This window comes from Vibrio sp. VP6 (assembly GCF_028823755.1).
In the GTDB taxonomy this organism is placed as follows: Bacteria; Pseudomonadota; Gammaproteobacteria; order Enterobacterales; family Vibrionaceae; genus Vibrio; species Vibrio parahaemolyticus.
Genome location: NZ_JAPEID010000023.1, coordinates 1 through 57671 on the forward strand (window position 1 = coordinate 1; position 57671 = coordinate 57671).

The 57671-nt window shown below is 44.4% G+C and carries 58 protein-coding genes (2 of these 58 only partly in view); 28 read left to right on the forward strand and 30 right to left on the reverse strand.

The features are described 5' to 3' along the window. A partial coding sequence (locus OU793_RS14985; RefSeq protein ID WP_274647797.1) for an arylsulfatase occupies nt 1-1783 on the forward strand: 1783 nt, incomplete at its 5' end. A 21-nt stretch (nt 1784-1804) separates the two neighbouring features. Next, nucleotides 1805-2779 (forward strand): LysR family transcriptional regulator, encoded by a 975-nt coding sequence (locus tag OU793_RS14990; protein ID WP_049875468.1) that lies wholly within the window; start codon nt 1805-1807, stop codon nt 2777-2779. A gap of 73 nt (nt 2780-2852) precedes the next feature. Here OU793_RS14990 and OU793_RS14995 read toward each other — a convergent pair whose 3' ends face one another. Both OU793_RS14995 and OU793_RS15000 read right to left on the reverse strand, forming a co-directional pair. Beyond that, on the reverse strand, nt 2853-3026 hold the full coding sequence (locus tag OU793_RS14995) for a hypothetical protein (protein ID WP_005462086.1): 174 nt from the start codon (nt 3024-3026) through the stop codon (nt 2853-2855). A 57-nt stretch (nt 3027-3083) separates the two neighbouring features. Then, a complete protein-coding gene (locus tag OU793_RS15000; RefSeq protein WP_005487868.1) occupies nt 3084-4634 on the reverse strand; it encodes a PAS domain-containing methyl-accepting chemotaxis protein in 1551 nt (516 codons plus the stop codon). 252 nt (nt 4635-4886) lie between these two features. Between OU793_RS15000 and modF the strand changes: the two genes are divergently transcribed. Continuing rightward, a complete protein-coding gene (gene modF / locus OU793_RS15005) occupies nt 4887-6341 on the forward strand; it encodes a molybdate ABC transporter ATP-binding protein ModF (protein ID WP_005498459.1) in 1455 nt (484 codons plus the stop codon). A 13-nt stretch (nt 6342-6354) separates the two neighbouring features. Here the strand turns inward: modF and OU793_RS15010 are convergent, their stop codons facing one another. After that, complete coding sequence (locus tag OU793_RS15010) at nt 6355-7821, reverse strand: EAL domain-containing protein (protein ID WP_020835076.1); 1467 nt, start codon at nt 7819-7821, stop codon at nt 6355-6357. A gap of 334 nt (nt 7822-8155) precedes the next feature. Here OU793_RS15010 and OU793_RS15015 point away from each other — a divergent pair, with 334 nt between their 5' ends. From OU793_RS15015 to OU793_RS15025, 3 genes are all read left to right on the forward strand, one after another. After that, complete coding sequence (locus tag OU793_RS15015) at nt 8156-8890, forward strand: IclR family transcriptional regulator (protein WP_140103562.1); 735 nt, start codon at nt 8156-8158, stop codon at nt 8888-8890. A gap of 6 nt (nt 8891-8896) precedes the next feature. Continuing rightward, nucleotides 8897-9736 (forward strand): arginase family protein, encoded by an 840-nt coding sequence (locus OU793_RS15020; RefSeq protein ID WP_140103561.1) that lies wholly within the window; start codon nt 8897-8899, stop codon nt 9734-9736. Nucleotides 9737-10036: 300 nt separating this feature from the next. Then, nucleotides 10037-13057, forward strand: coding sequence for a DUF6701 domain-containing protein (locus OU793_RS15025; RefSeq protein WP_031413353.1), 3021 nt, complete (start codon nt 10037-10039; stop codon nt 13055-13057). Between the two features lie 90 nt (nt 13058-13147). Here the strand turns inward: OU793_RS15025 and OU793_RS15030 are convergent, their stop codons facing one another. The 4 genes from OU793_RS15030 to pcp form a co-directional block, all read right to left on the reverse strand. Next, on the reverse strand, nt 13148-14440 hold the full coding sequence (locus OU793_RS15030; protein ID WP_005482719.1) for a DEAD/DEAH box helicase: 1293 nt from the start codon (nt 14438-14440) through the stop codon (nt 13148-13150). Between the two features lie 184 nt (nt 14441-14624). After that, a complete protein-coding gene (locus OU793_RS15035) occupies nt 14625-15611 on the reverse strand; it encodes a GTP-binding protein (RefSeq protein ID WP_021487104.1) in 987 nt (328 codons plus the stop codon). A 63-nt stretch (nt 15612-15674) separates the two neighbouring features. Next, nucleotides 15675-15938 carry a hypothetical protein gene (locus OU793_RS15040; RefSeq protein WP_005462091.1) on the reverse strand — a complete coding sequence of 88 codons (264 nt, stop codon included), beginning with the start codon at nt 15936-15938 and terminating at the stop codon, nt 15675-15677. A 181-nt stretch (nt 15939-16119) separates the two neighbouring features. Then, complete coding sequence (gene pcp, locus OU793_RS15045) at nt 16120-16758, reverse strand: pyroglutamyl-peptidase I (RefSeq protein WP_140103560.1); 639 nt, start codon at nt 16756-16758, stop codon at nt 16120-16122. Nucleotides 16759-16999: 241 nt separating this feature from the next. Between pcp and OU793_RS15050 the strand changes: the two genes are divergently transcribed. The 3 genes from OU793_RS15050 to OU793_RS15060 all read left to right on the forward strand — a co-directional run bounded on the left by OU793_RS15050 (nt 17000) and on the right by OU793_RS15060 (nt 19595). Beyond that, a complete protein-coding gene (locus tag OU793_RS15050; protein WP_025588695.1) occupies nt 17000-17248 on the forward strand; it encodes a hypothetical protein in 249 nt (82 codons plus the stop codon). A 479-nt stretch (nt 17249-17727) separates the two neighbouring features. Beyond that, complete coding sequence (trpB, locus tag OU793_RS15055) at nt 17728-18951, forward strand: tryptophan synthase subunit beta (RefSeq protein WP_005482634.1); 1224 nt, start codon at nt 17728-17730, stop codon at nt 18949-18951. A gap of 230 nt (nt 18952-19181) precedes the next feature. Further along, on the forward strand, nt 19182-19595 hold the full coding sequence (locus tag OU793_RS15060) for a VF530 family DNA-binding protein (protein ID WP_005462112.1): 414 nt from the start codon (nt 19182-19184) through the stop codon (nt 19593-19595). 151 nt (nt 19596-19746) lie between these two features. On the opposite strand, the gene OU793_RS15065 is transcribed toward OU793_RS15060, so the two are convergent. Further along, a complete protein-coding gene (locus tag OU793_RS15065) occupies nt 19747-20997 on the reverse strand; it encodes a DEAD/DEAH box helicase (protein WP_015313050.1) in 1251 nt (416 codons plus the stop codon). Between the two features lie 269 nt (nt 20998-21266). Next, nucleotides 21267-21482, reverse strand: coding sequence for a DUF3820 family protein (locus tag OU793_RS15070; RefSeq protein ID WP_005375557.1), 216 nt, complete (start codon nt 21480-21482; stop codon nt 21267-21269). Between the two features lie 173 nt (nt 21483-21655). Here OU793_RS15070 and OU793_RS15075 point away from each other — a divergent pair, with 173 nt between their 5' ends. Next, nucleotides 21656-21964, forward strand: a complete 309-nt coding sequence (locus tag OU793_RS15075) for a cysteine-rich CWC family protein (RefSeq protein WP_023585014.1) — start codon at nt 21656-21658, stop codon at nt 21962-21964. 41 nt (nt 21965-22005) lie between these two features. Here OU793_RS15075 and OU793_RS15080 read toward each other — a convergent pair whose 3' ends face one another. Next, nucleotides 22006-22350: a HopJ type III effector protein gene (locus tag OU793_RS15080; RefSeq protein WP_005498438.1), complete on the reverse strand. Its 345-nt coding sequence runs from the start codon at nt 22348-22350 to the stop codon at nt 22006-22008. Nucleotides 22351-22561: 211 nt separating this feature from the next. Between OU793_RS15080 and OU793_RS15085 the strand changes: the two genes are divergently transcribed. After that, nucleotides 22562-24331, forward strand: coding sequence for a choice-of-anchor I family protein (locus OU793_RS15085; protein WP_180760579.1), 1770 nt, complete (start codon nt 22562-22564; stop codon nt 24329-24331). A 166-nt stretch (nt 24332-24497) separates the two neighbouring features. On the opposite strand, the gene OU793_RS15090 is transcribed toward OU793_RS15085, so the two are convergent. Continuing rightward, nucleotides 24498-24836: a 4a-hydroxytetrahydrobiopterin dehydratase gene (locus tag OU793_RS15090; protein WP_005482617.1), complete on the reverse strand. Its 339-nt coding sequence runs from the start codon at nt 24834-24836 to the stop codon at nt 24498-24500. Continuing rightward, nucleotides 24826-25620, reverse strand: coding sequence for a phenylalanine 4-monooxygenase (gene phhA / locus OU793_RS15095; RefSeq protein ID WP_140077328.1), 795 nt, complete (start codon nt 25618-25620; stop codon nt 24826-24828). Before phhA ends, OU793_RS15090 begins: the two co-directional genes overlap by 11 nt. 221 nt (nt 25621-25841) lie before the next feature. Between phhA and OU793_RS15100 the strand changes: the two genes are divergently transcribed. Further along, nucleotides 25842-27812 carry an acetoacetate--CoA ligase gene (locus OU793_RS15100; RefSeq protein ID WP_025637319.1) on the forward strand — a complete coding sequence of 657 codons (1971 nt, stop codon included), beginning with the start codon at nt 25842-25844 and terminating at the stop codon, nt 27810-27812. A gap of 57 nt (nt 27813-27869) precedes the next feature. Here the strand turns inward: OU793_RS15100 and OU793_RS15105 are convergent, their stop codons facing one another. Next, on the reverse strand, nt 27870-28445 hold the full coding sequence (locus OU793_RS15105) for a class I SAM-dependent methyltransferase (RefSeq protein ID WP_180793897.1): 576 nt from the start codon (nt 28443-28445) through the stop codon (nt 27870-27872). Between the two features lie 225 nt (nt 28446-28670). Here OU793_RS15105 and OU793_RS15110 point away from each other — a divergent pair, with 225 nt between their 5' ends. After that, on the forward strand, nt 28671-29549 hold the full coding sequence (locus OU793_RS15110) for a LysR family transcriptional regulator (RefSeq protein ID WP_005461877.1): 879 nt from the start codon (nt 28671-28673) through the stop codon (nt 29547-29549). Between the two features lie 175 nt (nt 29550-29724). Further along, nucleotides 29725-30621: a cation diffusion facilitator family transporter gene (locus OU793_RS15115; protein WP_005462012.1), complete on the forward strand. Its 897-nt coding sequence runs from the start codon at nt 29725-29727 to the stop codon at nt 30619-30621. 104 nt (nt 30622-30725) lie between these two features. Here OU793_RS15115 and OU793_RS15120 read toward each other — a convergent pair whose 3' ends face one another. Together OU793_RS15120 and OU793_RS15125 are read right to left on the reverse strand one after the other, a co-directional pair. Then, nucleotides 30726-31019, reverse strand: coding sequence for a hypothetical protein (locus OU793_RS15120; protein ID WP_236578069.1), 294 nt, complete (start codon nt 31017-31019; stop codon nt 30726-30728). A gap of 230 nt (nt 31020-31249) precedes the next feature. After that, nucleotides 31250-31579, reverse strand: a complete 330-nt coding sequence (locus OU793_RS15125) for a hypothetical protein (RefSeq protein ID WP_017448068.1) — start codon at nt 31577-31579, stop codon at nt 31250-31252. Between the two features lie 530 nt (nt 31580-32109). On the opposite strand from OU793_RS15125, the gene OU793_RS15130 reads away from it, so the two are divergent. Next, a complete protein-coding gene (locus tag OU793_RS15130; protein ID WP_005482595.1) occupies nt 32110-32676 on the forward strand; it encodes a hypothetical protein in 567 nt (188 codons plus the stop codon). Between the two features lie 190 nt (nt 32677-32866). Here OU793_RS15130 and yddG read toward each other — a convergent pair whose 3' ends face one another. Next, entirely contained in the window at nt 32867-33769 is a 903-nt protein-coding gene (gene yddG / locus OU793_RS15135; RefSeq protein ID WP_159404311.1) for an aromatic amino acid DMT transporter YddG, read from the reverse strand. 120 nt (nt 33770-33889) lie between these two features. On the opposite strand from yddG, the gene OU793_RS15140 reads away from it, so the two are divergent. From OU793_RS15140 to OU793_RS15160, 5 genes are all read left to right on the forward strand, one after another. Continuing rightward, nucleotides 33890-34045: a hypothetical protein gene (locus OU793_RS15140; protein WP_020842294.1), complete on the forward strand. Its 156-nt coding sequence runs from the start codon at nt 33890-33892 to the stop codon at nt 34043-34045. 12 nt (nt 34046-34057) lie between these two features. After that, entirely contained in the window at nt 34058-34708 is a 651-nt protein-coding gene (gene elbB, locus OU793_RS15145; RefSeq protein WP_005482741.1) for an isoprenoid biosynthesis glyoxalase ElbB, read from the forward strand. Nucleotides 34709-35042: 334 nt separating this feature from the next. Then, entirely contained in the window at nt 35043-36191 is a 1149-nt protein-coding gene (gene yiaY / locus OU793_RS15150) for an L-threonine dehydrogenase (protein ID WP_005461954.1), read from the forward strand. A gap of 164 nt (nt 36192-36355) precedes the next feature. After that, a complete protein-coding gene (locus tag OU793_RS15155) occupies nt 36356-37432 on the forward strand; it encodes a PQQ-dependent sugar dehydrogenase (RefSeq protein ID WP_180793896.1) in 1077 nt (358 codons plus the stop codon). A 133-nt stretch (nt 37433-37565) separates the two neighbouring features. Continuing rightward, nucleotides 37566-38174 (forward strand): HAD family hydrolase, encoded by a 609-nt coding sequence (locus OU793_RS15160; protein ID WP_023624696.1) that lies wholly within the window; start codon nt 37566-37568, stop codon nt 38172-38174. A 111-nt stretch (nt 38175-38285) separates the two neighbouring features. Here the strand turns inward: OU793_RS15160 and OU793_RS15165 are convergent, their stop codons facing one another. From OU793_RS15165 to OU793_RS15200, 8 genes are all read right to left on the reverse strand, one after another. After that, nucleotides 38286-38765 carry a Dps family protein gene (locus OU793_RS15165; RefSeq protein WP_005461991.1) on the reverse strand — a complete coding sequence of 160 codons (480 nt, stop codon included), beginning with the start codon at nt 38763-38765 and terminating at the stop codon, nt 38286-38288. 214 nt (nt 38766-38979) lie between these two features. Then, nucleotides 38980-40980: a methyl-accepting chemotaxis protein gene (locus OU793_RS15170; RefSeq protein ID WP_180793895.1), complete on the reverse strand. Its 2001-nt coding sequence runs from the start codon at nt 40978-40980 to the stop codon at nt 38980-38982. A gap of 144 nt (nt 40981-41124) precedes the next feature. Further along, complete coding sequence (locus OU793_RS15175) at nt 41125-42342, reverse strand: hypothetical protein (protein WP_140103555.1); 1218 nt, start codon at nt 42340-42342, stop codon at nt 41125-41127. Then, on the reverse strand, nt 42335-43048 hold the full coding sequence (locus OU793_RS15180) for an ABC transporter ATP-binding protein (protein WP_005498410.1): 714 nt from the start codon (nt 43046-43048) through the stop codon (nt 42335-42337). The genes OU793_RS15175 and OU793_RS15180 overlap by 8 nt, the downstream gene beginning before the upstream one ends. Further along, on the reverse strand, nt 43048-44283 hold the full coding sequence (locus OU793_RS15185) for an FtsX-like permease family protein (RefSeq protein ID WP_140369601.1): 1236 nt from the start codon (nt 44281-44283) through the stop codon (nt 43048-43050). The genes OU793_RS15180 and OU793_RS15185 overlap by 1 nt, the downstream gene beginning before the upstream one ends. Further along, complete coding sequence (locus OU793_RS15190; protein ID WP_140103553.1) at nt 44273-45502, reverse strand: ABC transporter permease; 1230 nt, start codon at nt 45500-45502, stop codon at nt 44273-44275. The genes OU793_RS15185 and OU793_RS15190 overlap by 11 nt, the downstream gene beginning before the upstream one ends. A 40-nt stretch (nt 45503-45542) precedes the next feature. Further along, the gene (locus tag OU793_RS15195; RefSeq protein ID WP_005461962.1) at nt 45543-46289 is read right to left on the reverse strand and encodes an outer membrane lipoprotein-sorting protein; all 747 of its coding nucleotides are present in this window, start codon (nt 46287-46289) and stop codon (nt 45543-45545) included. 116 nt (nt 46290-46405) lie between these two features. After that, a complete protein-coding gene (locus OU793_RS15200; protein ID WP_024701407.1) occupies nt 46406-47848 on the reverse strand; it encodes a diguanylate cyclase in 1443 nt (480 codons plus the stop codon). A 474-nt stretch (nt 47849-48322) separates the two neighbouring features. Here OU793_RS15200 and OU793_RS15205 point away from each other — a divergent pair, with 474 nt between their 5' ends. After that, complete coding sequence (locus OU793_RS15205) at nt 48323-49666, forward strand: PAS domain-containing methyl-accepting chemotaxis protein (RefSeq protein ID WP_031846892.1); 1344 nt, start codon at nt 48323-48325, stop codon at nt 49664-49666. 28 nt (nt 49667-49694) lie between these two features. Here OU793_RS15205 and OU793_RS15210 read toward each other — a convergent pair whose 3' ends face one another. After that, complete coding sequence (locus OU793_RS15210) at nt 49695-49988, reverse strand: alternative ribosome-rescue factor A (protein WP_005482651.1); 294 nt, start codon at nt 49986-49988, stop codon at nt 49695-49697. A gap of 367 nt (nt 49989-50355) precedes the next feature. Here OU793_RS15210 and OU793_RS15215 point away from each other — a divergent pair, with 367 nt between their 5' ends. The 4 genes from OU793_RS15215 (at nt 50356) to OU793_RS15230 (ending at nt 52198) form a co-directional block, all read left to right on the forward strand. Then, a complete protein-coding gene (locus OU793_RS15215; RefSeq protein ID WP_005375625.1) occupies nt 50356-50565 on the forward strand; it encodes a cold-shock protein in 210 nt (69 codons plus the stop codon). Between the two features lie 90 nt (nt 50566-50655). Further along, nucleotides 50656-51201: a YaeQ family protein gene (locus OU793_RS15220; RefSeq protein WP_025523141.1), complete on the forward strand. Its 546-nt coding sequence runs from the start codon at nt 50656-50658 to the stop codon at nt 51199-51201. After that, entirely contained in the window at nt 51188-51730 is a 543-nt protein-coding gene (locus tag OU793_RS15225; protein ID WP_005482688.1) for a hypothetical protein, read from the forward strand. The genes OU793_RS15220 and OU793_RS15225 overlap by 14 nt, the downstream gene beginning before the upstream one ends. 108 nt (nt 51731-51838) lie before the next feature. Next, nucleotides 51839-52198, forward strand: a complete 360-nt coding sequence (locus OU793_RS15230) for a glutaredoxin (RefSeq protein ID WP_005461989.1) — start codon at nt 51839-51841, stop codon at nt 52196-52198. Between the two features lie 91 nt (nt 52199-52289). Here the strand turns inward: OU793_RS15230 and OU793_RS15235 are convergent, their stop codons facing one another. After that, nucleotides 52290-52916, reverse strand: a complete 627-nt coding sequence (locus OU793_RS15235; protein ID WP_005482692.1) for an OmpA family protein — start codon at nt 52914-52916, stop codon at nt 52290-52292. 290 nt (nt 52917-53206) lie between these two features. Between OU793_RS15235 and OU793_RS15240 the strand changes: the two genes are divergently transcribed. Both OU793_RS15240 and OU793_RS15245 read left to right on the forward strand, forming a co-directional pair. Further along, complete coding sequence (locus OU793_RS15240; RefSeq protein WP_005482658.1) at nt 53207-53839, forward strand: thiol:disulfide interchange protein DsbA/DsbL; 633 nt, start codon at nt 53207-53209, stop codon at nt 53837-53839. Nucleotides 53840-53852: 13 nt separating this feature from the next. After that, nucleotides 53853-54326, forward strand: a complete 474-nt coding sequence (locus OU793_RS15245) for an FKBP-type peptidyl-prolyl cis-trans isomerase (protein WP_025510148.1) — start codon at nt 53853-53855, stop codon at nt 54324-54326. Between the two features lie 77 nt (nt 54327-54403). Here the strand turns inward: OU793_RS15245 and cyoE are convergent, their stop codons facing one another. The 4 genes in view from cyoE to OU793_RS15265 are tightly spaced (at most 10 nt apart) and all read right to left on the reverse strand, a layout consistent with a single transcriptional unit that may run on beyond the window. Then, nucleotides 54404-55312, reverse strand: coding sequence for a heme o synthase (gene cyoE, locus OU793_RS15250; protein ID WP_005461901.1), 909 nt, complete (start codon nt 55310-55312; stop codon nt 54404-54406). Continuing rightward, the gene (locus tag OU793_RS15255; RefSeq protein ID WP_021452553.1) at nt 55305-56324 is read right to left on the reverse strand and encodes a heme A synthase; all 1020 of its coding nucleotides are present in this window, start codon (nt 56322-56324) and stop codon (nt 55305-55307) included. Before OU793_RS15255 ends, cyoE begins: the two co-directional genes overlap by 8 nt. Nucleotides 56325-56334: 10 nt before the next feature. After that, a complete protein-coding gene (locus OU793_RS15260; RefSeq protein ID WP_159404310.1) occupies nt 56335-56871 on the reverse strand; it encodes a cytochrome oxidase biogenesis cluster protein in 537 nt (178 codons plus the stop codon). After that, a protein-coding gene (locus OU793_RS15265; RefSeq protein WP_180793923.1) for an SURF1 family protein crosses the window boundary here: on the reverse strand, nt 56868-57671 show its 3' portion. The gene runs 33 nt beyond the window's last position; 804 of the gene's 837 nt are visible here — the last part of the coding sequence; its start codon lies off the right edge, out of view — the gene reads right to left on this strand; it ends in the stop codon at nt 56868-56870. The genes OU793_RS15260 and OU793_RS15265 overlap by 4 nt, the downstream gene beginning before the upstream one ends. Further along, a protein-coding gene (locus OU793_RS15270) for a DUF2909 family protein (RefSeq protein ID WP_005482739.1) crosses the window boundary here: on the forward strand, nt 57652-57671 show its beginning. The gene runs 217 nt beyond the window's last position; 20 of the gene's 237 nt are visible here — the first part of the coding sequence; its start codon is at nt 57652-57654; its stop codon lies beyond the right edge, outside the window. The two genes, OU793_RS15265 and OU793_RS15270, sit on opposite strands and share 53 nt — an antisense overlap.

Consider the following 57671-nt stretch of genomic DNA (forward strand, 5'->3'; position numbering starts at 1 on the left):
CAACTTTAGGAGGTTTGGTTTCTCGTCTGAATTACGCAACAAAGCCGGTAATACGCGCATTAAAACGCCACGTAAAAAGAACTATCACTTCACAGCAGATATGACCGACCAAACTATTGAATGGTTGAACCTGCAGCACAGCTATAATGCTGACCAACCGTTCTTCGCTTACTACGCTCCGGGTGCCGCACACGCCCCTCATCAGGCCCCAAGAGAATGGATTGATAAGTTCAAAGGCAAGTTCTCAATGGGCTGGGACAAACTAAGACAAGAGTCGTTTGAACGTCAGAAGAAGTTAGGCATTATTCCACAAGATACGGTTTTGCCACCAATGCCAGACTTTGTGCCTCGTTGGGATTCTCTCTCATCTGATGAAAAACGTGTCTTCGAACGCCAAATGGAAGTTTATGCAGGCTTCTTAGCACACACTGACCATGAGATCGGTCGAGTCATCGACACACTCAAGAAAAATGGTGAATTCGATAATACCTTAATCTTCTACATTGTCGGCGATAACGGTGCGAGCGCAGAAGGCAACCGTAACGGAAGCTTCAACTCACTGGCGTTCTATAACCTCATCACGGAAGATCCTAACCGCGTGCTAGAAAACATCGATAAGCTAGGCGGGCCAGATAGCTTCCCACACTACGCTTCAGGCTGGGCCGTAGCGGGTGACTCTCCATTTACTTGGACGAAGGGAATGTCTTCAGACTTTGGTGGCACTCGAAATGGTATGGTCGTGAGTTGGCCTGCGGGAATCGATAATAAAGGCCAGCCTTTACGCGATCAATGGTCTCATGTTGTAGATATTGCTCCGACAGTACTAGAAGCCGCCAATTTACCAGTTCCAAAAGAAGTCGATGGTGTTGAGCAAATCCCGATGGCAGGCGTGAGCTTCACTAATACATTTAAGGAAACAAAAGCACAAACACGACACAAACCTCAATATTTCGAACTGGGAGGTAACCGTGCCATCTATCACGAAGGGTGGCTAGCGCGTGTTACTCACTGGGCTTTAACTGAGGGGTCAACTAAGTTTAGAGACCTACAAGATGATAAATGGGAATTGTACGACACAACGAAAGATTTCTCTTTAGCCAACGACTTAGCAAAATCTAACCCTCAAAAGCTTGAGGAGCTGAAGAAGCTATTCGATAAAGAAGCAGAGAAAAACCATGTCTACCCTATCGATGATCGCACAATGGAACGTGTGAACGCAGAAATTGCGGGCCGACCTGATGCTCTGTTTGGTAAGAAGAGCCTAACGCTTTATGAAGGTGCGAGAGGCATCCCTGAAAACTCCTTCTTAAATATCAAAAATAAATCGTTTGATATTGTTGCGGACATTTCAACAGACAATGCGTCAAAGACTAACGGTGTGATTATCGCGCAAGGCGGTAACTTCGGTGGTTGGACGTTATATGTGAAAAACGGCGTCCCAACCTTCGAATATAACTGGTTAACCTACGAGTACACTAAAGTCTCTGGTTCTAAACTAAAAGAAGGCAAGAACGAGATTAAAGTGGCATTCCGTTACGACGAGAACGGCCAAGGTGGTAAAGGTAACGCAGCTGGCAGAGGTAAAGGCGGTAACGTTTATCTCTACGTGAACGATAAGCTTGTTGAGAAGAAACTTATCCCTAACACAAACAGCCGCTTGTTCTCGCTCGACGATGGCGTGGGTATTGGTGAAGATGAAGGTGGCGCGGTGAGTAAAGACTACCAAGCACCATTCGAGTTCAATCAAAAAATTGAACAAGTCACAACCTCTATCGTTCAATAGCGATAAATCTCCTGAGTCATTATGTTAATAGTGGCTCAGGAGTCACTTCGCACTCCCGTTGATTTCCCCAACAATTCATTACTCGAGTTCAAGATGTCCAAAGCCATTGACCTAAACTTAATCAATACATTTATTGTGGTGACCGAGTGCCTTTCTTATACGAAAGCGGCGGATAAATTAGGTGTAACTCAGCCAGCGATAAGTGCTTCCATTAAACGACTAGAGCGCACAACAAACACAAAGTTATTTACGAAACGAGGGCGAAATATTGAGCTAACCAGCACGGCCCAGAAATGGCTGCCTCAACTACAACAAGCACTAAGTGTAATCGATAGCGTGATCACCCAACCTGCTCCCTACAATGTTTACTGTTCAAATATCTATCCGGCTCAGCAATCCAAGCTTGAAAATGTCTTTTTTCATGAGTCAACATTAAGTGAAAACCATTTATTCTCTCTGCTTTACAGCAATGAAGCGGATTTACTATTGGGGGATATTGAAAGCAGAGAAGCGTCAATTATAGTGGAAGATGTTTGTCGAGAGCCTTGTGTTGTTATATGTCGAAACGGTCACCCAAGGATTAACGAGCACATCTCCACCGAGATGTTAAGCGACGAAAAACATTGCGTACTTGCCAGTAAATGGAGTTTTGATACTGAGTTTGAAAAACATTTGGGCTTGATCGTCAAATCAAACAATATCGATTCTATCGCATCTAACTATTTGGGCATTCTCACCCACGTAGCTCAAAGCGACTGCATCGGAGTCATTCCACTATCTTTGGCAAAGAAATGGGGAAAAACCTTTAATATTAAGCATTTTACTTCCCCTTTTAGCGCTTGCTTTATTCAATATCAAATCGCATACCACCAACGAAAAGTGAACTGTAAAAGGCATGGAGCGATGCGAGCGTTGATAAAATCTAAAGTATTAGAAGATCAACAACGTATCATTTCATCAGTTGATTCCCCACTACTTTTCAACAGATTTTATTGACAAAAAAGCCGTTGTTCATCAACGGCTTTCTTTTCACTTTCATTGCTTCAATACAACTGATTAATGAGAAAAGCTAAAAAGCGATACCTATCACGGCTTCCAACATTTTTAACTCTTCATGAGTCAAAAAATCTGTCGATTGCCTGCTGAGCACACTGCTATTGAATTCAACTATTGCTACATTCTGTTGCTCGTCTTTTTCATTTTTTGGTTGCTCCGGGGAAAAGTTGGTATTTTGCGTAACCATATTTGCTCCTACCCTATGCTTTATTTAGAGAAGCACTAAGCCATTTACTTCCGCTGCTTATGCGAATTTTTTTATCATGTCAGAGAGTTCATTCGTACAGTTTTGCACTCTGCTGTTCATCTGGTTGGTTTCTGTCATCAGATCATACGACTCGCTGTATTTCAAATTGAGCGATTGGATGTTCTCATTGATTTCATCTGTGACGTAGACCTGCTCTTCGATGGCGACGGCTATCTGTTGATTTCTTTCTACAACATCTTGGATCAACGACTCTAGCTGCTGAATACTCTCAAGCGCCGTTCCAAGCAAAGTAACCGTCCCTGTAGACATCTCGTTGCCTTTCTCCAACGCAGAAACCGCAGACTTACTGCCATGTTGAATGCTCTCAATCGCAGATTTGATCTCTGTTGTGGACTCTTGAGTTCGTTTGGCAAGCGTTCTCACTTCATCCGCGACTACCGCAAAACCACGACCTTGCTCGCCTGCCCTTGCCGCTTCTATCGCAGCATTCAATGCCAGAAGATTGGTTTGTTCGGCAATGCCATTAATCACCTCAATAACCGTCCCTATTTGATCCGTTTGTTGATTCAAACGCATCACCACTTTCGAAATCTCACCCAACTCGCCAACAAGGTCGAGAACAGAATGGTTAACGTTATCGATAACATTGCGGCTATCGGTCATGGTGTTTTGCGCTTTCAGCGTCGCATCTGCGGTTGCTTGAGCATTATGAGATATCTCGGAAGACGAGGCTTGCATCTCATTCACTGCGGTTGCAACAGAATCAATTTCGATTTTTTGCGCGCTTAGGTTCTCAGTAACGCGCTCACTGTTATCCGCCGCGCTATCGGCATTCGTTTTCGTCTCTTCACAGGAATCTTTTACCGAAACTCCTACTCTGCCTAACAAGGCGTTCGCGAACTGCTTCCTCATTTTCATAGCCAGTTCGATTTCTGCAAGATCATTCACTTTCCCACAGTATATGTATTCCATCAACGGGTTATTGAAATCCTGTCTTGCTTGTTTAGCCAGCTTCTCAATTGGTCTGGTCAACATGTAAATGGATAATGCCGAAAGTAACGCTGCTGCGCTGAAAGCCACCATTGGTGATTGATTCATCTCTAGAAGTAACAAGCCCAAAAAGTTCGAAATAAAAAGGAAAAAGGCAGCTCTCATCCAAAGACGTGTTCGAGGTAGGTAAAGTTGAAGCGGTTTTTTATCATTTCGCAGTTTCGCGTAAGCTTTCTCTGCTCGTTTGACATAAATACGTTCTGGTTTAAAACGGACAGATTGGTATTCAACAATTTCACCGTTGTATTTGATTGGCGATGCAAACGCATCCACCCAGTAATATCCTCCATTTTTTCGTCTGTTTTTCACCATTCCCATCCAATGTTTCCCAGCTTTGAGATGAGACCAGAGGTCTTTAAACGCCTGTTTAGGCATATCTGGATGGCGAACAACGTTGTGTGGTTTTCCTATCAACTCTCCTTCTTCAAAGCCAGCAACTTCATTAAAATGCGCACTGGCATATTTGATGTAACTTGATGGGTCGGTTATGGAAACGAGACTGTAGCTCGCAGGATAATCGTATTCCTTTTCACTCATATACATGCATCCTTACATTTAATAAATAAGTGCCACATATGAGTGTAGCAGCACAATATCCATACGCATAATGATGACTATATGGAAATATTACCGCGACTTATTGAACAGCAGATTCGTTACATAAGTCTTTCGTTTCTGGTCGTAACAATCTTTGCTTTGGTTAAAATTAATACTGACATCCCCTTCCTTAGGCCCTTGGTTAGTTGTTATAACTAGTCCAATACAACAATAACAAGGAAGACAAACACAATGGCTATTCGCTTTAGTCAGCTTGCTGTACAAGGACATACCACCACACTTTCCATTGATGAATGGACAATCGATAACAATGACTCTTGGGGCATCTTCAGTGCAGAAGGCGACATCGGCTCCCTGCTAGGCGATCTGCTTTGTGGCGAACTGAAACCCACACAAGGGACTTTGGATCTTGGTGAATTGAAAGTCGCGCAAGTATCGCTTTCAGAGCAACAACGACTACTTGAACGTGAGCTAGAAAAGGACGACACCGATTTTCTCGATCGTATCGACCAAGGCAGTACCGTTTATGCTTTGATTTTTGAGTGCTGCCAAGATGCAGCAACAACGGAAAGACTGCTTGAAGAGCTCGACCTTCACCATTTAAAACAGAGCGGTTTTCGTGTTTTATCGACTGGCGAGACCAGACGAGTCATGCTCGCTAGAGCGTTGGCAACCCAACCTGACCTTGTGCTTCTGGATAATCCTTTTGTCGGTCTAGATGTTGCCCACCGCGCTTCACTCGCAACCTATTTGCACTCGCTTTCGCAATCCGTCCAGATGTTGATTACGTTTTCTCGCGAGTCCGACATGCCAGAATGGATAGATCATGTGGCGCTATTTAATGCCGGCAGTCTTGACAGCACAATGAATAAAGAGAGTTGGGACAACCACCCGATAATCGAACAAATCAAGTCACAATCCCAAAAACAAAGCGAAGAGATGATGGGGTTGATACGACGTCACCAACACTCTACACACTTCGATGATCCTATTTTCGAACTAAAAAATGGCCAAGTTGAATACACTGAAAAACGTATTTTCACTGACCTGAATTGGCGCATAGATAAAGGACAACACTGGCAAGTTAAAGGGCCAAACGGCTGTGGTAAAAGTACGTTATTGGGGCTGATATTTGGCGATCATCCACAATGCTACAGTAACGACATCCACATCTTCGGCAAGAAGCGAGGCTCTGGCGAAAGCATCTGGGAGATAAAACAGCATATTGGCATGGTTTCCTCTGCACTGCATCTTCAATACCGAGTGAATTGCAGCGCGTTAGAGGTCATTCTGTCTGGGTTCTACGACTCGATTGGCTTGTATAATCAGCCTTCGCGTAAAGAGATTGACGTAGCTAAAGAGTGGCTTGATATCTTACACATGCGTCACTACGAAAAAACGTCTTTCAAACAGTTGGAATACGGTCAGCAACGTTTGCTGTTGATCGCGCGCGCTATAGTGAAGCAGCCAACGCTACTCATTTTGGATGAGCCTTATCAAGGTCTCGACTTTTTAGGACGACGCTTGGTAAAAAACACGTTGGAACTGATTGCACGTGAAAATCTCAGCCAATTGCTTTACGTCTCCCATTACCAAGAAGACAGCCTTGAGAGCATCAAAAACGATCTTGAGTTTGTCTTCGATGACGAAGCGCAGTGTTATCGCGCTCAAATTCATCACTGGTAATGCGTAACAAGAGCTAGGAAATCGGCTGCTGCGCAAGCAGGGAATATGGTAAAGGTTTGGAATACAGGTAGCCTTGATGGTATTGCACTCCCATATTTTTCAAATGCTCTGCTTGCGCCGGCGTTTCGACGCCTTCGGCAATCAACTTCACTTGCAGCTCGTCCGCAAAATGAACGATGGCATTCAATACGGATGCACTCACACTTTGAATGCCTATTGTTTCAACAAAACACTTGTCGATCTTCAAATAATCAATTTTCATGTGCTGCAAAAATGCTAACGACGTTTGCCCAGTTCCAAAGTCGTCGATCAGTACATCAATTCCGTGCACACGCAACGCTGCAATATGCTTCCTTGCTTCCCCATTGATCAACTGACGCTCCGTAATTTCGATGCCGAGCGACACATTATTCTCACTTAGCTTTCTGTGGATGAGTTGCAGTTTTCTTATTACATGAGAACCGACAAGGTAACCAGGAGGCACATTGACACCAAGATGCACCGGATGAGTAAACGTCAGTTTGGAGAAATCGTCCGCAGCTTTTTCTAAAACGTAGTCAGTTAGCAACGATACTAACCCGTTCTGTTCTGCCGCAGGAACAAATTCATCTGGAGCAATAAAACCTTTTTGTTGATGCTCCCAGCGTATCAGCGCTTCGTAACCAAACACGCATCCGCTTTCAACATCAATTTGAGGTTGGTAATACAAAGTTAATTCGTTTTTTTTCAGTGCTTTTTTTAGTTCTGCAAGAAGGTTTCTTTGCGGATCGACAAACTTGTTTAACGCGTATAGGCAAAGATAAATCATCGCGATAATAGGCACAGAATAGATGATGTAAGAAATCAACTTTTGCTCGACAAATAAATCGCTAGCTTCAGCGAGCGCTTGGTATTCAAACACCTTAGATTCATTAAAAGCAATCGGGTTTGTACCTTTTCTGGATGCGCCAGCGGGCACCACGTCGTCATGAATAAACAAAGCTGACCGCTTGAGGCGTAAATCGTTGTTAAATCCAATTGTCGCGCCAAAATAGTCTCTATCAATGATGGTGATGGCTTTATATGTCTGCTGCCCTTGTGTCACCACTAGCAGCAATGGCTCATCTAGACCGTTTATCTGACCGAAGGTTAAGGCATGATTGGGCGTGAAGGTTAAGTATTCAGAAAGCGGTTTGGATAAGTGTCCAAGCTTCGATGAGCAAATGATCTCATCGCCTTTGACAATGAGCATTTCATCGATGTCTCGCTCAAACATCAGGTTTTGCTGCAACTGCTCACACCGTTCTGGATGAATAAGCGCAGTTCGGTTTTCAGTCTCAATTTGAAAGAGAATTTCGTCCGCGATTTGTATGTTCTTTTCGAGCAAGTGATCGAGGTTACTTTGCACACTCTCGTGTGCCAAATACAAAACCTCCGCAAATACCAAAGGAAGTGGCAGAAAAAAGATAGCAGCTTTCTTAAGAAGCATTTTATTCAGCATATAAAAGCGACCTTTTATAAACCGATTGACTCAGATGGTACCGAGAAAACGATACCCACCAGCAACTCACGTTTACAATATTATTCATTAGATTTATTGAGTATGCGAGACACCTCCTACTCTCGCAAATAAAACAAAATCTTAATTGTTTAAGTTCCAGTTTAGTGGCAAGAGACTCAAAGGTGAGACATCCACTTTTCAAGTTTTCTTCAATATTTAACCGCTCACTGCCATTTTCTCATTAAGTGAGAATTACTCATAAAAATTATTTTTCTTTTCTCAGTGATTAAGAATTATATTTGTCCTATATCTTTTAACACGTTACAACTCTCTCATGACATTAAACAAAGCCAACGCTAATCAGGTAAACGAAAAGGCACTGCAATTATTAATGCAAGTTGCGGTAAGCCAATTCCCAGTCTCTGCGAAAACACTCAGCGAACAATTGAACGTTCCATTAAGCAGTTTGTATCGACATCTAAAACTGCTGAAAGAATGGAACTTGATTGAAGAAAGTGTGCACGACAAGACGTTTGTTGTTGGGCCAGCAGCCTTACTGTTGATGCACAGCTATGAAACCGTTCAGCACGGCCTTGATATGGTTGAAACCATCTTGGCGCGCTTGGTGCAGCAAACGGGGGAAATGGCGGCGTACATGGTGCCATCGGGTTATCGAGCGCTTTGTGTCAGACAAAAAGAAAGTATGCAGGCGCTACGATGCAGCTTCGTCCAGGGTCAAAGTCAACCCCTGCTTCGTGGCGCCTCATCTAAAGTGATGCTGGCTTTTATGCCTCAAAGTCGTTGCGAAAAGATCTTACGTTACTTTAGCCAAGATCATCGCTTAGACGAATGGGAAGAGGAGCTCGCCACAATCCGAAAGAACGGCTATGCCGTAAGTACCTCCGAGATTGACCCTGGTGTTTCTGGTATCAGTGCGCCAGTCATGAAAGGAAGTAAGCTGGTTGGCGCAGTTTCGGTTATGGCTCCGGCACACCGAGTAGAAAAGGATAAGCAGCGCATTATTTTGCATGTGTTGCAGGCGGCAAGGGCACTACCACCAGAAAGGTAATTCAACATGTTAAGCTTTTTCAAACGCTATAAGTTTCATCACACACCAAAGCAGCCGCATCATTATCCTTTTTCTTTTATGACGGTTTGCGAACACTTAGCCTCTATGTCTAAAGGTGCGTTTGAATTAGCAGACCAAAGTTTGGAAAACGCGAGCGAATGGTTGTATCAACAACATGATCACGCGACAGCAGCGAATTTCGGTCATTTTTCTCACTCAAAATTAGAGAGTGGTGAATTTCAGGAAGCATTGAGCCTATCGCTTTCTCGCCACTCTATCCCTGTGTTGGTTTCTAACTGCACGGAAGCCATTTTATCGATGCTTCCTGTCGTTGTGTCGTACCGCGATGAAGTGGGCATTGTGAATATCGGCCATAAGATGAGCCTAAAGCCGACGCTTGAACCTCGCATGGGTTCAGCGTTTCACTTTGCCCTTTCTCGCTATCAAAATGTACGGCTATTTTTTGCTGGCGTAAGCGAGCAAGACACGAAACAAGAAACCTTGGAATACGCTGAAGATCAAGGCTGCGATTGGGTAACGGATCGTGAGTTTACGTTCAGACATCGCAACCACGTAAAGCAGCAAATCAGCAATTATTTGGATCACTGTGACCAAATCATTGTGACGATAGATTTGGGTTCGCTATCAACGAAAAACAATCTTGAAGGTACGCCATCGCTGGATATTCAAATGGTACTAAGAACATTAAGGCTGTGTTTGGTATCTGGTAAGGTAAAAGCGATTCAACTTGTAGGCGACCGTGACCGATTGGTGTATTCACGACAAACCAAAGCCATTCTTGAGGAGTTGTATCAGATGGCTCCCCTGCTCGACCACGCGGCGTAGCGAATAATTGTACAGAATAAGGCCGTCACTTGGCCTTATTCTGGTAGAGCCTCACCTTTTATTATCATTTACTAACAAATACTTACACCATCAATGCGACATATGTCACATTTATCTATTGAACAAACAACCCATCTAAGTTCTAATATTCTTACATCACTATGGTATGACATACGAAATAAAAATCCCCATAGTTCAATAACTAAGCGGTTCTTCTAATAATATTTAGCCGCTATTTTTCTGAGACACTTATTTTCTCTCGCTTGATGTCATTCAGTTCCACGAGATTTAGGATACTTAATGATGCGTCTTTACTGCGTTATTGCTACGGCCATGTTGATGCCGTTAACAGCACAAGCAACGGTTTATGACGTTGCGAAACCATCTGAGCTAAACCAAATATGCTCAACTCATAGTTCTTTTGATATTCAAAGAACAGACACTACCTTTTTTTGCCATGGCAAGATCGTATTACCCGCTGGTGATTCCATCATCTCCTCTTCACCTGAGAACGAAGTCATACTAGAAGCTCATCAAGGCATTGTTTTAGAGGGCAATAACCGAATTGGTGAGCCTAATAAACGCATCTCACTTCGCTCGCTTTCAGTCGAGTTGAAGGTTAACAATGAGCAAGCTTCTAGCATTGAAGATTACCAAAACAAACACACTGTTATTTATGGTGACCTTCTGTCGGCCTACCCAACAAAACTGCATAATGTTCTCATCGATGGGGATATAGTGCTAACGGGGTCGACGCTTCATATTGACGGTAAGTACAACACCATTATTGGTAAAATTTTGACTCACAGTACGACCGATATATTCAATGCTAACGTTTGTGGCACCATTGAATCAAAAGGCCATCAATTGCATCTCAAGACGAAGCACCCTTTCCAACAACATTTCGTCGTCGGTGATATTGTGGCGCACAGTTCTCTGCTTATTGATGATATGGCGGTTTACGGCACGACGGAGTCCAAAGGTGCATCTGCCGCACTGAACGGTTCGTTCTACGCGAAAGATACTGCGATTAAGTACTTCCAGACATTAAACTTTAATCAAGGTGTTGGAAGTCAGGTTTGCGGCGAAATCCAACAAACGCCGGGAAGCTCGCACTCTCATAGTGTAACTGGCAAGTATTCTCAGTTCTGCGGCGTTGGCCAATCACGTTGTGATTACTCGAGCTCCATTTGTCCGAGCACCGCAACTCCGCCGCCCGAGTGTAGCATGTTGCCTCCAAGTAACGATGACTTGGGCCTGACGGTGACACCATCTGATGACATGGCGTTGATGTGCGGTGACGATCTCCCGCAATTCACAGCGATCACAACCAACAACGATGAAGTAGTCAGCGCACCCGTGATGGCAATATTGTCTGATTCCGACTTGTTCACGCTAGAGGTGGTGAAAGGGAAACCGACCTCAACTGAAAACCAGTTTCAATCTAACGATAGTGGTGAGCTCGTTGTTCGTGTGATTCCAAACGACATCGATAAGATCGCATTAGACGCCAATTACTATCTGACTTTCACGATGGTCGGAGACTCCGCTAAGGAGCAAACAGTCAACTTCATGTTTACGCCGTTTATGTTCGAAGCGTATTCAAATGAAAGACGGACACTGAATGAAATTCGAGTCATCGCTGGTAAACCAGAAAATGTTCATACACGTCTGCTCGCTTGTGCCTCCACAGGAGAACCCGTCGTTGCCAGCAATTACAATGGTAAACCCAAAGTAGTTCACCCTTTGATTAAACCTCTCGGTGGAAGCGAAGGTGATTTTAGTTATTCTGCTGAGTTCAAAGACGGATTATCGGAACATGGCTTAATTACTAACGAATCCGGACTGTTCGAGGTGACGTTATCTGACCAATTCGAATGTAAAGGATTTTCAGAGTGTCCGGACGACGGCACAGTTGAAGTAACAGGCAAGTTTAATGTGTACTCGCGACCATGGACCTTGGCAATCTGTGAGAACCAAAACACCTTGCCTTCAGGCACATCCGAACAAGGTGATAAGTTCATTGCCGCTGGCGAACATTTCTCGTTAACGGTGAAACCCGTCATCTGGCAAAAAGGGGGTTCTATCAGTGATCCTATCGACTCATCAGCTTATTGTGATGCTTTGGTCACGACCAACTTTATGCATGATGGCGCACCAGCAGCATCGGTTGTTTTGTCGAGCGAGCAACACTCGCCTTTAAACACGGCAAACCAAACCTCGACGCTGTTGAAAAGTAATTATGCGTTAACTCAAGGACACCAATCAGCCAAGAACCATCGCTTCGTTTTTAACGGATTGTATTGGGAAGAAGTCGGCAGCTTGAAAGTGAAAGCAAACCTCGGCAGTACGTATTTTGGCATGAAGGTTAACGAAGGCTATCGCCATATCGGACGTTTCTATCCGAAGTACTTCAAAGTGCAAAGTCAAGATTGGACTTACCCTAAAAACCAAGGCTTTGTATACATGAATCAACCGTTTGAGAAAGTTACCTACGATGTGGTTGCGCTAAACGCAAACAAAGAGGACGTAAAAAACTACGCCCATTTTGCGCCAAGTCTACAACAACATTTTTACTTAGGAGAGCTTGGCGGATACCAAGATCGTTTTGTGCCACCAGCACCACAAAAGGCAGAATGGAAGCGCATCGGCGATGCCAGTATCGGTCAGTTTGTCATTGAAAAAGCATCTACAAATGCAACGTGTCACAACAGCCCGTGTTGGGAGAAAGATAAAACTAAAGGCCATTACCCTGATGGCCCGCTCAACCGCGGTGCAAACAGCAAGAGCAGTAAAATTGGCTTAGTGACTACTCACGTGGTTGATGAGGTGAACTTCTTCGATGGCGGTGAAATTCTGACGAAACAACCAGACATTCGTTTTGGTCGTTTGAACTTTAAGGATGTTGGCGGAAATCAAGGCATGAAGATCAAAGTGCCATTGGACGTAGAGGTGTGGCAAAACGGTAGATTTGTTACAAACTTTGATGACAACTCGACAACCGCAAATGGTGCGTACTACACCAGCACGCCTATTTGGTCGAACGCACCGGTAAATAACGCCCAGTTATCTGGTGTTGCTAAGATGAGTGTTGGCAGAACCAACGACATCATTGCAAGCCAAATTGACGCGGCAAGAGAACAAATTCAGTTCAGCCTAAATCTAGATCACTCAGGCAACCAACTTCCTTGGCTCAAATATGACTGGGAAACTTCGACTCCCGAAGAAGAAAACCCGCCAACAATAGTCACGTTTGGTATTCACCGTGGAAACGATCGCATTATCTATCGTGGTGAGCCGAATATGCTTGGCTTAAATTAGCATCTTAAACCAACACTAGACGGCAAATAAAAAGAGCCCCTCAATTGAGGGGCTCTTTCGTTACAAACGAATGTAATTATCTAACCGTGTTTAGTTCGTGCCACGACGCGCTTTCAAACGCTTCACCATTGCAAGACGACGCTCTGCTGAGCCTTGGTCTGTCGCAGACTGGTTAGGGTTATTACGACGACCTTGACGGTTCTTAAACGCCGGTTTCGAGTTCAATTTCTCGATGTAAGATTCACGCTGCTTTGGCTCATAACCCGCAAGTTCGATACGACGAATGCGTTGCTGAATGAGGTTTTCTACTTGAACAACCGTTAGCTCTTCATCTCGGTTTACGAACGAAACCGCATGACCTTGCTTACCCGCTCGACCAGTACGGCCGATTCGGTGAACGTAATCTTCAGCAAGGAAAGGCATATCGTAGTTCACTACGTGAGGTAGATCTTCAATATCCAAACCACGCGCTGCCACGTCCGTTGCTACCATGACGCGAACTTTGCCCGTTTTGAACTCTTCTAGCGCACGACGACGAGCACTCTGAGCACGGTCACCGTGACAAACTACTGCTTTGATGCCATCAAGTTTCAGCTCTTTCACCACATCATTTGCGGTTTCTTTGTAGTTTACAAACACCAAAACTTGTTGCCAGTTTTTGCGACCGATCAGTTCAGAAAGCAGTTCTGTTTTACGTTCTTGATCGACTGGGTAAAGTACGTGAGCAACAGTGTGCGCGGTAGTGTTTGCACGCTCTACTTCGATGCGTTTTGGTTTACGCAGAATGTCTTTCGCTAACAGATTTAGCTGGCTTGAAGTCGTTGCCGAGAACATCATGATTTGCGGATCAGTATCAACGTCCAACATGATCTTACGAACAGCATGAATAAAGCCCATATCCAGAATACGGTCAGCTTCATCAAAAACAAGGAACTCAAGGTTAGCAACAGAAACGTTGCCTTGTTCGATGTGCTCTTCCAAGCGGCCTGGCGTTGCAACCAGAATATCGACGCCGTTTTCTAAAGCAGAAACTTGTGAAGACATTTTACGACCACCAAATACAGCCACAACCGATAGGTCTGTGTACTTAGTGTACGCTTTAATGTTGTCAGCAATCTGCTCTGCCAGTTCACGCGTTGGTGCCAAGATAAGTGCACGGGCGGTTTTACGAGAAGCAGTACGACCGCTGTCTAGCAGCTGTTGAATCATAGGCAATGAAAACGCTGCAGTTTTACCAGTACCTGTTTGTGCTGTAGCGAAAATATCATGGCCTTTACGAGCCATTGGAATCGCCTTCTGTTGAATTGGCGTTAACTTTTCATAACCGCATTCTGCCAGTGCTTTAACCACTTCTGGCGCAAAACCTTGAGATGAAAATGACATTGAGCGTATTCCTTAAACAAACCACTTAAAATAGCTTTAAAAATTTAGCCGTGCACTATACCCGAATTTGAGTGATTTATCTCACTTTTCTCACTGAAACTCGATAAAAGAAAAAACGGTGAACACTGCCATGCAGTCGATTCACCGTTTCATTCCAACATTTGCGCGAAGAATGACGAATGCCCTATCCTTCAATACCCGCAAGTTGCAGTAATATTTGCTCTAGTTCATCCCAAGGAAGAAGCTGAGAATCAATCACTTCAAGTCGTGATTCAAACCCTTCTAAGCTGATTTCGTTGACCGATACCACGCGATTTGCCACGTTAAATGCATAACACCCTTGATTGGTGTTGACTACTGCTTTCACACGTTCGGCGGTTAGGTCAGACAACATCGAGAACAGCTTATCAAAATCGAATTTGTATTCAGCGCCAAATAGCCAGCCACAACTGAAATAGCCCTGCCCTTTGTTCTCTTTACGGATGAAAGCTTCACCCGGTGGTAACTGAAACTGAGGCTCTTGGTGTGCATGCTCATGGTGATGCGTTTCGATATGAGAAGAAGCACTGCCGTGTACGCGTTCAATATCCAGAACTTCAATCGGCAGCTCGCCGTTGTGAATCAACTTACTGAACACTTTAGCTGGCGTTTGATCGGTAACCCAATCGTTGAACACATCAATATCATGGCTTGAACAGAGATCGACTTTGCTGCCAATCACCACATCGGCACTGTCTAGCTGATCAACAAAGTTTTGATTAGACGTGTATTTTTCATCGCTCAAGTTACGAGGGTCGACTAACGCGATGGTCGCCTTTAAATCAACGTATGGCAGATATTGCTCTGATGTCAGCGTCGCAATCACTTGTTTTGGATGACCAAGGCCTGTTGGTTCAATCAACAAACGATCTGGTTTTTGGCGCAATAATGCCGTAATACCAACAGACATAGGAACGCCTGCGGTACAGCACATGCAACCGCCCGGCACTTCTTTAATCAACGCACCTTGGTCGGTCATTAATGCACCATCGATGCCAATCTCACCAAACTCATTGACCAACACCGCCCAATTTTCATTTTCAGGTTTGTTCTTTAAAAGATTTAAAATCGTGGTCGTTTTACCGACACCCAAAAATCCGGTCAGTATGTTGGTAGGTACTCGATTTGACATGTTTTTCTCCGACACAGTCGTGCATTAGTGCTGGGGCAAAGTATACGGAGAATGTGACTTGCTTCAACGCTTTTTATCACGCTCGCTTATGTCTTGATTTAATGTGTGACGGTTTGAGTTTTGAGAATAGTCAGAATGACTTACCGCCTCTGCACGTTTCACATTCGACAGGTACATACTGGTGTGAATGACACAGGTAAAGAATGCGATAATCGCGACTAAGATAGGAAGGATTCCGAGCGTGTTTTCGAATTTAAGCGCAGCGATAGCCAAAGCGAAAACAACGACAGAGATAAGTGCAATAGCCTTACTTTTGTTGCTTTTCATGATAACTCGCCTTTTTTGAGAGTAAGCCCCTGACACCTCCTGTGACAAGGGCACCGAACGAAAGTCATACACCTTCAATCCGACACTCTAATGCTACTCCTTTCGAAGCAAGCAAAATTTGAGCAAGTTAACATTTGGCAGAACATACGCTTAGTAACTTATTAGTTATTTCAGTAGCTTACTAACAAATTTGTCCACCACTCACCACAACATCGCTTTCGTGATCAATGACAACTTGTGCCACCAACTTTAGGCCAGCCACGATCATATCGAGGCTCATTGACGGGTGATTGCCATCCGTCGCTTGCTCAGGCAACAACGGAATATGCACAAATCCATGCCGAATCGATTTGTCCCTCAGATAATGCTGTACTCCATAAAACAGATGGTTGCACACAAACGTCCCCGCGCTATTAGAAACCTGACAAGGGATGCCACTCTCATGCAACGTTTGAGCAATACGCTTGATTGGCAAAGACGAAAAATACGCATCCGGGCCTTGTTCGATGATGGGCTCATCGATTGGCTGATTGCCACCGTTGTCTGGAATTCGGAAGTCATCCACATTAATTGCAACGCGTTCGGGCGTTATTGCCGCTCTACCCGCGGCCTGACCAACGGTAATAACACAATCTGGTTGATGCGCTTCAATCGCATCAATCACAGCACTGATGGATTCAAAACGCGTCACAGGCACCTGACAAGCAACAATGATGCCACCGGCAAGACTTGTTTCTTCTAGCCTTTTCACAGCCTCCAACGCCGGATTTATTGCATCACCACCAAACGGTTCAAAACCAGTAATCAAAACCTTTTTCATCGCAACCTTCAAAGAGAAATTGTTTCGCCGATTATTGCATCGCCTCTTTCACTCTCCAACCATAAAGTCAGCTTGCAACCAAGCCACATTGTTTTGTGTGAATCCACTCTAACCTGCCCCCTCCAACAATAAGTGAATCAGCTCAGAACCGACCATAACTCAGCGGGAACTTGGTTTCTGTGCCTAACTTATGTAGAGTACGCGACCACAAAATATCGGCAGTTCAAAGAGATCGAATACCATGAACATTGATAACCACGTCATTGAAAGTCTTGAAGAGTTAGAAGCTTTTCTACATTTAGTCGAGAGCGGTGCATTAGGTTTGGAAGGGGTAACTGGCGTTGCACTAGCGACAACAAACACTGACGGCCGTCCTTTTGTTGCTGTTTTAGGCGACAAACACCAACTTTTGTTGGGCCGTTGGGTTTCACAACATGTTTACGACAACGGTAAAGACATCGTTAGAAACGGTTCAGGACGTAAACACTGATTTCTGCGCATCCACGTGTGCTAAAAGAGATAAGCTTGCTGTTATTTAGCAAGCTTTTTTTATAACTAAAACCCTCTAAATAACTTTAATCCCAAAAACAAGAAAGTTTCGTAACCCATTGTTCAAAAATAAAAAATAAGCTTTTGAGTTAATTCAAGAGTTGTGACATTTCGCTGACATAACATGGTTTGAAATCCCTAACATCTGCCAACGGAAGCGAATCTAACTTTCGTTTTCAGACACCATCGCAGAGTACACTTCCTTGTACTCTGTTTGTCCCGAAAGACCCTTGTGACAGCCTAGAGTCTTTCGGGACCTTTTTTGTTCCTCTTACTCACATTTTCCTCCAGACAAGATCAATCTCGTACTATTTGACTAGTTCATGATAGCAGCATCACGATTTAAGCAACTGATCACACAACCTATTTGTGAATTTGGGTATAAAAGTATCAATACTCTCATTTACTAGGACGTAACTAATGAAAAATTCTTTCGACCACAACATGCCCAACAATGAAGGATATTTTGGCGAATATGGTGGCAGCTTTGTTCCGCCAGAGCTTGAGCAAATCATGCGAGACATTAACGCCGCTTACGAAGAATGTTGCCAAGATCCAGAGTTCAAAGACGAGTTAGCTCGCCTTTATAAACACTTTGTCGGTCGACCTAGCCCTATTTTTCATGCCGCGAATCTATCTAAGAAATACGGTGCCGACATTTATCTAAAGCGAGAAGACTTGAACCATACTGGCGCTCACAAAATTAACCATTGTTTAGGTGAAGCCATCCTTGCGAAGAAAATGGGCAAAAAGAAACTGATTGCGGAAACTGGTGCAGGCCAGCATGGCGTGGCATTGGCGACTGCTGCCGCTTTGGTTGGCTTAGAATGTGACATTTACATGGGCGAAGTCGATATCGCCAAAGAGCATCCGAACGTTGTCCGTATGAGGATCCTTGGTGCTAACGTGATTCCTGCCACGCACGGACGTAAAACGCTGAAAGAAGCCGTTGATGCTGCCTTTGAAGCGTACCTCAAAGATCCAGAAACTCAGCTTTATGCCATTGGTTCCGTGGTTGGCCCTCACCCATTCCCTAAAATGGTTCGCGATTTCCAATCCATCATCGGGAACGAAGCGCGAGTTCAGTTCAAAGAAATGACGGGCAAACTGCCGAACAATCTTGTCGCGTGTGTGGGTGGCGGCTCAAATGCCATGGGGTTGTTTAGCGCATTTTTAGAAGATGAAAACGTCGCGATCCATGGCGTCGAGCCTGCTGGACGATCTTTGGACAAAGTGGGTGAACACGCAGCCACCCTAACGCTTGGCGAGCCAGGCATCATGCACGGGTTTAAGTCTTACATGCTTAAAGATGAACAAGGCGAACCACAAGAGGTACACTCCGTCGCCAGTGGCTTGGATTACCCATCGGTAGGTCCACAGCACAGTTATTTAAAAGACATAGGACGCGTGAACTATGGTTCAATCAACGATGACGAAGCGATAGACGCCTTCTTTGAGTTGTCTCGTGAAGAAGGGATTATTCCGGCTATCGAATCTTCCCACGCAGTCGCATACGCAATCAAACTGGCACAACAAGGTGAATCAGGTTCGATTCTTGTCAACCTTTCAGGTCGAGGCGACAAAGACATCGATTTTGTGGTTGAAAACTACGGTGCAAAATACGGCATTGAGTCGCTTATCTAACTGGCAGCCACTGAGCTGAGTTACGTTTAATCGCAACGCGCAGACAAAAGCAACGCCACCTAAAACAAGGTGGCTTTGTAGTTTTCTCTCAATTTACCTTTGCTTTAGTGGCTTAACTACGCTGCCTAGGCCTTCTGGCGTTTCTATTCAAACCATCGCCGCCTAACTATAGATATCTCTGTAATGTATACTTTGCTAAACTCCGCCCTTTGATGAGTAAGGCCCCTAAAATGATGACTGACGAAGAAAGAATCGAACTGCAACAAAACAACCCACTGCATGGGTTAAAGCTAGAGACTATGTTGCAAGAGTTGGTAGATTTTTATGGCTGGGACATTCTAGATACAGCCATGCGTTTTAATTGCTTTAATACCAAGCCTTCGATTGCAAGTAGCGTGAAGTATTTAAAGAAAACTGAATGGGCGAGAGAAAAATTAGAAAACTTTTATCTTTATCGCTTTAAGCGCATGCCACGCGCGAGTGAAGAAGAATACAATTTGCCACCACGAGCCCGTACTTTCCCTCACGGTCTTGAGCCTAAAGAGCCAATGCCGCTAACCGTTGATTCTATTCTCAATTCACAAGCGAAAGCAGCATCCTCATTTAAAAAACGCTCATCTCGTGGCCGTCCGACACGTCGCTAGTATACTTCCTTGGAAAACAATAGAGCCCTACTGACAGATCCAGTAAGGCTCTACTATTGTTCCTTAAAAGGGTTAACGGCGGCGAGTGGCCAACTGGTTCATCTCCGCCCAAGAAACTCTCGTAATTCGACTAACTTGTAGATTACGTCTTCTACTGATTACGCTTTTTCTTCTTTTTACCCGTTCCTGCTGGCTTTGCACGCGGCTTCATCGGTAAAAAGTAGGCTTCACTTTGGTCATCTTCCACTTCAAAGCCTTCTACCTGCTCGCGTTCAAGCTGGAACTTATTTTTCTTTTCTATCACTTTAAAGTGGTGGTAGTCATCGTAATCGATAAGAGATAGACCTAGCCCCACTTCCCCCGCACGGCCGCTGCGTCCAATGCGATGCATATAATCGGCAGGACTACGCGGAAGATCGAAGTTAATCACCACTGGCAATTTTTCAATATCGAGACCGCGCGCTGCGATATCGGTAGCAATCAGTACTTGAATCTCACCAGACTTAAAACCATCAAGAACACGAGTACGAGCGCCTTGTCCTTTATCGCCATGAAAAACTTCTGCAGTGATGCCGCGTTTTGACAGTTTCTGAGCTAGGTGGTTACAGGCATTCTTAGCGTTCACAAAAATTAAAGTCTGGCGCCATTGATGCTGTTTGATTAGATGTGCGAGTACCGCCGTCTTTTCACCTTTATTGACACTAAACACGCGCTGCACCAAAGTGCTGGCTTCTGCACTCTGTAACTGAACTTCAACAGGATCGTTAAGTAAGTGCTGAGCCAACGTCGTGACTTTCTCAGGGAAAGTAGCAGAAAATAGTAGTGTCTGTTTCTTCTCTGGCAGTAAGGCAAGAATCTTATTGAGCTCTTCGGTAAATCCTAAACTCAACATACGGTCGGCTTCATCGAGCACGAGCGTTTTTACTTGGTCTAACTTAATCGCATTACTCGATACCAGATCAAGTAGTCGTCCCGGCGTTGCAACAATGATGTCACAGCCACCACGCAGCGCTAGCATTTGCGGGTTCACGGATACGCCACCAAATACGGCAACCGTTTTGATCTTATCTCTAAGATGGTATGAGTAAGATTTAACGTTGTAAGCCACCTGCGACGCCAGCTCACGAGTAGGAACCAAAATCAGATGAGAAACGAAGTTACCACGACGATCATTTGATTCACCTTGCTGAAGAATTTTCTGCAGAATTGGCAGCGAGAAAGCGGCGGTTTTACCTGAGCCCGTATTGGCTCCGCCTATCATATCCCTGCCATCAAGCACATGAGGGATAGCATGAGATTGAATAGGTGTTGGTTGGTTATATTCTAACGCTTCTAGTCGTTCGACTAAGGTTGGAATCAGGCCAAGATCGGCAAATGTCGCTTGCTGTGTTTTATCTGTCATTACGATGAGAGGCTCAGTGCTGGGTAAAGGCCGAGTATCTTATGCTATTTAGCACAAGGATGTTAGCGATAATGCGCGAAACAGAGGTAGTTTGGAGCAGCGCTGTAAAGGTCAGGAATGCTCTTTGCCTAATATTCGTGAATCCCTTCATGATAAACCATCGTTTATGAGCTCATTGACGATTCACTTTAAAGAAAAAAGAGTCAGGCAGTCTGACTCTTTAGAAGTAAAACACACTGTATCGTGGGAAATAGGGTTACCGAGGCAGGTTACATCCTTTTCAAAGGTTTCACGACGCTGTCTAGCCCTTCAATTTTTAACGCTAAACACAGCTTTAATAGGTCACCTAACTCGCCGCTCGGCCAGCCTTTTTTATCAAACCACAGCAAATATTCCTCAGGTAAATCAATAAGTACTCTGCCTGCATATTTGCCAAATGGCATTTGCATTCTTGCCAGTTTAATCAGGTTTTCTTTTTCTAACATAAATGAAGCGCGGTTAAGACATCTCCCGCAAGAGTATCACCAGCGGTGCTCCCTCACCAGTTAAAGGACCAAATAAGGCAAGAAGCTCAACGATCGTTAGGGCGGTTTATTTTGACGGCTTTGAGTTGCTTTGTGCTAGAGTACGCGACATTAAAAATTAGAACGAGAATGCAATGAAGTCACCATGTAGAGCAGCCTGTAAAAATAACGCTGGAATTTGTTCTGGCTGTCACCGAACGATGGATGAAATCATCCAGTGGAAAGACAAAACCGAACTCCAACGTGAAACCATTATCGACCAAATCACCGGCGAAGATTCCACCCACAGTTGTCCTGAATGCGATTCGCAAGCTCACTGCGATATTGCAGCAGGAAAAGAAACGTGTTGGTGTTTTGGTATTGAGCCTCGTGACTTGCCTAAACCGGAGTCCGATCAGCTTTGTTTATGCCGCAAGTGTTTAGAAAAAAAGCCAGTCGCATAATACGACTGGCTTCTTCATGTAACGCGATTCTAAAATGATAACTATTTCGCGGTAAGCGCAGAAGTCTCAAATTGAATGCCTTCCCACCCCGTCACCATGAAATTGCGGATATTTTGGTGATCGTTGTTTTCTGGGTGAAGCAGTACGTCCTCACGGTAGAAACGACCAAAACACGCCAACGTCGCTTCTTTATCGAGAGTGTTCAATAAGCCGAATGCAAAAATTTTGCACGAACCGTTGTTTTCATTCGCGTCATTTTGCGTATTGCCATTCGTAAATGCAGCGGGCGTAAAATCGTAATTGTCTTCAATCACCGCCATCGTCGTTTCAAATTCAATCTTTTCAGGTGACGATGCCAGCGCATCAAGAAATTGTTGTAGTTCCATTTTCATTCCAAATCCTAATGCCATCGCAATCTCGCCAATGACACATTTGTTTCATAAAAAGCCCATATAAGAGTCATAAATCATACATATATTCAGAGCCTTACCAAATCACACGTCAATCAATGCTCTATTATCGTCCACTGCCGTGAATGAATAGATATCTGAAAATCATGCATTGAGCGACAGTATATCGGATTGATAAGGAGATATCATGACCACCCCACTTAAGGCAATAGGTGCAATGGCGTTATCGACGCTCGCCATCGCGTGTTCATCGCAACAGAACGATGTTATCGCATCTTTCAGTGCACAATGTAAGCCGATCAGTTCACCCGCTGTTGGGGAAACCTCAATCCAAGGTTTGACGTTTGTTGGGTCATCTATCGCCGATGCGCCGTTTGATACTTCTGCCGCAGAAATCGTGAACTATGATGCGTGCACGGACAAACTCTACGTGGTCAATGCTCAAGCCAAACGTGTGGATGTGTTGTCGCTCAACGAAAGCAGTGCGCCTTCACAAACTGATTTTATTGACCTAACCGATGCGGGCACTTCCGCAGGGATTGAAATCGGCGCGGCCAACAGTGTTGCTGTATTTAATGGTTTAGTCGCCGTCGCGATTGAAAACAATAATAAGCAGGAAGATGGCTTGATCGCGCTGTATCGCTCGGATGATCTTTCTCTAATCACCACTTTCAAAACCGGTGCGCTGCCAGATATGGTTGGTTTTTCTAAAGATGGTCGTTACATTGCCACCGCAAACGAAGGCGAACCGAACTCCGATTACAGTATCGATCCCGAAGGTAGCGTGACGTTGGTCGATTTGAGCAAAGGTATTAACAATGCTGACGTTACGCAAATTGGCTTTGGCGAATTTGATGGAGTGCGCTCAGATGAATTGCCAAAAGCGGTGCGTATTTCCGGCCCTAATGCCTCAATTGCTCAAGACCTTGAACCGGAATATCTGACGTTTGCCGACAACGGGAAAATTTATGTCGCCTTGCAGGAAAATAACGCAATGGCGATTATTGATCCACAAAGCCAATCGGTAGAAAAAATTGTCGCTTTAGGGGAAAAGTCTTGGTCAAATTCAAAGCTGGACGCCTCAAATAAAGATAAGATCATCGGCAATTTGAAAAGCTATCCGCAGCTGGTTGGCTTGTACATGCCCGACACGCTAGACAGTTACTCTGTCAACGGCCAAACCTACATTGTTTCAGCCAACGAAGGGGATGGTCGCGAATATGGTTTTAAAACCACTCAAGCTGAATGTGATCAAGCAGGGTTCAAGTGGGACGAGGATGACTATCAAGGTACGCCAGATTACACCAATGTCAAAGGCTCCTGTTTGAGCCATATCGACGAAGTCCGTGGCAAAAAACTCAAAGTTACGACCGACCACCCTCTTGCTGGAGCTCTGAAAGACAACAAACAGCTAGCTAGACTCAAAGTTATCAAACCAAACCACACATTAAACGCAGAAGAAAACGTTCAAGCATTTGGCGCGCGTTCATTCTCAATTTGGAATGAAAATGGTGAGCTAGTTTTTGATAGTGGAGACGATTTCGCAACAGTTGCCCTCTTGAACGAAGGTAAACACTTCAACAGCACAAACGACAGCAACAGTAGCGGTGATGACAGAAGTGATGATAAAGGCATCGAGCCAGAAGCCATCGAAGTAGCGAAAATCAATGGTCGATACTACGCATTTATCGGTTTAGAGCGCCAAGGCGGTATTATGGTTTACGACATCACCGAGCCAAAACAAGCGCAGTTCTTGCATTATGTAAACCACCGCGATTACACCCAACCAGTATGTACGTTGGTAGAAGATGGTGAGTGTGCAAATGACACTTACAATCCTAAAGCGGGCGATCTAGCGCCCGAGTCAATTAACTACTTTGCTCGTAACGGACAACATTTTATTGCCGTCGGTAACGAGGTATCGGGCACAACCTCTGTTTTTCGTATCGAAATCTAAAAACAGTATCTCTAAGTGTCTACAACTGTGGCGCTAAAACCGTGGCCATAAAACAGAAGTGCTAAATAGGAAACGCCCGAATATCAGTTCGGGCGTTTCCTATTCACGGTTAAGTGTGTTAATGCTTTCAGAGCATGAGTAGCAAACAACGGCTGCCCATTCGTGTTTATTCGCTCAACACCAGCGCATCACACTTAGACGCACAGATGAAATCGTTCTTATGCAAACCTTTAATAGAATGGCTCCACCAAGTCACGGTGACTTTGCCCCACTCAAGCAAAATTGATGGGTGATGAAATTCTTCTTCTGCCAATTCCGCAATCTTGTTGCTGAACGCCCATGCTTGTTTAAAGTTCTTAAACTTATAGACCTTCTCAAGTTGCGGAATGTCGTCCCTTTCAATGAGATGCCAATCGGACAGTTGCAGCAAGAGAGATTGCTGTTCTTCTTTCGTCAGGGCAATAGCATCAAAGCTACAAGCTTCGCATTTTTGTTCATTCAGCATGAGCAGGTTCCTTAGGTTCAAAAAGTGGTGGAAGCAATCCAGCTTCTATCGCTAGATCCGCTTGTTTCAATAAATTCAATTGGCTAATTTGGAAAAGCTGGGAGAAATCATCAATCACATAATATTTAGGCTGCATGATATCGATGCGATATGGCGTTCTTAATACCGTTTGTAGGTCAAAGGACTCACGAATTGCACTTTCGCTTTCCAATGCGTAGATGGTTTCTCCTGGGGAAGAGAGTATGCCGCCGCCATAGATTTTGGTTTTCGTGCCTTCTTTCACTAAACCAAATTCAACGGTAAACCAGTAAAGACGAGCCAAGTAAGCTCTCTGTTTTGGTGTTGCCGCTTGTCCGAGCTGACCATAATGTTCCGTAAACGCAGCAAACTCTGGATGCGTGAGCATGGCACAATGGCCGAAAATTTCGTGGAAAAAATCCGGCTCTTGTAAATAATCGAACTCTTCTCGGGTTCTTAGGAAAGTCGCGACTGGAAAACGTTTGTTACCCAACAAATTAAAAAATCGGTCGAAATCGATCAGAGCAGGCACAGGCTCAACCTGCCATCCTGTTGTTTCCATTAAGACTCGATTGATTTCCGGCAACTGAGGCACATGATCCTGAGGTAAGTTCAGCAGTTCCAAACCACGTAGATAAGCATCACACGCACGCTCTTTGATCACGCTCATTTGTCTCGTGACAAGGTCACGCCAAATGGCATCTTCTTCGTGGCTCCATTCTACCCTTCCATCCTGGCTAACGGGTTTTGAACGATATTGAGTCATGACTCATCTCCATTAACAAATCCTTTACATTAAGCCTATCTGGAGTCTTAAGAGCTTCCAATCCCTGATCGATTTTCTCAATCAAAGTTTGATGTAACATATTGTTTACATCAAACCGTAACATTATGATTTATAAAACAACAAGCTTTAAAGGGGGAGTTTGACTTTATTGGCATTCCCCCTCAGACTGAAACTGTTATCACTTTGTTATAGAGGGACCTATGCGCGAGAGCAACAAAGTATGGCAACCGAGCGAAAGTCGTATCGCAGAAGCCAATATTACTCAGTTTATCGAACACATTAATCGACAAGGGTTTGACCTAAAAAACTACGCAGACCTGCACCAATGGTCTTTGGATCATAACGAGCAGTTTTGGCAAGAGGTCTGGCTTTTTTGCGATGTAATAGGTAATGCAGGTGAGACAGTAAAAAGCCAAGCCGAGAGCAAATGGCAACAACCAGTACTCAATCGCGATTTATGTTGGTTTCCTGACGCTCATATTAACTACGCAGAAAACTTATTGAGCTTTGCTTATCAAAAACCACATGAGCTCGCCATCTGGTTTGAAAATGAGCGTGACGAACGACAGACCTATACGTGGCAACAGCTGTGTGATGAAGTCTCGAGTGTTCAACAGTGGCTTAGGGATTGTGGCATCAAACAAGGCGATGTTGTTGCTGGTTACTTACCGCACCTTCCTCAAACCGTCATCGCGATGTTGGCAACCACCAGCTTAGGTGCTACATGGACGTCAACCTCGCCAGATTTTGGCGTAGAAAGTGTGCTGGAACGTTTTGGACAGGTAAAACCAAAAATTTTGTTCACTTGTGATGGCTACACATTCAATGGCAAAACTTTCGACATGGCGGAAAAAAACCAACATATATCCGATCATCTCGATGGCCTCAAACAAGTATGCCAAATCAGCTATCTCAAGCCTCACATCTTTGAATGTGATGTTTGTACCCAAGATTGGCAAAACGTGCTTAATCAATACTCACCTGAGCCCCTCACCTACACTCGCGTTAACTTCAATGACCCACTCTTTGTGTTGTATTCATCCGGTACGACAGGTAAACCCAAATGCATCGTGCACTCGGTCGGTGGCACCATTCTGAATCACGTCAAAGAGCATCAACTGCACTGCGATATTCAACCGAACGATCGAGTTTTTTACTACACGACCTGTGGTTGGATGATGTGGAATTGGCACGTTTCCGCCCTTGCAAGCGGAGCGTGCTTAGTCATTTTTGACGGTAGCCCTGTTTATCCTTCTCACAAGGTGCTGTGGAACCTTGCTCAAAATGCTGACGTGACCTTGTTTGGTACGTCGGCTAAATATCTAGAAGCGATTGAAAAAGCACAATTCTCACCGAAAAGAGCCGATGCTTTCCCCGCACTCAAGACGATTTGCTCAACTGGCTCTGTACTTTATCCTGAGCAATTCGATTACGTTTACGAGCACTTAAAGGAAGACGTACATTTAGCGTCCATTGCTGGGGGTACAGATATTTGCGGATGTTTTGTATTAGGCAATCCGATATCACCAGTCTATCGAGGCGAGTGTCAATCTGCAGGCTTAGGCGTTGATGTGCAAGTATTTAATCCACAAGGTCACAGTGTCGTAGGTGAACGAGGTGAGCTGGTTTGCGCCAATTCACTGCCTAATTTCCCTTCTGGGTTCTGGCGTGATTCAGGCGAGCGTTACCATCGCGCTTACTGGGATAAGTTCGATAATGTTTGGCATCATGGCGACGATGTAGAAAAAAGTGAGCTTGGCGGTTTTGTTTTTTATGGCCGCAGTGACACCACTCTTAATCCAGGTGGCGTCAGAATTGGTACCGCAGAAATTTACCAACAGGTGAATGCTATTGATGGCATCGTCGACTCCATCGCGGTTGGGAAAGAAGTGGATCGAAATGAACAGATCTGGCTTTTTGTTCAATTAGAAAGCCAAGATGAGTTGGATGATGAGTTAATCGGCAGCATTAAAGCGCAGCTGAAATCGGCCTGTTCACCACGCCATGTGCCGAGTGCCATTTTCGCCATCAGCGATATTCCGAAAACGCGATCAGGCAAACTGGTAGAACTTGCCGTCAAGCAAGTAGTCAATGGTCGACAAGTTGAAAACTTAGGCGCAATTGCCAATCCAGAGATACTACAAGAGATTCAAACCGCGATATCAGCTTAGATTCCACCCACAAAAAAGCGAGCACCTTGGCTCGCTTTTTTTAATCTTTTTGGTAAGTTAACGGCGACCAACGCCCATTAATACCGACACGGTTTGTCCATCAGAGGTGATATCGAACACTTTTTTCGCTTCAACATCGACAAAACCAGCGTTGCTCAATGCATTCTCGGAGCGGCTTAAGGTGAAGCCGTCTTGCTCGAATTCTGCAACCCAATCAAAATGAACGAAGTAACCACCTTCATTTAGCAACGAATGAGCAATGTCTAACGATGATTCCACATCATCGACAAAAGCAAGGACAGAAGACGCAACCACAAGATCAAATTGTCCGCGGAAAGCAGGATGTTGCGCCACTAAACCTCGTGATAATGCATCTACGACTGGCTCAACGTTGAGTAACTCTTTTTTGTCGAGCTCTTCAATCATGGCTTCAGACGCATCTAACGCCACAATATCCTTAACAATGGGTGACAACAATTGGCTTAATTGTCCGGTGCCGCATCCAAAATCTAAAACTTTAATGCCATCAAGCTGAGTTAGCTGTTGTAACTGTGCAAACACCGACTGCGCAAATTGCTCTGTTGCTGGGTTCGATTCCCAGTTCTTTGCTAAGCCGTCCCAATCTTGTGCCATCGTGGCCTCCATGTTCACTTCTTATAGCCCACATATCACTATGTGACATCAAAATGCAGTTGGCGCATTTTGAAATTAATAGGCTATAGGGTACCGCAAAACCGCTAAAAGACCATAGACTTATCTGGCGAATTACTATTTTTTTCGATAATCTTTCACAGCTTTGGGAGCACATCTCTATCGTGCCCTACTTTATTGCAAATTCTTAATTGGTTGTGTCAAATCATGAACTTAACTCAGGTAGAAGCTTTCTGCACTATCGCAGAGTGTGGCTCAGTCTCCGAAGCTGCGCGGCAGTTAGACTGTAACCGCACCAAACTCAGCATGTCGATCAAGGCATTAGAAAAAGAGCTCGATGTTGAGTTGTTCACAAGAACAGGAAACCAACTGACGCTTTCGGAAGCGGGAAAAGCAATTTACAAAGATTGCGAGTATTTGTTGGTCACAGCTCAACGAATCAGAAAAACATGCGCGCAAATATCCGAAGGCTTCAACGCCGAAGTCTGGGTGGCGCGTGATGACTCGCTGCCAGACGATTTGTGGCAAGAACTGTCTCACCGACTCAACAATCGATTCCCTTCTACAACGTTTAACCTCATCTTGGCCTCTAGTGGTGACTTGGCTAACTTAGTCAGTACTCATCAAGTCGATTTTGCATTCGGTGTCGACTATGAACGCATTGATGACCCGCACATTGTTTACAAACCGCTGGGAAAAATCCGAATGATGTCTGTGTGTAGCGTTGATCATCGCTTAAGTAAGATGCGTCGCGTATCCGATGAAGATCTACGCAGCCAAATGCAGGCTTTGATGGTTTACCTCAACGAGAAAGACAACCCAGGCTTACAGCCGTTCTCAACTCGATACATTGGCTTCTCAAGTTTCGATTACATGCTCAACACCATTTTGGAGGAAGACGCATGGGGTGTATTGCCAGAGCCGCTCATTCGCCACTACTTGCGCCAACAAAAACTTGCCGTCATCAAACACACTTACGGTTTGACTCAAGAAGACTACTGTATGTTTGCACCAAACGGTCAGATTGAACACCCAGCGATGACTTGGTTAGCAGATAAGTTAAGCGAATATTTATTTGACTTCTAAATAAAAGGCAGTGACTGTCAATATATTTGACACCACAAGTCTGCATTAAGTCATTGTATTTAAAGAAAAATAATAAAACGGTCGCTTTCTCGTTTAATTTCCACTCAGTTTGTAGTTGCCTAAAATGCCTCAGAAGAGAAGAATAGTAAGGTATTAAAACCAAAAGGCATCTTTTATGTGTGACAGGACAAGCAAAAACGAAAACCGTATTCTAACCATTTCAGCCCTTTTAGCTTCTGGGTTTGCAGCTGGTGGTATGGTACTTGGCTTGCTTGTTGGGTCGATTGTCATCGTTTTTGACGGTGTTTACTCGCTAGTCAGTTTACTGTTAACTTTATTGTCACTGGCGGCATCTTCCTACATCAGTAAGCCATCAAAATCTGTATTTCCATTTGGTAAAGCGGTACTCGAACCTATCGTTATTGCGATTAAAGCGGCCGTGATTCTTGTTGTTGTGTGTTTTTCGCTTTACTCAGCGATCTCTGCATTGATGACTGGGGGTCGTGAGGTTGATACCTCAATCGCGACTATCTTTGGTCTCGTGAACGTTATCGGTTGTGGTTACGCTTGGTGGTTTATGGCGAAAAAAAGTCGTCGTTTCTCATCAGGTCTGATCGATGCGGAGAAAAAACAATGGCAAATGGATACGCTATTAAGCGTGGCAGTTACTGTTGGTTTTATCGCTGCATGGCTAGTATCTCTTACCCCATTCGCGCATTACGCAGTCTACGCGGACCCAATGATGATGCTACTTATGGGCTTCTACTTCCTAAAAGTACCATTTGATATGTTGTGTGGCGCATTACGTGAGTTACTAATGATGACACCAAGCAAAGAGCTTTGTCAGGTTGTTGGTAACGACGTTTTAGAAATTGAAAAAGTATCTGACCATCAGCTAAAACTGGCAGGCATAACGAAGGTTGGTCAAGAGCTTCGCGTGAACATTGATCTACACGTTGATGATGACATGATTGAACTCGACACTCTTGAACAAACTCGAAAACAGCTAACCACGCGTCTGTCGAAGCACAGATTCAAACTGCAACTGAACTTAAACGTGGCGAATTGTTAGAACACGAAACAAAAGTCAGGTATTTCTATCATAAAGCACCTAAATTGAGTGTTCAGTCTTTACGAAAATGAAAAAACCGCCACTAACGGCGGTTTTTTTGTGTTTCAAGCTAGATCTTTGAAGTCTACTCGGCCAATTGAGCGGTTTACGTACTGGAAAATGCTCATTGGAGCAGATGTTTTGTCTAGGTGGTTCGGAATGTTCGCTGCTCGATAGCTAACATCGTCCTTAAAGCCATACTTTTCCACCAATTCGTTGTCTATAAGCCGATGAATGAGAGCAATAGCCACATGTATATTGAGCCCTGTTCTCTGTGAAATATCATCTGCATTGAGCCCAAAGTGCTTACCCTCATATATACGACCTCGTACCAGTTCGTGATATAGATTCATAGCCATGCTTTTCAAAGTCTTTCTATTTAATAAACCAAGCATACATAACCTTTTCTTAGCTACGTCAAAATGTCACATATTCAGTTTTCTTCTCAACCCTCAAATCAAGCCTGTCTCGGGCGCTCGGGATTACTCCAAATTTTTAGTAAACATCCAATACAGCCTTGATGGTTGAAAACGCAATGACAGTGCAAAACGACAAAACCGCCTTTTGGGGCGGTTTTAAAAAGTGTTGGTTAAGCCAGTCCTTTAAAATCAACTCGGCCAATTGCACGTTTTACATAATCGGTAATAATACTTGGCGGAGAGGTGTCATCTAGATAAATTGGCACGTTCACCGCTCGGTAGCAAACGACATCAACAAGCTCATACTCCTCCACCAATCCTGTCGCTATAAGTCTATGAATCAGATTGAGGGTCGAGAATAGATTAAGCCCTGTTGTTTTGCATAAGTCTTCTGCATTTAGCCCGAAACGGTTGCCTTCATATAGCCTGCCAAATACCAGTTCTTTGTATAGATTAAAGGCTCTTTTTTTTAAAGCTTTTCGTTTAAAGAAGCCAAACATATCTACTCCTTTTGTTGTTAAGTCAAAACTTTAAGGGATGGCGATTATCAATGCGACTTAATATGCAAACTTTGACATATATCACTTTTTTAATTTGCACATAATAGAAAAATTTGGTCGTGTGGAGAACGCAGTTTATTTGCATTTTTACTCGACATTAAAATTCTAAACTTCTGGAATAATGGTAATAAAAATGTGCAATAGATCACTGTTTTAGATAGGAAAAACGTGAAAAATCCTGCGCTGTCAGTTGGCCGTTATCGGAATGCTCACCCATCCGATTAACGCTAACCATAATAAGAAATTGACTCCCAATATCTGTAAGTAATACCAGCTCTGTAAAACATTTTAAAAAAAGTTTAAAAGGGGTGAGTATGAAGATTGCGGGAGTCAGCACTCCGCCAACACAGCCCGATGAATTAATTAAAGTATCTGAGGGAGGTCATTTTGGTACACCTCATCAAATTAAGTGTTCGCGTCACGTTTATTAAACGACGTTGTGCTACTAGCGAGTGAAAAGGAACAGAACAATGATCATAAACTACGCCCTGACAACTGCTCCTTATTCAAATGATATTGAATCATGTATCAACGTAATGACAGCGAGTATGTTTGCTCTTGTCGACCAAGGAGAAGAGACCGAAGTCGCTACGTGTGACTTTTACATCGTAGATTTATCCAGAGCCTCGAGTACTATCAGCTGTCATAAATTATTGAACATTAACGCCAGCATTGCCCACTTTATCCAAATTCTTGATGATGATTACTTGCTAAAAGAAAGCATCGCAAAACGTAACGAAACAATGCGTTGGGGAATCTGTCCAGAACCAGATCGTCTCATTGTGATTCACGAACTAAAGGTAAAGAAAGAGCATCGAGGAAATAAGTATTCCAAAGCCTTAATTGAGGACTTTATTGAACGCTTTACATCGATTTACGACATCATTGGTCTAAAGGCTCTTCCTTTAGAAGATCGCTCAGAGGAAAGCGTAGAAGCGCTTAAAAGCTATTACTCAAAGATAGGCTTTAAGGACGTTGGTATTGATGATTTGATGCTCTGGCCAGCGTTAGAAGAACCAAACTGGAACGAAGCCTAAGTTAGACATCGCATCTCATGATGCGACTTACCTTCCCACACCTATCTAAGCTTGGTGACTGATGCTTGCTCTTGGAAAATGATTGGTGACATGTTCGATAACACGATGACGGCTCGAGCAGGCCTCCATCAACACCGACAAGAACCGGAGAAGCCACAAACCCGTCATTAATCACTCAGATAATGTGGGTTTAACCAGCAGCTTCTCGCTTCTCTTTTGTTACCAACCAACACAAGAGTGACCCAACCGTCACCATAATAACGCCTTGCCAGAAACCGTTGCTCAACGTCACACCAAGGATAAGCGACGAAAACAGCGCAGAGAAAATCGGCGTGAAGTAAGACAAAGTCGCCAAAAAGACCATGTTCCCGCCAACAATGGCGATGTTCCATAAGCCATAACCACCCGCCATCAACGCTGCCGATGCGAACAGATATCCAAGAGCTGACCATGAGAACGTCATTGTAGGCTCATCCGCAAATGCGTACTTCACCCAAAGCGAAACCGCAGTTGCGATAAAAAACAACGTGATCGCATTGTGCTTCGATTGCTGTCGCTGTGTGAGATTACAATAAACCGCCCAAATCACCGCGCCAGTGAACGCCATGAAGTACACCAGCGGATTGCTGCTTACGTTCGAGATGATTTGTGTCGGGGATAAACCGTTATCGCCGCTCACTGTCCAAGCCACACCAATAAACGCGAGGGTTACTGCTGGATACAACAGCCAATTTGGCTTTTTGTTGCTACCCAACACTGCAAACAACACCGTCAGTGCGGGCCATAAATAGTTGACGATAGATACCTCAATCGCTTGAGCTCGCGAATTCGAATACCCAAGAGCAAGCGCAAGAAAGAGCTCATAGCAAACAAACATGGCGCCGCCAACTATCAGATACTTCGGAGAAAAGTAAGACAACTTTGGGATACCCACCACAATCAATAAAAAGATTGAACTTAGCGAATACAACATCGCCGCCCCACCTACTGGCCCTAAACTTTCGGTTACGAGCCTTGCAATACCCAGTAAGCAACTCCAAGAGAGGATGGCAATGCAGCCATAAAGTGTGAAGCGAAATTGCACGGATTTCATGTGACCTACTACTCACGAATGCCAAAGGAAACTTCAGCTTAACTCAAAAATGATCCGCTTCAACGTACTGTTTTATAAATTTCAGTATAAAAATGATTCTGTTATGCGTTTGGAGTCGATATGAAACACTTTCTACCATCGAGCGTCATGCTGACACCTTTTGTGGTCCGCTACTATGATGAAGAAGACGACGATCAAGAAATCGTCGAAACTAAGGCAAATGCTCAATCTCAATCCCCAAATATAAAAGAGCAACAAACGGAAATATCAGACTAAAGGAATCTTAAAATGAAAAAAGTCGCAGTTATTTTGAGTGGCTCAGGAGTTTATGATGGATCAGAGTTACATGAAGCCGTGCTAGCCCTGCACGCCATCGAAAAAGCTGGTGCTACTTGGCATTGCTTCGCTCCAAACATTGATCAATTACACGTCATCAATCATCTCACTGGCGAAGAAATGGATGAGCCACGCAACGTGCTCGTTGAAGCGGCACGCATCGCGCGTGGAAACATTGAGGATGTGGCTAGACTGAACGTTGAAGACTTTGATGCGCTATTGTTACCAGGTGGCTTTGGTGCAGCAAAAAATCTGACTGACTTTGCCGTTTCTGGCGCGGAATGCTCGATTAATACACACGTTGCACAAGCTTGCCGTGCGTTCGCAAATGCCAACAAGCCTGCCGGTTACCTCTGCATTGCCCCTGTCATTATTCCTATGATTTACGAACATGGCGTAAAAGGCACAATAGGTAATGATGACGCAACCGCAGCCGCGTTTCACCAAATGGGTGGAGAGCACGTTGAATGTAACGTAGATGAGTATGTGTTTGACGAGAAACACAATGTGCTTTCTACGCCAGCTTACATGTTAGCGCAGAATATCTCGCAAGCAGCTTCAGGAATCGATAAATTGGTATCAAAATTGGTCGAAATCGCCTAATTACTGATAGATAACTTAAAACTCAATTTTAAATCCCCATTGATAGATCGAATATCAATGGGGATTTTTTATACTTTAGTCTAATTGAGATATAAATCATCATCAGATTTCAATTTTTACCAATCGTTTGCGTCAATAGTTGCATATTTGGGCTACGTTGTATTTGTGTTGCACCTCCACACTGTGCAACAAGATCGCTGTCACAGTTTCCTCCTTTAAAGTACCCCTAAATGGGTAAACTTGCTCTGGATCAATTTCGTTCTAGAAAGGGGTGTGCGACAGTTAAATGGCAAATTATGAAAGATTATTAATAATAACAACGGAGCAATCCAATATGACAAGTGCATTTTTTATCCCTACGGTAAACCTAATGGGCGCTGGCTGCCTAAAAGACGCAGCAAACAGCATCCAATCTCAAGGCTTTAAGAAAGGTTTGATCGTTACGGATAAGATCCTTAACCAAATCGGCGTAGTAAAACAGGTTCAAGATCTTCTTACTGAACGCGGCGTAGCAACCGTTGTGTTCGATGGCACTCAACCAAACCCTACAATCACCAACGTTAATGATGGCTTAGCTCTTCTAAAAGAGAACGAATGTGACTTCGTAATTTCACTTGGTGGTGGCTCACCACACGATTGTGCAAAAGGCATCGCACTGGTTGCATCTAACGGCGGCAAAATCGGCGATTACGAAGGCGTGGATCAATCAGCAAAACCAATGCTGCCACTAATCGCAATCAACACCACAGCAGGTACTGCATCTGAAATGACCCGTTTCTGCATCATCACTGATGAAGAGCGTCACATTAAGATGGCAATCGTTGATAAACACACAACGCCTCTTATCTCTGTAAACGATCCAGAATTAATGCTTGCTAAGCCAGCGTCTTTGACGGCGGCAACAGGTATGGACGCGCTAACTCACGCGATTGAAGCGTACGTATCTATCGCGGCAACACCAATTACTGACGCTGTTGCAATCAAAGCGATCGAGTTAATTCAAGCGCACCTACGCACCGCAGTGAAAAACGGCGAAAACCTAGAAGCTCGTGAGCAAATGGCATACGCACAGTTCATGGCTGGCATGGCGTTTAACAACGCATCTCTAGGTTACGTTCACGCTATGGCGCACCAGCTAGGTGGTTTCTACGACCTACCACACGGTGTATGTAACGCAATCTTGCTTCCTCACGTACAACGCTACAACGCGCAAGTATGTCCAGAGCGTCTACGTGATGTCGCAAAAGCGATGGGTGTGGATGTAGAAGGTATGTCGGCAGAGCAAGGTGCTGCGGCAGCGATCGACGCTATCGTTGCGCTAGCAAAAGACGTTGGTATTCCAGCTGGTATTAAAGAGCTTGGTGCGAAGCTAGAAGACATCCCAACACTAGCAGACAACGCATTGAAAGACGCGTGTGGTTTCACTAACCCGAAACAAGCAACTCACGAAGAGATTTCTGCAATCTTCGAAGCGGCAATGTAATCGCAGAAAGACAGATTCATCTCTAACACCTTAACTCAATCCCCGATCTAGTATCGGGGATTTTTATCTTCATACACCGCTCGCTGCAGCTTTTCATCATTTGGGGATCTCGCCATTTAGTGTTAGCTTTTAAAGCATCCACGCACTTCAACATGGAAGGACCCATGAGAATTGTAACCATCGCCCTGCTCGCTTGTTTATCTTTTTCACTTCATGCTGCGCAATACCAAGCTGATGAGGTTGCCAATGGGTTTCAAGTCCCTTGGGGCATTGAATTTATCGATTCACAACGCATAGTAGTGAACGAGAAAAATGGCACCATTTCATTGCTCAATGTGATGACAGGTCAACACCAGAAAATTCATAGTGTTCAGAACGTTAACATCAGTGGACAAGCCGGTTTACTTGATGTCGCATTCGCCCCAAATATCGATAAGAAAAAGCCACAGCTGTATTTCACCTACAGCAAACGACCCCAGAAAGGAAACACCGTCGCACTTGCCACCGCAACGCTAAGTGGCGAGCAACTAACTGGCTGGAAAGATCTCTTCATCGCCGATGCCATCACCGATACTGGCCGACATTTTGGCAGTCGAATCGCGTTTATTGATGGCAAGATCTACTTCACGATTGGCGATCGCGGTGAACGAGACAACGGGCAAAATACTCAAACACACGCAGGTTCAATACTACGCTTGAATCTAGACGGCACGGTGCCAACAGATAACCCTTTTACTTCCTCTAAGGCAAAGCCTGAAATCTGGAGTTTCGGGCATCGCAATCCACAAGGTTTGTTCTACGACAAAGAGACAGATCAACTTTGGTCGATTGAACATGGGCCGCGTGGAGGTGACGAAATTAACCTAATTCAAAAAGGGGCGAACTACGGTTGGGCAAGAGTCTCACAAGGGAAAGAATATTGGGGCCCACTTGATGTGGGTGAAGCGAAGTCACTGGCAGGAATGGAAGACCCCAAATTGGTTTACATTCCCTCTATCGCTCCAAGCAATATGGTGCTCTATCGCGGGGATAAATACTCAGAACTTGACGGCAAAATATTAGTTGGAGCGTTAAAGCTCACTCATATCAATGTCGTCGGCATTAACGATGGCAAGCTCACAGAATCGCAACGCTTACTGGAAAAGCTTGGAGAACGAATCAGAGATATCACAATAAGCCCCGATGGCTATATCTACTTTTCGACCGACAGCGGCAAAATCTTCCGCTTAACAGAGCAATAAGAACTGTGCAGCGCTTTTTCGATTTGTGATGCATCAGTGATTTATTTTCGTACAACTTAGCCAGAAGAATCTAAACTTAACAATAACCTTTTGTTTTTATAACGATAGTTTGGTTAAGTTGTACGAGGCCACTATGATTCCCTTCCCACTAGAACTTGAAAGAATAAAAGCCGTCATTTTCGATTTAGACAACACGCTCGTCAGTTCAGATATGAACTTTCAAGATCTTCGTCAGCAACTCGGTTGCCCTCAAACAGAAGATTTATTGGATTTCGTAGAGCGCATCGATCACCCGCATCACAAAGAGCATGCACATAATGTCATTTTTGACCACGAGATTTCCGATGCTGAACAGTCTAGCCCGATGATTGGCTGTCATGAATTGCTGAACTACTTGGAGAAAAAAGCGATTAAAACCGCCATCGTGACGCGAAACTGCCTAATTGCGACACAAAGAAAATTGGAACATAACCAAATCACCGTTGAGCAAGTGATCACGCGTGAATGTTATCCACCAAAACCCGATCCTTTATCGCTACAAGTGCTCGCCAAGGAGTGGCGTTTGATGCCAAATGAAGTGCTGTATGTCGGTGACTTCCTTTACGATTTACAAGCTGCGTACAATGCACAAATGCCGTCTTGTTTAGTGCATCACGGCATCACCGAACAATTTCAAAATTCGGCATCACTTGCGGTGAGAGAACTGTCCGATTTGCTGGCGTACTTTGAATCAGCGCACTGATCCCTTTGTCCGAAAAGCTCAACGAATCAGATTGCCAATTCTCAGAGACAAAAAAAGGAGCACTCATGTGCTCCTTTGGCTTATTCCCGAATCGTATGTAAATGTTTGAACTTAGCCTTGTAGGTAAGCGTTAAGCATCCACATCAGTTTTTCTTGCTCACGGATGTAGTCACCCATCAGTGCCGCAGTACCTTCATCGTCTGCTTCACCAGCGTTTTGTAAAATCTCACGCTGTTTAACAAGCAGAACACCAAAACCATCAACCAAGCCTTTCACGCACTCTTCACCCGCTGTCGCGTTTTGATGCTCTTTGATTTCGCTTGATTCTAAGTAATGGCTAAACGCGTGTGCTGGTGTGTAACCCAACGTTAAAATACGTTCTGCAAGTTCATCAATTTTGGTTTGAAGATCTGTGTAGATCTCTTCAAATTTTACGTGCAATTCAAAAAACTGGTGGCCTTTGATGTTCCAGTGATAACCGCGTGTATTCATGTACAGCACTTGGTAGTGGGCAAGTAGCTGATTCAGTTGTTGTGCTAGTTGTTCTGATTGTTGACGATCTAGACCAATTAAGCTTACTTGTTTGCTCATAATCTTGCTCCTTGGAGAGTAAAGTTTAAAAATTCTTTTGCAGTGTTTGCTGCCGATGGAGTCATATTAGATCTGAGCGGTGAGGAAGGAAATTTGGTTTTAACTATAGCTTTAATAACTAAACTCAATGAGCAATTAGGTTATGTGAGTAGTAGAATATTTGAAACCCTCGACCATTGTATTTCTTCATGGTCGAGGGGCATTCATTGGGGGTCTAAGCCGTTTTAAACATGGCCATTTGTTGATTCAACTCGGTGACTTGTTGCTTCACTTGCAACGACGTCTCAGAAGCATGCTGACTGTTACTCGCCACCATTTCGACCGACTGTGTAATGCCTGCCATTAACCCATTTATGGATTGCGTTGCGTGGGATTGCTGCTCGGCAGCAGCGGCCAATTCTGCCATTTTCTCGTTTAGAGAACCGATCTGCTCTGTCGTTGAAACCAATTTCGTCACGGCATTATCGATGTGTTCAGCACCTTGCTCTGCCAATGACTGGCTGTGTTCAATTTCCTGAACCACCGTGTGAGTTGAACGCTGAATTGCGTTAATTATACCGTTGATTTCTGTCGTCGATTGCGTGGTTCTTGTCGCCAACATGCGCACTTCATCGGCAACCACAGCAAAACCTCGCCCTTGTTCACCAGCTCTCGCCGCTTCAATTGCCGCATTGAGTGCCAGCAAATTAGTCTGTTCTGCTAACCCTTCAATCACTTCCGTCACGCGGCCAATTGCTTCGCTCTCTTTGCTTAACTGCGTAACTTGGGTGCTGGCGCTTTCTATGCTGCTGTGTAAACTTTCCATGGTCGCTTTATTTTGCTCAAGTGCGTCACGACCTTGTTCTATCTCATCTTTTGAATCTGACAACTTTTGCACCGATTGATTAGCTTGATCCAACGTATTACTCGCAGCAAAGGCAATCTCTTCGAGTTGACGCCCCATTTCTGAGATATTGGATTGTTGTTGTTCAACGTTATTGGATGTCACTTGTGCCGATTCGAGAAGCGCACCCATGCTGGTGTCCACTTGGTTCGCTTTGCCATTTACACCTGCAACAATGCCTGCCAGTGACTCGTTCATGCGATTGATAGAGCTCGTAAGGTCAGCCAGCTCATCCTTGCCAACAACGTTCAATGGCGGTTGAGAAATATCGCCAGAGGCTATAATCTTCGCTCGTTCTGATAATCGCTGGACTCTGCGTCCAATGGTATTTCCCATGTATTTTGAAGTCGCAATCGCCGCAATCACGACCAGTAATGCTGCCACCAGCATCGACGTAAGCACATTTTTGATTGATTGACTGATGCCAACACCGCTTTGATCCGCTTTAGCTTGCTGAGCCAACACAATCGTTTCTAGGCTTTGATTTAACGCGTTTGCCGCGGGTAACAACTCATTTGCCATTAGCAAATTTGCTTTGTTCCATTCATCTGATTTACGCAGCGTAATCACTTGTTCAGCCAAGGGGAAATACAGCTGTTGCATCTCTTTAAACAATGACCATAGTGATTGGTCGTTGTCTGACAACATATCCAGTTTAGCGTCGATTTCTGCGACCGATTGGTTGTGGAATTTGATCAGGTCTTGATACTTCTCCAGATGTGTTTGCTGTCCGTACAACAGGAAATCACGCAGTGCCGAGAGAGCATTGGCTAGAGAGGTGTAACTGTCCGCGTAGACTTTAAACAAACGCTTACGCTCACCGCCCATTTCATTGCCTGACTCTTCATTAATTAGGCTTTGAATTTGGTCGAGCGCGACTTCAGCAATGGGTGCTGCTTCGTTAATAAACAGATTATGCGCTGGCAGATTTTCCGCGCTGTGGCTCAACTCAATAAGCTGAGACAGTGACACTTTCATCGCTTCCCATTGCTGATCAACCGACTGGAAATCTGACTCCGAAATCAGAGCTTGCAAGGTTGGCAATGCATCGTCCGTTGATGCCATGATACTTTGCACTTCCTGACTCAAACGCAAACCTTCGGCTTCATCACTTCCCAATAACATGTACGCTCGGATTGAAGACAACGAAGCTTGAACCGATTGCTGAATTCCACGACTGGTATCAACAGTCGGCAAATCGGAACTCAATAATGATGATGCATGCTGTTCAACTATGTTGATATTACGGTAAGTAAAAATCGCAGATGCGATAAATACGACGGCTAACAGCATGAAACTGAGCTGCAACTTCCCTGATATTGTAAGGTTCATCCATAAACTCCTGACAACGATGAGCCTTAAATATAACGACATTTGCGTAAATGTTAAATCAATGTATCAAAATGCATTTAAAAACGAGGCATTCTTCGCCATTGATAAACGTATTCAGAGACAACGACTGACCACATGGCAAAGCTAGAAGCTGTATCGAATATTCGCAAACAACAAAGTGGCTGGTGTTTCGCCAAACAAACTGTCTCCACTGCCTGAAAAACGTTGTAATACAGTGAGCAGTTGCCAGTCGGTAGCTAAAGAATAATTACTTGATAAGCCAGCAAAGTAAGAACCATCGTCATAGTAGCTGGCTGACAGTGTGAAACGATTCAATGCGGTTAAATCAAAACTCACATCGGCATAGTAGGTATTTTTAGTAAAGCTCAGGGTTTTAGCGTTCAGCGGCAAGTTGAGATAGGCAAGCGCGCTGTTGGCATCTTGAGGTTTCGAGATAAACAGCCAAGCCCCTCTTGTCATCCAGTTACGAACACCACCAAAACTGTAATCCGCTTCTAAGCTCGCTACAGTGTTATTCTGCGTTGGCTCACCTTGATATTCAGCGTCTATTGGATCAAACCAAGTTAACTCACCTCGCAGCCCTGCATCGTAAACATCGGTCGCAAATCCAGCTCCAAGAATGTAGTCCGTCCGTGCTCGACCTGCAATAATTTGATAATCCCACCCAGAAACATTTGAAAAATAACGCAGCGAAGCGCTGTTTTGCCCAGATTCTTGTGAAGGAGAAAACACCAAATCTAAACCGTCGGCAAAACCAAGTTTTTTGCTGACCATAATGGCATCGGTGCCCGCTCTCTCTTCATAATCAAAGTCATAAATCGAGTACGCGTTATAAACGTCATTAGGGTTCCAGATGGTATTCATGGACCAGTTAATACGAAAACGCCCGACACTGGCACTCCAATCGTCGCTCTTCCAGCTCACATACAATCGGTCAAATTGAGAATTCAGAATAACGTCGTCTTCGCGCCAGTTTTTGCTCAAATCAAAGTAGCCATTATCTAGCGCGACAAGTTCGGGATATTGAGGAATGTCTAACGCATCGCCCCATAAAGCTCGGTTTCGCAAGCCAACATTAACACGCCAGTTTGGAGAAAAACGGTATTCAAAATTCAGACGATTGTGCAGCAGATGATCGAGCGTATTGCTTTGATCATCTGGCATGCTGTATGTCGCCATATACTTAATATAACCATCAAAATTCCAAGATTTTTGAGGTTGTAAACCAGGAATATTGGCAACAGCACAAAAGCTGAAAAAGCCAAGCAAGGAAAGGCTTAATGCCTGATTAACCACCACCATCCATGGCGGAGAAAAACGAATGTGTAAGCCGCTACGCATGAAACTTCTCTGCCGTGCTACCGATGTTGGCGAAATCTCTCGCGAGGCGTCCGTCTTCAAAAACAATAATACGATGGGCTCGTTTGATGACCCTCGGGTCGTGAGTCGAGAAAATAAATGTCGTGCCCTCTTGTTCGCTCAGTTGCTCCATGATGTCGAGTAACTCCGAAGTACTCTTTGCGTCTAAGTTGGCGGTCGGTTCATCTGCCATGACAAAGCGAGGCTTAGGTGCAAGTGCCCGTGCGACAGCGACTCTTTGCTGCTGGCCACCCGACATTTTGCTCGGACGTTTGTGCATCTGCTGAGCTAAACCAACTTGATCAAGGAGAGACATGGCACGCTCTCGGCATTCTCGTTCCGTTTTGCCTTGTAACTGCATCACAAACTCGACGTTTTCCAACGCGGTCAAAACAGGAAGAAGACTGTAGTCTTGGAAGATAAAACCAATATTGTCTCGTCTATAGGCGATCAGCTCTTTCTCCGACATCTCTGAAATTAAACACCCATCGATTTCAACGCTGCCTGAAGTTGGAGCATCAATACCGCCAAGCATATTGAGCAATGTCGTTTTACCTGAGCCAGAAGGCCCCATGATGGCGACAAATTCTCCTTGTTTTATTTCTAAATCAACGTGTTGTACCGCATGCACAGGGAAATCACTGTCTGGATTATAAGTTTTCGTCAGTCGCTCAAGTTTAATTGTCATCAGGTCTTCTCCCCCATGGCATCAGCCGGTCGATGCTTGAGAATTTGTCGTGCGGGATACAGAGCCGCAAACAGACTGGCCATAAAAATCGCTACAATGATCATTTGATATTCGTAAAACGAAACACGGGGATAAAGCAGAGTATCGACGCCGTATGCACCTAAACCATCGGCCAGCCCTCCAAGCGACAATCCCGTCACACTGAGAAGCTTTATCATGGCAGCGCTGCCAAATAACCCTAAAGCACATCCCGTCAAACCAAGGAACATGGTTTCTAACGTGATCAAAATACGAATTTTGTGTTGCTGCATGCCCACTGCCATCAGCACGCCGAATTCTCTGGTTCGTTCAAACACCGACATAAGCATGATATTGATGATGCCAAGCGTCATAGCCAACACGAACACCACCAGCATGACTTGGTTGGAGATATCCATCGAGCTCATCATAGTTGAAAGCAGGGGTTGAATTTCTAGCCATGTTCTTACCGTTAACGGCTTTCCTGAACCATCGTCGATCAAGGTTCGGGTAAACGACACCGTATTTTGCAACACGTCGTCATCATTGGCGTTGAGCAAAATGGCGATTTCATGCGCCCCTGCTACCCCTGCGATTTTCTCTAGGTCAGCTTTACGGACGTACACATTGCCGTCATCAAAGGTCGTGGACGGTGTTTTGAAGATGCCTTTCACTCTAAACGCAGCGCCAGAGACATCCCCATTGATATCGGAAAGCGTCAGAATGACTTTTGAACCGACCCGTAGCTTCAATCTTTTCGCCGTCTTTTGCGATACAAGAATGGGATTCCGGCCCTCTTCATCCAACCAATAACCATCGATGATATGCTCAGAAAGCGGCGTTATCTTCTGCTCTTGTTCAAGATGAATACCATTAATACGAATACCGCGAGAACTTCGAGCAGAAGCGATCATGCCATCGGCGAGAAACCGCTCCGATACGGCTTTCACGCTTTGATGCTTGTCTAACGTTGTCACGATGCTTTGCGAGTCAGGTATGGTGTCTTTCAGTTCAGGATTAACGAGATAAGCACTTTGATGAATCTGCAAATGGCTGGTTTGCCAAGCAATCGCATTTTTGATCATGCTGTCCACTAAACCATTCATAAATCCGATCATGGCGACAACACCCATCAAACCAAACACCATCGCGCCAAGCATGATGGACGTTCTTAGTTTGTTCCGCCAAAGATTACGCCAAGCCAATTTAATCAACATGCGCGCCCCCTTTCAGCCCACTGGCGATAGGTAAACGAAGGAGACGAATCATCGGGTAGACAAGGCACAAGGATAAGATGATGAGAACCACGATAATTTGGTTAAGCAGCAAGTGAGGATCGAGAGAAACTGGCACAATGGGCTCAAAACCACTTTCCAACATGACATGAGCGGCTTCTCCAGTGATTTCAATGGGATTAAAATAGAAGTAGCCAAGCACAGGTGCACTGACGATCAAACCCAAAACAATGCCAATAATGGCGATGAAAAGCGATTCAATTGAAATTAAACCAATCAGCTTGCTCCTGAGCATCCCAGTGGCCAACATCACGGCAAATTCACGCTGGCGTTCTAACGTCGTCATCAAAATGGTCGCGAATAGACCAAAGCCAACGATGCCATACAGAATGTAGATGAGGAAGATCCCGCCAGCTTTGTCTAATGCGATTTGTTGAGAAAGCTCCGGCGATAACTCCTGCCAGCCTTTTACGGCGACGCTATTGCCGTAATCTCGCTTTAATTGCTCAATCACACTGGGCAATACGCGTAAATTTGAAGTATTGAGCACCCATGCCGTCACTTGTTTATCAAGTGAATACAATGTCTGAGCAGTATCGAGAGGCATATAAACCAATTGGGAATCCAACTGCTGTAACGGGAAATGCAAAATTCCAGCGACACGATACAACCCCGCAGCCGTCTGACCACGATACCCAGCGCCATACAACACCAACTCATCGCCAATCTTCAAGCGAAGATACTGCGCTAAACCGCCACCGACCAAAACCGCATTTTGCCCAGAGGCGATAAACTCACCTTGAACCAACTTGTCACTAATGTGGGAGTACGCATTTTCTGATTCAGGATCAACGCCTAGAACCATGACACCTTTCGAACGCTCCCCTTTCGCCGCTAAGGCAAAAGATTCAACACGCGGAAGAATGACATCGATATCAGAGTTCGCTTTAGATGCTGAAATAAAAGTATCGGTTTGAGGAAGCACATCATCAATGCTAGATGAGTCGCCAAACTCAGGGTTTTGCAATTGAATAAGCCCAGTATAAAACTTTGCTGCGTTTTTGATGTTGGAACTGTAGCTACCTTCTTGGAAGGCTCTGGTGAGTAAGGAAAGAAAAAGCACTAGCGCGAGAGCAGTGGCCGTCAGTAACGTCCGCCTTTTTTGCCGCCATAAATTGCGCCATGCAAGTTTGATGAGCATCCGCTTCTCACCCCTCTCTTTTGTTCGTCTCTACCGCAAGTTAATCACGCAGGGATTTCATTTGCTGCTGCGAGAAAAAGTCATCATTTATATCGAAGTCAAACTGTGCCTGATGCGTGGTAAAAATGGTTTTATTCCCCGGTTTATCGACGGGTTTCATCTCCATTCGCGTCGCTATCTTTCTACCGCCTAACTCTTTAACGTCGTAAGTCGTTAACACATTCACTCGTTCATCGAACTCATCATAAAATTCCACTTTGCGTTGCAAATACGTCGACTGAGAAATCCATAACGTAACTTTGTTCCAAACAACAGGCGCATCAGGTTTAGCCGTCGCTTCGATGACCCAGACTTTATCCCCCTCAAAGCTGTCATTGCCGAGTAAAGCGTGTTGATAATCCACAACGATTGATGATTGGTTGATCAGATCATCATTAGTAAAATCCGACCCCATCCAAGATTGGCTCAACATAGAAGGCGCGATTTTAATTATGCGCTCAATACTCGGCACCCAGTTCCACATCTCTCTATGACGCTTTAGCGATGCGCTGCCTTTATCTTTGGCTGGCGCGGTTACCAACACGAGCGACAACTCCGTGCCTTTTGTCCAACTTTTCATCGTCATAGAGCGTGTCCAATCAGGACGAACGATCTCCATGGTTGCCTCGCTATAACTGGATTTTCCCCTCATTGCTTGGTCTGATTTTTGGACAATATCGAAAGCACTTTCGGCATACGAAAGTGAAGTAAAAAGCAGGAAAAACAGAACGGCGACAGCTTTTGGCATAACTTTCCTCTAAGTCTTTGAGCTAATCTCAGAAACGAAAAGCGGCAATAAAAACTTGAAATTCAATTGAGTATAGCAAGAGGAAAAATCGAAATAGCGATTCACTACGCAAAAACTTAAGGCACCTGACGAAGAAGAGGCTCAACTTTGCTTTTATCGATCACTTTGAACATCGCGCAGTTTTTACCATTCATTTTGCCGCAGTACATGAGTTGGTCGGCTTCGTGCAAGTTTATGATGCCTTTGAACTCGCGATAATAGGCGCAACCCAAACTCACGCTGACATGGATCGCTTGCCCATTGAGTAAAACAGGTCGATCGTAAACACAGCTGCAAATCGCCTTTGCAAGCGTTTCAGCTTCTTTTTCAGATAGAGAGGCAGTCACCAACGCAAATTCCTCACCACCGATTCGCGCTAAGGTTATTCGTTCGTCAGTCAGCGATTTTGCCGTGTCGGCAACAGCGACAATCGCTTGGTCACCGATTAAATGGCCGTATTTGTCGTTTATCGATTTAAAGTCATCAATATCAAACACCATCACGGTTACGTTTTTTTGCAATGAACTCAGCGTTGCCAATCGCTCGATCAAATGCCTGCGATTATAAAGTTTGGTGAGCGGATCCGTCAGCGTCAGTTCAAGCAGTTGTTGATTTGCTAAGGTGAGCTGCTTTGTTCGTAGAGTCACCATTCGCTTAAGGGCGAAGATATGGTAAAGCGTGGCAATAACCATGATGAAAATGGCAATTGGCAACAGGTAAATGGGATATACCGTTTTGACTAAACTCCAACGATTGAGGATCCGTTCTTTGTCTGAGTCGATGATTTTTTCAAAGTCGTGGGAGATTTTCGTTACTGGAACCGAACTGTGCTCGCCTGTCGCAATGCGCAGATCTTTGCTGTACAGATTGAGGGTAGGCACAAACATGCCTGCATCTGGTGTTGTCGCCATGTGGAAGTTAGCCACTTGCAAATCGGCGACAAAGTACAAGATATTTTTCTCGACGGCAGCTCGGATCATCGCATCGTTATTTAAATATTCCACTAGCGATGCTCTTGGGTAGTTGGCACGCACAAATTCCGCTTCATAGCTGCCTTTTACCAAGCCAATAGGAAGCTCTACCTCTCCAGTAAGCACGCCCTTAATATCAACGGCTAGCATATCTTTATTGACGTACAACTTGGTTTGAATAGGCATGATAACCGCACCAAAATCAAGGTACTTATCGCGAGCCTCAGAGTAAATCAGACCAGCGTGAACATCCGCACGCCCCTCCTTAACTGCACGCAAAGACTCTTCCCAATCGAGCAGCAGGAACTCAACACGAACGTGATTTCTTTCGGCATACTCTCGCCAGAAGTCAATCAGAATGCCTTTGGGTTCACCATCTTGTGAGACATATGAGAACGGCTTCCAAGCCTTAGAATTGGTGACAATCAATGTATCGACTTTAGTTTGATGAGCGAAACTGTACGAACACATGGCAAGCCATAGTAATAACAACGAAGTACACGCCCTAGTGCACTTGTAACCATAAGTACTAAAACTTGTTGATGCCATACCCACTACTCACCAGTCTTTTTTTGAAAACAATGTCTGCTGTTTGATTCAAATAAAGATATAGCAGACCTATCAATAACGAAATGAGATGCTTATTGATATGAATCTAAATTAGTACTTTTTAATACGAATTTGGTACTTTTTTGTTATTCTTACTTTGAATACGAAGTCACTAATTTGTTTATGTACACTTCATTAATAAGCTCAATTGAACAATTTCTTAAAAAGAAATTTTCTAGACATCTTGTGAAGAAGTGACCGTCCACCCCTTTGTTTTGCATACAGTTATTTCCCAAACGCGAATCAAAGCCATCAAACATTCGCCAAAAACGCGACAAATTGACTCTGCTGCCATTTGCTTTATGCACATGCACGCCTAAATTTACATACTGACAACTTTATTTACAAATACTTACATCGAACAAATAGCGAAAGCTAAATTCTTGAAAAGCTCATTTAGAAAAGGAATTCAAAATGTTTGGCTTGCGAACTCGAAACCAAGAAGCAGAAAGTGAATACAACCGCTTCATCAAAGGCTTATCCGATAGTATGGCAATGATTGAGTTTGATACGAGAGGCATCATTCTCAATGCAAATGATTTATTTCTTTCTTGTGTCGGATACACACGAGAAGCGATTGTTGGAAAACATCATTCGATTTTCTGTGACCGAGGCTATGTTCAGTCCCCTCGATACCAACAATTTTGGGATGACTTAAAAATGGGTAAGCATAAACGCGGTACGTTTGAGCGTCTAACCTCGCAACGTGAAAGACTGGTACTTGAAGCCAGTTACTTTCCCATTGAATCTGAACACGGACAAATTGAAAAAGTAGTCAAGATCGCGTCAGACGTGACACAACAGAGGCTAGAATCAGAGCAAAAAGAAGCCATTTTGAATGCGTTAGATCTGTCTCTAGCCACGATTGAGTTCGACCGTGAAGGATACATTCTGACCGCCAACCAAAACTTCTTAAAAACCTTGGGATACGAGTTGAGCGATGTTCAAGGAAAACATCACAAACTATTTTGCTTTGACGATTTTTACCAAGAAAATCCCGGCTTTTGGAAAGATCTCGCCGCCGGCCAGTTTAAGTCCGGACAATTTTTAAGGCGTTCAGCCTCAGGTGACAAAGTGTACATTGAAGCCACTTACAACCCCATCTTCGATCCGTTGGGCAACGTCATCAAAGTCGTCAAATTTGCATCTGACATCACTGATAAAGTTCAAAGGGATTTAAACATCTCTCAAGCGATAGCCGACTCTTCTTTTATCGCGAGAAATGCCAGCGAAGAAGCCACATCAAACGTCTGCGGCGCAGAACATTCTCTGAATGAGTTTCGCACCATGATTGAAGAAGTACTGAGTGCCGTCACCGCTTGTGACGATAAAGTTCAAGAGCTATTTAAAACCTCGCAGCAAGTCACTGAAATCGTCAAAGTGATCGACAGCATCGCCTCACAAACAAATCTCCTAGCTCTAAATGCAGCGATTGAAGCAGCTAGAGCTGGTGAACATGGACGAGGATTTGCAGTGGTTGCGGATGAAGTGAGAACTTTAGCAACTCGAACCAGCACGTCGATTGATGAAATCAACCACGTAGTTCTGAGCAACCAATCCCTAACGACCGAAACTCGCTCATTCATCGAGGTCATCAACCAGGGCTTTCTTAGTTCGATGTCGAAACTATTAGAAGTGGACGAGTTTATGAAATCAATCGATGAAGGTTCACACCTAACAGTTGAGTCGATCAGCGCGCTGAGAGCTATCGTCAATCAGGATGCTCATCTCCATCTGAATTCAGCATCAAATGGTTAGCGCAAACTTGACAGCTAAGTATTGATTTTTATGGGCAATAGGCCTGAACAGAAACTTTTCGGTCAAACAATTCTTTGACTCTGAGCATGAAAAAAGCCCTATTCAAAATCCACTTTGGTGAGAACTTTGAATAGGGCTCTTTGCCTCGGTGCTTCATTTTACGGTTGAAGCTGCCTTTGCCTTTTTTCGCTTTGACGACTCGGGTTCTGAACAACTGACTGGTAACAACTGCCTTTAGCGCATTGTCTTTAATCTCGCCTCTGCCGAATTCGGTGTCTTTGTTAAATTCATTCGGCTGAGGATTACATTTTGCTTTTGCCATAAATCCTCCTTAATGGTCGAACCAGATTGGACAATAATTATATAAAGAAGTCAAATTTGTAGAATTCCTCGTATTTTATGCTTAAAAACTTCACTTCTACGTCATTTATTTGAAATTTAATCAAAAACATGCCGGTTAAATAGTGACTAAATACAAATATTTCTCCATAAAGCACTAATATATGTTGACTCCTACAGGATTTAACCTAGACTCAAACACGGCTAGAAAGAAAGTTCTTTGTTTTCACATTTCGTTGGATTTCTTGTAACTCCGTCGTCCTGTGGTACGCAATAGCAATTTATTTTTCCACGCTATAAGCGCCGTTGAGGCGAAAGATTACACAAATTTAGATATTTAGGAAATAGACATGTCTAACACAGCTACTGGCACAGTTAAGTGGTTCAACGAAACTAAAGGCTTCGGTTTCATCCAACAAGAAAACGGTCCTGACGTATTTGCTCACTTCTCTGCAATCACTGGTGACGGCTTCCGTACTCTAGTTGAAGGCCAGAAAGTAGAATTTGTTATCTCTCAAGGTCAAAAAGGCCCTCAAGCAGAGCAAATCAAAGTACTTTAATTCTTAAAGAATTTGATATGATAGCCAGCTTTTAAGCTGGCTATTTTTTTGCCCAAAGCAAATTTTCGCCCATAAAAACGATATAAACCCATGGCTCTAAAACCAACCATTTATAAATTTCGTATCGCTCTTTCCGATATGAATAACGATTACTACGATTCCAAGAACCTTACTATCGCTCTGCATCCCTCTGAAAAACCTCAACGCATGCTGGCTCGTATCTTGGCTTTCTGCCTTAATGCCCAAAAAGACTTGGAATTTACCAAAGGCCTCTCAACCACGGAAGAGCCAGATTTATGGCATGTTGCAGATGACCAAAGCATCACTCATTGGATTGAGATCGGCGAACCCGAACCAGATCGAATCAAAAAAGCCTGTCGCCTAGCCAAGCAGGTCAAGGTCTATACGTACAATACTAAAGCACCGGTGTGGTGGGAGAAAATGTCAGGTAAGTTTTCAATGCTTCCAGTAAGCGTAGAAAGCTTTGACTACGACGCTATCGATATGATTTGTCAGCACCTTGACCGTGGTACAAACCTTTCTGTTATGATTACCGGCACCTCTATTTTTGTTGATGTGAACGATCAACACGTCGAAGTAACAGTGAAGGAACTGCAAAGTCATGACGCCCCTTAGTGAACTGATTAAACAAATGGGAATCAAAAAGATTCCCTTCGTTGATGAGCATAAAGCTGCCAAGAAGCGTTGGTTGAAAGAACAAGCTCCGTTGTTTGCACGCGTATGTGAAAACAAGCCAGCAACGAATCCAGTGCTTCACCTACTCGGGCTCCTGACGAAATCCCATATCGAAGCAAGTGCGTTGTATGAACAACACGCTCATTCGACACAGCAAATGCAAAAGGTCTTGGCAGATACGCTTGGGGATGAGCAGGCAGACAAATTCACCAATCAATCGGCAGAAGATCTTGTTCTGATCACCCATTTGTGGCTCTTCACTCAAGGCTATCTGAACATGGATTTTAGCTTAGCGCACGATCACGCGGAGCAGACACAAAACACATTACAGCACGAACTTGTGATTAAACGTATTGATGTTGACGCGTTCAGAACAGAGCTAATGCAAAGCTTCTATTTAGGTAAAGAGGCAAACCCAACAGCATCAAATGGCTTTTTCGGCTGGTTGAAGCGACTCTTTTCCTCATAAAATACATGGTTTTATCAATACGAAACAACTGATAGACTGCGTCTCCAATGCAACAAGCATCATGTTTGCATTGTTAAGGATTCATACACTGAGCATCAAGGGATCATTATGAAGTTTATCCGTTGGATTTTAGGCAAAATCATTTTATTGCTGAACGCTGTCTTTTCTCCTCGTGGCATCAAACGCACGAACGAAGCACAGAGCAACGTCGATGACAAAGCAAAGCAATACGCGTTATATCAGTTTGAAGCTTGCCCTTTTTGCGTCAAAGTACGACGTGCGATGAAACGACAATCCGTTAATATCGAATTACGTGATGCGAAGAATGACCCAACTCACCGCGCTGAACTTGAACAAGGTGGCGGTCGCGTGAAAGTGCCTTGTCTTCGTATTGAAAAAGATGGCGAAACGCAATGGCTTTATGAGTCATCAGACATTGTCGCTTATCTTGAAAAAGAATTTGCCTAGTTCCCCCTAAGAACATTGGCGGATGTAAAAGAGGCACCATTTGGTGCCTCTTTTCTATTTTGATGTTTTTGCTTCGAAACCGACTGGCGGCCTACTCATCGACAATCAGCATCAACTCAACACGTCGGTTACACGCTTTACCGCTTGATGTGGCATTGCTACATTGCGGCACATATTCGCCGAATCCGCGAGAGAAAACGCGCTGACGCGGAATGCTACTCGCTAGCATTTGTTTTTCTACTTCACGAGCTCGTTTTTCGGAGAGCGTATCATTGAAACTCGCCGCACCAGTGCTATCGGCATGGCCATCAATCACCACATCCACATCGGTTCTGCCTGCTAAATAGTGCCCCAGCTTTCGTAACCAATCTTGTGAGTTTGACGACAATTGCGCCGACCCCGTCTGAAAATGCACTTGCTCTTTTAAACGAATCATAAGGTGACCACCACCGATCGTCTCATGCGGGATATTGTGTCTATCCAAGAACATTTCTAGTGAGGTCACGTTGTTAGACTTTTTTTCGGCCGCCCTCGCCGTCTGATTAACACGTGGAGCCGTCGAAACGTGAGATGCACTCGCATACCCCCACTCAGGGTGTCTCAGCTCGGTGTTTGTTTTTGGGGCTGTATCCAACATATTCCCACCCGGAACCATGTCTGGATTAAGGCTGCTACACCCACTAAGAATGCCACAGACAATGAAAAACCAATGCTTCATACCGTTACCAACGTAGAAAGAATTCTTGTTCACTATGTCGACGAAAAATACATATTCTTTAGTGTTTTTCGTTGTTTGATTGTTTTATATGCACCGTTCGTGCCATTCTCAGTTCGAGCTTGTCGCCTAAGCTGCAACACAGTAAACATCCAATTTGCTAACACCATGTCACTATTCGGTTATATCCACACCAATCTGTTACTAATCGTCTCACTTTATTGTTATTTAATGGTTTTAGTCGCTATCGTTAACCGATAAACTACCGTAAATTTCTCATTCAGAGCGTTGTTATGTTTAAAACTATCTCAAAAGGCGTCGCTTTATTTGCCGCTATTGCGGCTCTGTCAGCATGTGACAGCGGCAATAGTCAGCCACAACAAGGTAAGCAATACGAAGTGTTGCCTGTTTCTCTTCAAGAATACAATCTAGCGCCACTAACCGAAGCTTTTGCCTTAACTTGCGGCCATTGTCGTTCAATGGAAGAGTTTGTCCCTCAAATTGAATCGCTAACAGAGCAAAAAGTTGAAAAGATGCACGTGACTTTCAATGAAAGTGCTCAGATCAGCGCAATTATCTTCTACACTGCTGTCATGCAGCTCGACGCAACACCAGATAAAGCATTCATGGCTGATTTATTTGCAGCGGTTCAAATGGGCGCAGATGCAACAGCAGAAGAGCGTCAACAAGCGGTAGAGAAAGCTTTTGAATCTCGTAACTTGATCAGCCCATACCATCTTGATGAAGCTCAACAGGAAAAACTGTTTGAATACATCACTAAAGCTGAATCCATCACTACTCGTGGCCAAATCAATTCTGTGCCAGCGTTTATCGTAAACGGTAAGTACCAAGTGATTACTGGCGGCCATGACAGCGTTGAGGCAATGGCAGAAACTATTAACTATTTGCTTAAGCAACCTAAATAGACAAGGAGTCAACGTGTCTAAATTTTTGTTTCCTATCATTATTTTTGTTTTAGCTGCATTTTTCATTTACCGCACTTGGACAAACCACAAAGTGGCAGATGAGAACTTTGCAAAAGGCCAAGCTTTCCTATTAGAAAATGCGAAAAAAGAAGGCGTGACCACGACAGAGAGCGGGCTTCAATACCTAGTACTAGAAAAAGGTACAGGTGACGTTCACCCAACCGCAACAAGTAAAGTGAAAGTGCACTACCACGGCACGCTTATCGATGGCACTGTTTTCGATAGTTCAGTAAATCGTGGCGAGCCAATTACATTTGGTTTGAACCAAGTAATTAAAGGCTGGCAAGAAGGTCTTCAATACATGGTTGTGGGCGAGAAAATCCGTCTATTTGTACCGAGCACACTTGGCTACGGCAAAAATGGTACGGGGCCAATTCCACCTGCAAGTGTTTTGATTTTTGATGTTGAGTTGTTAGAGATTCAGTAATCTTTCCTCTCGTACAATAAAAAACGCCGCACTTTTCGCGGCGTTTTTATTAGCAGATATACCATTAAGTTATTCGCTTACTGCAACACCATTCCAATATAGTGATCGGCTAGGAGCGCAACAAACAGCGCCAACAGATGATAAATGGAGAACTTAAATGTCTCTATTGCGCTATTAGGCTCGGGGGCAAACTTGAGTTTCCACGCGTGATAAATGAAACCCGCATTTAGCAGCAATGCTGAAAAGAGATAGATAAAACCGACCATCCCCACCAATACAGGCATCACGCACACCAATGTGAGCAATACCGTGTAAAGTAAGATCGATGTTTTGGTGTATTCAATGCCATGGGTTACCGGCAGCATGGGAATGTCGACCTTGCGGTAATCTTCCACTCGATGTATCGCGAGAGCCCAGAAATGTGGCGGTGTCCAGATGAAGATGATCATCACCAATAGCCAAGCGTTACCATGCAGCTCACCCGTCACCGCTGTCCAACCTAAGAGTGGCGGCATCGCACCGGCAATGCCAGCAATCACAATATTTTGCGGCGTTGCTCGCTTCAAATACATGGTGTAAACCACCGCATAGCCCAGTAAACTCAAAAACGTCATCCACGCTGTGAGCGCGTTTACCCAAGCATATAGGAGTACAAAACCAACCACGCCGATTGCCACGGCAAAAATCGCAACCGACAAGGGATTGGTATCTCCCGACGGTAAAGGACGCGTATGAGTACGAGCCATTCTTGCATCAATTCTGCGGTCAATAAGATGATTAAATGCCGCGGCAGAACCAGCCATTAGTCCTATTCCAATCAATCCGATGGATGCTTGAATCCAAGGAAAATCAGTGACCGGAGCCAAGCTCATGCCAACAATGGCGGTGACTAACATTAGCGCGACAACTTTAGGTTTAGTCAGTTTTAAGTACGTTGAGCCGAGACGCTTTCGACTATCGAGTGTTAACGCAATTTCCTTACTCATAGCGAACTCCTTTCACTGCATAATTCCAATCGGCTTTTCCTTGCCACAAATAAAACTGACTGACACAAATCAGGCTCAACATGATTGCAGCACCCAGGTTATGAGCCACTGCGATGTAAATCGGTAACTGAAACACCACGTTGCTAATACCAAGCGTAATCTGGCAAGCCAGCGCCATCCCAAGCCACATGCCGACTTTCTGTGAATGGTGCGAGTCTTGTTTCATCAACACCACACAATACGTCAGGACAACCACTGCGGTGACCATCGCGCCGATTCGATGAGAGACATGAATTGTCATCCTCGCGGGGTATTCCAACACACCAAATTCATAATTGTCGTGCCCCGTTTGCCAGAAAGAGAACGCCTCTTTCCAATCCAAGTAGTTCATCCAATCTCCTTCGCAAATGGGCAACGTTGTACACATCAAAGCCGCGTAGTTTGATGAAGTCCAACCGCCGAGCAACACTTGGGAGAACACAACCAAAAAGGCAAACACCGAAAACAACCTAACCGACCGAGAGGAGGGGGAAAAATAAAGATTGTCTCTCGCTTTCAGTTGGCAATAAAACACCGCTTGCAGCGCGAGTAAGGTGAACCCACCAAGCAGATGAAGCATGACAATGACAGGCATCAGTTTTAGAGTCACCGTCCACATACCTAACATCGCCTGCCCCACAACCAAAAAGCTGAGCAGAATAGGAATGGATGGGTTCACGCGTTCAGTTCGAATAGCAATAACGGTAATAGCAAAAATCACCATGCCGAGTGTTCCAGCAAAATAGCGATGAATCATCTCTAGCCACGCTTTTTCATGCTCAATCTCGCGTTCTGGAAAATTGATGTTGGCGCGCAGAACATCGTCTTCATGGTGTGGTACAGAAAAGTGACCATAACACCCCGGCCAGTCAGGACACCCCAACCCCGCATCTGACAAACGGGTATAGGCGCCCAACATGATGACGACTAACGTCAGGCACAAACTTAATCTAACCAACTTTGTTAACGTCATGATGCGCTCCCTATCCCACTCGCGACAATTTGAGCAACTTACGCAAATCCGCCAGCATATCTTTGCTGAGTTTGACCAAATCTTCGTTTGGCTCTGCGGTGTACGACATCACCAGTTGCCCCAGAGGATCCACAATCAGCACTTGCCCTTGCTGCACTTTTGCCGCCACGTTCTCATTCATTGCCATGGTTTCCATCGGCATTTCTATCGTGTCTGATGTTGTAGAAGTCCACAAAACTGGCACAACGCGTTCTTGATACTTGCCTAAAGCAACATGGCTTTGTTTGAGTAAATAGAGTTGTCTTTGACATTGGCTGTCGCAAGAATCAGGCACCACATAAGCCAGTTGCCAACCGTGCACCGCCGATGGAGCAGATTGGCCTAACTGCGCTAACGTTGTGTACGGTTCGATGAGCTTTCCTCGGTTTGTCACGCCCGTTTCGTACCAGCCTTGCGCCAAAATCAACTTTGCAACAATCGCTGGTAAGGCGAATAAGCAAATCAGTGCGATAGGCACAAACCGCCCTTTTGTAACTTGAGATGTCATGCCTCACCTCCTTGTGATGCTGCTTTTCTAAACCATCGAATACACACAACCATTGTGAGCAGTAATAACACACCAGCCATCGCAAACCACTGTACGGCATACCCAAAATGTTTCGCGCTCGTGAGTGGAAGTGGATTCCAAGGAAATGGATATGCCCAGTTTTCTAGGTTGTCTGGCTGCAACACTGCCGGCATCAGCTCTACATTCAACAACTCATTGAGCTCGGAAATATTGAGGTTTTGGACTCGAATCCCCTCTCCCATTTCTGGCATCAATTCTGAGCTTAACGGATTCATTGATTTGCGATACAAACGTCCGGTTACGTTTGTGGGGCTCTTCAACGTCGTTACGGTTGGTAAAGAATCACGAGTTCGCCGCCCTTCGACGAAACCCAATTCTAAAAGCGCTAAGGTTATTGGGTCCTGACCGACAGAAACCACTTGGTATGCGAGATAACCCACTTTGCCTTGAAAGGTTTGGTTATCGAGCAAAACCACTGGCAACGGTTCTGGCTTTGCCTCCGCTTGCACTTTCACGCCAATCACGCTCTCCTCTCGCCAGTCATTGTTATCAAGGACTGAAGTGAGAGATTGATACGGGGAATCAGCCCGAGCGAGTATCGCTTGTTCAAGCGCTTGTTTCTCCTGACCTCTTTCTAGTTGCCAAAATCCAAGTTTGACCAACAGAGAAAACACAACCACAGTTAAGCAAACTGCAATACCAAACCGCTTCGATAGCCATAACTTGTGCGATAACCAAGACGAAGAAACCGGAGGTACTATGTCCACCGTATTCCTATT

Bases quoted from the DNA above. Each gene is read 5' to 3' on its own strand.
- OU793_RS15010 (WP_020835076.1), bottom strand. From the start codon at position 7,821: ATGCTGAATAAAATGCTTCTTAAGAAAGCTGCTATCTTTTTTCTGCCA.
- OU793_RS15165 (WP_005461991.1), bottom strand. From the start codon at position 38,765: ATGAGCAAACAAGTAAGCTTAATTGGTCTAGATCGTCAACAATCAGAA.
- OU793_RS15085 (WP_180760579.1), top strand. From the start codon at position 22,562: ATGACCACCCCACTTAAGGCAATAGGTGCAATGGCGTTATCGACGCTC.
- OU793_RS15030 (WP_005482719.1), bottom strand. From the start codon at position 14,440: ATGTCATTTTCATCTCAAGGTTTTGCGCCAGAAGTGGTTAAAGCACTG.
- OU793_RS15195 (WP_005461962.1), bottom strand. From the start codon at position 46,289: ATGCCAAAAGCTGTCGCCGTTCTGTTTTTCCTGCTTTTTACTTCACTT.
- OU793_RS15105 (WP_180793897.1), bottom strand. From the start codon at position 28,445: ATGGCACAAGATTGGGACGGCTTAGCAAAGAACTGGGAATCGAACCCA.
- phhA (WP_140077328.1), bottom strand. From the start codon at position 25,620: ATGACTCAATATCGTTCAAAACCCGTTAGCCAGGATGGAAGGGTAGAA.
- OU793_RS15060 (WP_005462112.1), top strand. From the start codon at position 19,182: ATGATGACTGACGAAGAAAGAATCGAACTGCAACAAAACAACCCACTG.
- OU793_RS15215 (WP_005375625.1), top strand. From the start codon at position 50,356: ATGTCTAACACAGCTACTGGCACAGTTAAGTGGTTCAACGAAACTAAA.
- OU793_RS15255 (WP_021452553.1), bottom strand. From the start codon at position 56,324: ATGACGTTAACAAAGTTGGTTAGATTAAGTTTGTGCCTGACGTTAGTC.
- yiaY (WP_005461954.1), top strand. From the start codon at position 35,043: ATGACAAGTGCATTTTTTATCCCTACGGTAAACCTAATGGGCGCTGGC.
- yddG (WP_159404311.1), bottom strand. From the start codon at position 33,769: ATGAAATCCGTGCAATTTCGCTTCACACTTTATGGCTGCATTGCCATC.
- elbB (WP_005482741.1), top strand. From the start codon at position 34,058: ATGAAAAAAGTCGCAGTTATTTTGAGTGGCTCAGGAGTTTATGATGGA.
- OU793_RS15210 (WP_005482651.1), bottom strand. From the start codon at position 49,988: ATGGCAAAAGCAAAATGTAATCCTCAGCCGAATGAATTTAACAAAGAC.
- OU793_RS15115 (WP_005462012.1), top strand. From the start codon at position 29,725: ATGTGTGACAGGACAAGCAAAAACGAAAACCGTATTCTAACCATTTCA.
- OU793_RS15235 (WP_005482692.1), bottom strand. From the start codon at position 52,916: ATGAAGCATTGGTTTTTCATTGTCTGTGGCATTCTTAGTGGGTGTAGC.
- OU793_RS15175 (WP_140103555.1), bottom strand. From the start codon at position 42,342: ATGCGTAGCGGCTTACACATTCGTTTTTCTCCGCCATGGATGGTGGTG.
- OU793_RS15260 (WP_159404310.1), bottom strand. From the start codon at position 56,871: ATGACATCTCAAGTTACAAAAGGGCGGTTTGTGCCTATCGCACTGATT.
- OU793_RS15225 (WP_005482688.1), top strand. From the start codon at position 51,188: ATGACGCCCCTTAGTGAACTGATTAAACAAATGGGAATCAAAAAGATT.
- OU793_RS15070 (WP_005375557.1), bottom strand. From the start codon at position 21,482: ATGTTAGAAAAAGAAAACCTGATTAAACTGGCAAGAATGCAAATGCCA.
- OU793_RS15230 (WP_005461989.1), top strand. From the start codon at position 51,839: ATGAAGTTTATCCGTTGGATTTTAGGCAAAATCATTTTATTGCTGAAC.
- OU793_RS15130 (WP_005482595.1), top strand. From the start codon at position 32,110: ATGATCATAAACTACGCCCTGACAACTGCTCCTTATTCAAATGATATT.
- OU793_RS15050 (WP_025588695.1), top strand. From the start codon at position 17,000: ATGAACATTGATAACCACGTCATTGAAAGTCTTGAAGAGTTAGAAGCT.
- modF (WP_005498459.1), top strand. From the start codon at position 4,887: ATGGCTATTCGCTTTAGTCAGCTTGCTGTACAAGGACATACCACCACA.
- OU793_RS15075 (WP_023585014.1), top strand. From the start codon at position 21,656: ATGAAGTCACCATGTAGAGCAGCCTGTAAAAATAACGCTGGAATTTGT.
- OU793_RS15040 (WP_005462091.1), bottom strand. From the start codon at position 15,938: ATGAAAAGCAACAAAAGTAAGGCTATTGCACTTATCTCTGTCGTTGTT.
- cyoE (WP_005461901.1), bottom strand. From the start codon at position 55,312: ATGAGTAAGGAAATTGCGTTAACACTCGATAGTCGAAAGCGTCTCGGC.
- OU793_RS14990 (WP_049875468.1), top strand. From the start codon at position 1,805: ATGTTAATAGTGGCTCAGGAGTCACTTCGCACTCCCGTTGATTTCCCC.
- OU793_RS15240 (WP_005482658.1), top strand. From the start codon at position 53,207: ATGTTTAAAACTATCTCAAAAGGCGTCGCTTTATTTGCCGCTATTGCG.
- OU793_RS15025 (WP_031413353.1), top strand. From the start codon at position 10,037: ATGATGCGTCTTTACTGCGTTATTGCTACGGCCATGTTGATGCCGTTA.
- OU793_RS15035 (WP_021487104.1), bottom strand. From the start codon at position 15,611: ATGTCAAATCGAGTACCTACCAACATACTGACCGGATTTTTGGGTGTC.
- OU793_RS15220 (WP_025523141.1), top strand. From the start codon at position 50,656: ATGGCTCTAAAACCAACCATTTATAAATTTCGTATCGCTCTTTCCGAT.
- OU793_RS15160 (WP_023624696.1), top strand. From the start codon at position 37,566: ATGATTCCCTTCCCACTAGAACTTGAAAGAATAAAAGCCGTCATTTTC.
- OU793_RS15200 (WP_024701407.1), bottom strand. From the start codon at position 47,848: ATGGCATCAACAAGTTTTAGTACTTATGGTTACAAGTGCACTAGGGCG.
- OU793_RS15020 (WP_140103561.1), top strand. From the start codon at position 8,897: ATGTTAAGCTTTTTCAAACGCTATAAGTTTCATCACACACCAAAGCAG.
- OU793_RS15205 (WP_031846892.1), top strand. From the start codon at position 48,323: ATGTTTGGCTTGCGAACTCGAAACCAAGAAGCAGAAAGTGAATACAAC.
- OU793_RS15090 (WP_005482617.1), bottom strand. From the start codon at position 24,836: ATGCTGAATGAACAAAAATGCGAAGCTTGTAGCTTTGATGCTATTGCC.
- OU793_RS15110 (WP_005461877.1), top strand. From the start codon at position 28,671: ATGAACTTAACTCAGGTAGAAGCTTTCTGCACTATCGCAGAGTGTGGC.
- OU793_RS14995 (WP_005462086.1), bottom strand. From the start codon at position 3,026: ATGGTTACGCAAAATACCAACTTTTCCCCGGAGCAACCAAAAAATGAA.
- OU793_RS15065 (WP_015313050.1), bottom strand. From the start codon at position 20,997: ATGACAGATAAAACACAGCAAGCGACATTTGCCGATCTTGGCCTGATT.
- OU793_RS15000 (WP_005487868.1), bottom strand. From the start codon at position 4,634: ATGAGTGAAAAGGAATACGATTATCCTGCGAGCTACAGTCTCGTTTCC.
- OU793_RS15140 (WP_020842294.1), top strand. From the start codon at position 33,890: ATGAAACACTTTCTACCATCGAGCGTCATGCTGACACCTTTTGTGGTC.
- OU793_RS15190 (WP_140103553.1), bottom strand. From the start codon at position 45,502: ATGCTCATCAAACTTGCATGGCGCAATTTATGGCGGCAAAAAAGGCGG.
- OU793_RS15120 (WP_236578069.1), bottom strand. From the start codon at position 31,019: ATGGCTATGAATCTATATCACGAACTGGTACGAGGTCGTATATATGAG.
- OU793_RS15080 (WP_005498438.1), bottom strand. From the start codon at position 22,350: ATGGAACTACAACAATTTCTTGATGCGCTGGCATCGTCACCTGAAAAG.
- OU793_RS15155 (WP_180793896.1), top strand. From the start codon at position 36,356: ATGAGAATTGTAACCATCGCCCTGCTCGCTTGTTTATCTTTTTCACTT.
- OU793_RS15125 (WP_017448068.1), bottom strand. From the start codon at position 31,579: ATGTTTGGCTTCTTTAAACGAAAAGCTTTAAAAAAAAGAGCCTTTAAT.
- OU793_RS15015 (WP_140103562.1), top strand. From the start codon at position 8,156: ATGACATTAAACAAAGCCAACGCTAATCAGGTAAACGAAAAGGCACTG.
- OU793_RS15170 (WP_180793895.1), bottom strand. From the start codon at position 40,980: ATGAACCTTACAATATCAGGGAAGTTGCAGCTCAGTTTCATGCTGTTA.
- OU793_RS15180 (WP_005498410.1), bottom strand. From the start codon at position 43,048: ATGACAATTAAACTTGAGCGACTGACGAAAACTTATAATCCAGACAGT.
- OU793_RS15185 (WP_140369601.1), bottom strand. From the start codon at position 44,283: ATGTTGATTAAATTGGCTTGGCGTAATCTTTGGCGGAACAAACTAAGA.
- pcp (WP_140103560.1), bottom strand. From the start codon at position 16,758: ATGAAAAAGGTTTTGATTACTGGTTTTGAACCGTTTGGTGGTGATGCA.
- trpB (WP_005482634.1), top strand. From the start codon at position 17,728: ATGAAAAATTCTTTCGACCACAACATGCCCAACAATGAAGGATATTTT.
- OU793_RS15100 (WP_025637319.1), top strand. From the start codon at position 25,842: ATGCGCGAGAGCAACAAAGTATGGCAACCGAGCGAAAGTCGTATCGCA.